Source organism: Cellulomonas sp. P4_D11, assembly GCF_056401915.1.
In genome coordinates, this window is record NZ_JBFUIK010000014.1 from 56710 (window position 1) to 114380 (window position 57671).

Genomic DNA, 57671 nt, shown 5'->3' on the forward strand with positions numbered 1-57671 from the left:
GGCGTTGGCGGCGTCGAACGACCCGTTGTTGCGGCCGTGCCGCAGCACCACGATCCGGTCGGACACGGCGCGCACGTCGTTCATGTTGTGGCTGATGAGGATCACGCCGTGGCCCAGGTCGCGCAGGCGCTCGATGTAGGTGAGCACCTCGGCGGTCTGCGCGACGGACAGCGCGGCGGTCGGCTCGTCGAGCACGACGAGGCGCGGGGAGCCGATGAGGGTGCGGGCGATCGCCACGGCCTGGCGCTGCCCCGCGGAGAGCTCGGACAACGGCGTCCGCACGGATGGGATGCGCAGGGTGAGGTCGCGCAGGATCCCCCGGGCCACCTGCTCCATCTTGCCGTCGTCGAGGAGCGCACCGTCGGTCAGCTCGCGCCCCAGGAAGATGTTGGACGTCACGTCGAGGTTCCCGCACAGGGCGAGGTCCTGGAACACGGTCGCGATGCCGAGCGCGTGCGCGGCGGACGGCGACGGGATGGTCACCGGCTCGCCGTCGATCTCGATGAAGCCCGAGTCGGGCGTCAGCACGCCGGAGATCACCTTGGCGAGCGTCGACTTGCCGGCTCCGTTGTCCCCGACGAGCGCGACCACCTGATGGTCGAACACGTCGAGGTCCACGCCGACCAGTGCCTCGACGGCGCCGAACCGCAGGCTGATCTGCCTGAGGGACAGCAGCGGCACCCGGGGGGATCCGCTCATGACCTCACCTGCTCCTCGTTGGGCACGTACCTGCAGTGAAACCCCGCCCGGTTCGCGCGTCAATCGTCGTCCTCCCTCTGGCTCGCGTCCCGCGCCTGCTCGTCCGCGCGCACGACGAAGTCGGTCGATCGCAGCACGAGCTCGAGCGCACCCATGACCTCGGCGCGCTGCCCGAGCTCGGCGGGCACCACCTCGAGCGGGGCGATCTGGTTGAGCAGCACGCGGTGCCGGATCGCCTCGCGGAGCGGGCCCAGCAGCAGCTCGCCGGTCTCGGCGAGCTCGCCGCCGACCACGATGCACTCCGGGTTGACCGCCATCGCGAGGCCGGAGACGACCTCGCCGATGATCGAGCCGGCGTCCGCGATCACGCGCGCACAGCCGGGGTCACCCTCGATGGCCCGCTGGATGACGTCGCGCAGCGCGAGGGAACCGTGGCTGGACCGCAGCGGCTCGAGCAGGGCGGCCGCGCCGACGACGGTGTCGAGGCACCCGCGGCTGCCGCACCGGCAGATGTCGCCCTGGGGGTCGACCTGGATGTGGCCGATCTCGCCGGCGGTCCCGGCGAAGCCCCGGTGCACCTGGCCGCCGAGGACGATCCCGGCGCCCGTCCCGTAGGACGCGCGCACGTAGACGGAGTCGCGGTAGATCCGGGAGGCGCCGTGGGCACTCTCTGCGAGGGCGCCGAGGTTCGCGTCGTTGTCGACGAACACGGGGCTCGCGAGCCGCTTGGAGAGGACGTGCGCGACGTGGATCTCGTCCCAGCCGCGCATCATGCCGCGCACGGAGATCATGCCCGTGGCGCTGTCGACGGGCGCGGGCAGGCCGACGCCGATGCCCACGACCTCGTCGGCCGTCGACCCCACGCGCTCGAGCAGGTCCGCCACCAGCAGGGCCGCACGGTCGAGGCTGGTGTCCACCCGGTGCTCGTGCGGCAGCGGGAGCGTCTGCTCGGCGACGACCTCGTTGGTGACGTCGCCGAGCGCGACCCGGAGCTGGCGGTTGCCGATGTGGATGCCGACCGCGAGCCCCACCCGGTGGGCGATCGTGACCATCTGGGCACGTCGCCCGCTCCGGGTGGTGTTCCGCGTCTCGACGACGCCGGCCCCGAGCAGCTCCTTGACGATCGTCGAGACGGTCGCGGCCGACAGGCCGGTGGCCCCGGCGAGCTCGACCTGCGTGAGCCCGCCCTGCCGCTGGACCGTCTCGACGATCAGTGCCCGGTTGGCCTCACGGAGGGACGACTGAGAGCCCGACATCATCAGCCGCCCTCTCACGCCCGTGAGCGTAGCCCTCCGCCTCCGGCCCGAGACCTCAGCGCGCCGCCCCCGCGCGGCGCTTGTTGTAGATGTCGAACGCGACGGCCAGCAGCAGGACGAGGCCCTTGACCATCTGCTGCACCGAGTCGTCGATCCCCATGAGCTGCATGCCGTTGCTCATGACGGCCATGATCAAGCCACCGACCATGGCGCCCGTCACGCGACCGACGCCGCCCGTCGTCGACGCGCCGCCGATGAAGCACGCGGCGATGGCGTCGAGCTCGAACATGTTGCCGGCGCCCGGCTGGGCGCTGTTGGACCGCGACGAGTACACGACACCGGCGACCGCGGCGAGCACGCCCATGTTGACGAAGATCCAGAAGTTGACCCGCTTGACCTTCACGCCCGAGAGCTGCGCGGCCGACAGGTTCCCGCCGATCGCGTAGACGTGGCGCCCGAACACGGTCTTCGTGGTGACGACCGAGTAGGCGATGATCAGGACGCCCAGGATGATCAGGACGATCGGCAGGCCGCGGCTCCGCGCGAGCTGGTAGGCGAACGCCATGCTGACCAGACCGACCAGCACGAGCTTCGTGACGAAGATCGGCATCGACTCGACGACCTGCTGGTACTTGATGCGGCCCTGGCGCGTCCGCACCTGGCTCACCGCGTAGCCGAGCACGGCGATCGCCGCGATGACGAGCGTGAAGACGTCGATGCCTTGCCCGCCGAGGAACCCGTTGAGGAAGCCGCCGGCGATGCGCTGGTACTCCGCCGGGAACGGCGAGAGCGAGACGTTGTCGAGCACGCGGAACGTCATGCCGCGGAACAGCAGCATGCCGGCCAGGGTCACGATGAACGCCGGGATGCCGACGTACGCGACCCAGAAGCCCTGCCAGAAGCCGACGAGGACGCCGACGCCGAGCCCGGCGAGCACGCCGACCCACCACGGCATGCCCTGCTTGATGACGATGACCGCGGACACCGCGCCCGTGAGGGCGACCACCGACCCGACCGACAGGTCGATGTGCCCGCCGATGATCACGATCATCATGCCGATGGCGAGGATGAGGATGTAGGAGTACTGGAGAACGATGTTGGTCACGTTGCCCGGGGAGAGCAGCACGCCGTCGGTGAGGATGGTGAACAGCCCCACGATGACGACGAACGCGACGACGATCCCACTCTGACGCAGGTTCCTCGTGAAGAGGTCCCTCAGGCCTGCCATGGCGGTCATCGGACCTGGTCCCTTTCCTTGGTCATGAGCTCCATCAGGTTCTCCTGAGTCGCCTGCTCCTTCGGCAGCACGCCGGTGATCCGGCCGGCCGAGAGCGTGTAGATCCGGTTGCAGATGCCGAGCAGCTCGGGCAGCTCCGAGGAGATGACCAGCACGGCCTTGCCCGCTTCCGCGAGGCGGTTGATGAGGGTGTAGATCTCGTACTTGGCGCCCACGTCGATGCCCCGCGTGGGCTCGTCGAGGATGAGCACCTGCGGGTCCGTGAAGAGCCACTTGCTCAGCACGACCTTCTGCTGGTTGCCGCCCGAGAGCTTGCCCGCCAGGGCCAGCACGGTGGGCGCCTTGATGTTCATGCTCTGGCGATACTCCTCCGCGACCTTGATCTCCTCGTTCGCGTTCACGAAGCCGGCGCGGGAGACCTGCCCGAGGTTCGCGGCGGAGACGTTGGTGCGGATGTCCTCGATGAGGTTGAGGCCGTACCGCTTGCGGTCCTCGGTGGCGTACGCGATGCCGTGCGAGATGGCCTCGCTCACCGTGGCCGCCTTGATCTCCTTGCCGTGCAGGTACAGGTTGCCGGTGATGTTGCTGCCGTAGGAGCGACCGAAGATCGACATCGCGAGCTCCGTGCGGCCCGCGCCCATCAACCCGGCGAGCCCGACGATCTCGCCGGCGCGCACCGTGAGGTTGGCGCCGTCGACGACGATCCGCTCGGGGTCGGTGGGGTGGTGCACGGTCCAGTCCTCGACGCGGAGCACCTCCTCGCCGACGTGGGAGTCGTGCGGGGGGAACCGGTGGCCGAGATCCCGGCCGACCATGCCGCGGATGATCCGCTCCTGCGTGACCTCGTCGGCCGCCATGTTCAGCGTCTCGACGGTCCGGCCGTCGCGGATGATCGTGGTGGTGTCCGCGATCTCGGCGATCTCGTTCAGCTTGTGCGAGATCATGATCGACGTGATGCCCTGCGCCTTGAGCTGGCGCAGGAGCCCGAGCAGGTGCTCGGAGTCGTTGTCGTTGAGGGCCGCGGTGGGCTCGTCGAGGATGAGGAGCTTGACCTCCTTGGACAGCGCCTTCGCGATCTCCACCAGCTGCTGCTTGCCGACGCCCAGCTGGCCGATCGGCGTGACGGGGAGCTCGTCGAGCCCCACCCGCGCCAGCAGCGCCGCCGCCTCGGAATTGACGCGGTTCCAGTCGATCAGGCCGCGGTGCACGCGCTCGTTGCCCAGGAAGATGTTCTCCGCGACCGAGAGGTACGGGACCAGCGCGAGCTCCTGGTGGATGATCACGATGCCCTTGGCCTCGGAGTCGTTGATCGACCCGAACTGCACCTCTTCGCCCTCGAAGAGGATCGATCCCTCGTAGGTGCCGTGCGGGTACACGCCCGACAGCACCTTCATGAGGGTCGACTTCCCGGCACCGTTCTCGCCGCAGATCGCGTGGATCTCGCCACGCTCGACGGACATCGACACGTCCTGCAGTGCCTTGACGCCGGGGAAGGTCTTGGTGATGGCTTGCATCTCGAGAATGGGGTTGGCCACGCGGCCACCGTCCTTCGTCGTACAGGGCACCGACCAGGGGCCCTCCGCTGATGGGATCGACCTCACCGTCCGGCCGGCGCTCCCCGAGGGGGCGCCGGCCGGACGGCAGGTCAGGACGGGCGGATCACGCCTGGCCGCTGGCCACCTGGTCGGCGGTCCAGTAGCCCGAGTCGATCAGCAGCTTCTGGATGCCGGCCTTGACGACGACGTCCGAGTCGAGCAGGTAGGACGGGACGACCTTGACGCCGTTGTCGTACGTCTTGGTGTCGTTCGCCTCGGGCTCGTTGCCCGCGAGGAAGTCCTGCGCGGAGATGACGGCCTGGTCGGCGAGCTTGCGCGTGTCCTTGAAGATCGTCGAGTACTGCACGTCGTCGTTGATCAGCTTGACCGACGCGATCTCCGCGTCCTGACCGGTGACGATCGGCAGGCCCTCGGCCATCGTCGGGCCGTAGCCCGCGTTCTGCAGCGCGGTGATGATGCCGCGCGACAGGCCGTCGTACGGCGACAGGACGCCCTGGACCTTGCTGCCGTCCGAGTAGGTCGACGTGAGCAGGTTCTCCATGCGCTTCTGCGCGGTCTCCTGCAGCCAGCGGAGCGTGGCGGTCTGCTCGATGTCGGTCTGGCCCGACTTCACGACGAGCGTGCCGTTGTCGATGTACTCCTTCAGGGTGTCCATCGCGCCCTGGTAGAAGAAGTGCGCGTTGTTGTCGTCCAGCGAGCCCGCGAAGAGCTCGATGTTGAACGGACCCGCCGCGTCACCCTTGGAGCCGTCCTCCTTGAGGATGCCCAGGCCGGTGAGCAGCGAGGTCGCCTGCTGGACGCCGACCTTGTAGTTGTCGAACGTCACGTAGAAGTCGACGTTCTCGCTGTCGCGGATCAGGCGGTCGTATGCGATGACCGGGATGTTCGCGTCGGCCGCGGCCTGGAGCTGCGTGGCCAGGGCGGTGCCGTCGATCGAGGCGAGGATCAGCAGGTCGGCGCCCTTGGTGATCATCTGGTCGATCTGTTCCTGCTGGGTCGGGATGTCGTCGCCGGCGTACTGCAGGTCGACCTTGTACCCGGCCTTCTCGAGGCCCTCCTTGACGGCCTTGCCGTCCGCGATCCAGCGCTCGGACGTCTGCGTCGGCATCGCGACGCCGACCGTGAGGTCGCTCGGGTCCTTGGTCGCGCCGTCGGACGCCCCGTCGGTGCTCCCGGCTCCGCTTCCCGAGCACGCAGCCAGGCCGAGCGCGAGGACCGCACCCGCCGCCGCAATCGTGATCCGTCGCATTGTTGTGCTCCTTCTCGTCGTTGAGAGGCCCGGTGACTCGGGCCTGGGAGTGCTCGGGTTCGTCGGCCAGGGCAGCGTCTGCGCTCCCTGTCCGGTGTCCCGGCTGCACCCCCCGGCGGTACTCCGTCGGATGCAGCGGCCCCACTGTCTTCGATTCGTTTCTCGAAGTCAACCGAGCGGGGAGCGTGCTGGCATTACGAACTCATCACGATGTGATCGCTAACAGGGCACGCTGAGCGCGAATCCTCGACCTTTGACTTCGCATCACGAACCCAGTGTCTGGCTCGAGACAGGTGACGAGGGGCCCGCGACCGTCGGTCGCGGACCCCTCGTCCGTGCTCAGCGGGAGCCCGGCGTCACCCGATGTGCGTCCTCCACCAGCCCTCGAACGAGTGCCACCAGCCGCCGTGCCCGTGACCGGCGGACGCCTTCTCCACCAGGACGGCGACGGTGCGCGGCGGGACGGTCACCGTGCCGGTGGCCTTGTCCCACGTGGTGCCCTTGACGACGGGGTCGCTGCCCTGCGCCTGGACCGAGGAGAGCGTCAGCCGGTGCCCGCTGAGGGAGGCCACGGTCTGCGTGGTCGCCTCGTCGGACGCGTTGACCACCACCAGGACTCCGTCCAGCTTCTTGTCGACGTCCTTCGCCCACGTCTTCGTCGTCGCGTCCCAGCCGGGGGCGTCGTCGATCGTCATGACGACCACGCCCGGGTCGGCGTCGGGACCGGAGCCCGGGAAGCCGACCTTCTGCTCGATCAGCGACGCCGAGCCGAGCCGGAAGAGCGGCGTCGAGAACCGGAGCCGGAGCAGGTCGTCGGCACCCCGCGACGCCGTCGCGATGTCGGCCGGCGTCGGCTTGAGCGCCGGGTCGGCCAGCAGCGGCTGCTGGAACGGCCACTTGGCCTCGTTGTCGGCCTTCGGCGGCAGACCGCGGCCGAAGCCGTTGTCCTGCCCGGACAGGTCGAGGCTGTTGAACCAGTCCCCCGAGTTGTAGCTGTTGCGGTCGAGCGACTTGCTGCGCAGCAGGTCGGCGCCCGCGTGCCAGAACGACGGGGTCTGGGCGAGGGCCGTCGTCGCCAGCGAGACGGTGTTCATGCGCACGCGGTCCGCCATCGGGGTGTCCGTGGGCAGCTTGTACGTGAGCGAGTCCCACAGCGTCTCGTTGTCGTGGGCGTCGACGTAGGTGATGACCTCCTCCGGGGAGTCGGCGTACCCGGCGGGCTGGCCGTTGTAGTCGATCTCGGAGCCCTTCTGCACGGTCCCCGCGCTCGTCTCGAACGCGTAGTCGCGCAGGTTGCCCGCCATGCCGAGGCGGACCAGGTCGCCGTCGTGTGCCGCCCTCGCCAGCTGGTCGGCGTCCGAGCCGTTGATGGGATCGCCGTTCGGGTCGGTGCCCCCGCCCGAGCCGAAGCCCTGGATGTGCGGGTTCTCGTCGAACGGTCCCCCACCACGCACGGCGTCGCGCAGCCGGTCGGAGAAGGTGCCGATGCCCGTGCCGCCCAGCTGGCCCTGCGTGGCCTGGGTGAACAGCGCGTTGTTCGCCACCTCACCGAAGTTCCAGCCCTCGCCGTAGAGATAGACCTTCTTCCCGTCGACCCCGTCCTTCTTCGGCGTCAGCTTGTCGAGTCCTGCCCGCACCGCCTCCATGGTGTCCACCGAGTGGTGCCCCATGAGGTCGAACCGGAAGCCGTCGACCTTGTAGTCGCGGGCCCACGTGACCACGGAGTCGACCATGGCCTTCTGCGCCATGAGGTGCTCGGTCGCGACGTTCTGGCAGCAGGTCGAGGTCTCGACCGAACCCGTCGTGCTGAGCCGCTGGTAGTAGCCGGGCACCACGCGGTCCAGGATCGACTGCGGCGACTGCCCGCTGGCCGTGGTGTGGTTGAACACCTGGTCGAGCACGACCTGCAGTCCGTCCGAGTGCAGAGCGCCGACCATCGTGCGGAACTCGGCGACGCGCGCCCCGCCCTGCGGGTTCACGGCGTACGAGCCCTCGGGTGCGGACCAGTGCAGCGGGTCGTAGCCCCAGTTGAAGCCGTCCGCGTCGGCCACGGCCGTCACGCACGCCTGCTGCTCCTGCGAGTCCGGCGCGTACGACGCGAGGTCGCAGTCCGGGGTCTCTTGCAGCGACCTGTCCTCCTGGATCGACGCGATGTCGAAGGTCGGGAGCAGGTGGACGGTCGTCAGGCCCGCCTTCTCCAGCTCGCGCAGGTGCGTGCGCCCGGCTCCGTTGGTCGCGAACGCGAGGTACGTGCCGCGCTTGGCGGCCGGCACCGTCGGGTCGTTGATCGAGAAGTCACGGACGTGCAGCTCGTAGATCGTCTGGTCCACGGGTCGGACGACCGGCTGCTTCGCCTTCTCCCACTGGCTCGGCCGGAACGCCTTGTCGGCGAGGTCGACCAGCACCGAGTGCGTCGAGTTGACGGTCAGCGCCACCGAGTACGGGTCGGTGACCCTGTTGACCTCGACCTTGTCGGTGGTCGGCGCGTACACGGTGACCTCCCAGAGGTACCTCGCGCCGGTCCACGACTTCTTGCCGGCGACCGTCCACGAGCCGTCCGGCTGACGGGTGGCGGTCACGCGCTGCTCGGTCGACGCGTTCCCGGGCCACACCAGAAGGTCGACCTTCTGGGCCGTCGGGGCCCACACGGCCAGGGACGGGACGCCCTTGCTCCAGGTCGCGCCGAGCGCCCGCTTGCCGGCCTTGGCCGCGTACAGGTCGTCGAGCACGCCCGGGATCTGCACGCCGGTCGCCGCCTCGTAGGTGCCGTCGGCCGCGGCCTGGGTCACCAGCAGTGCGCCGCGCAGGAGTGCCGGCGCCTTGGCGTAGTCCTCGAGGCGCAGCGCGACGTACCCGGTGGCGAGCGCCGGGAACCTCGCGAGCTGCGCCGCCGTGAGGCCCGCCGGGTCGTAGGTCAGCGGCACGGGGACGCCGTCGTCGCCGGCAAGGACCCCGTCCGTGATCGACATCCCGCCGGTCGGCGACGCGTGGAGCGTGAACGTCGACGCCGTCGGGTCCGTGGCCCAGGCGGCCGGCCACGCGATGGTGTCGCGGTCGATCCACTGGGCCTGCTCCTCCCCGACTCCCGGGAGTCCCGGGGCGCCGACGGTGAGGACGTGCGTCGCCAGCACGTACGAGAACACCACGGGCTCCTCGCCCGTCGACGTGAACGAGATGTTCGCCCCGCCGGGAGCGCCGCCGGCGCCGTAGTTCTCGTCCCAGCTCAGGTTGTGCGCCACCTTGACCTCGTAGGTGCCCGCGGGCAGGTCGGCGTCGAACGTGTACGTCCCGTCGCCGTCCGGGTCCTGCAGCCAGCTCCTCATGCAGTCCGGCTGCCAGTCGCCCGGGCAGCCCAGCTCGCTGTTGTCGGAGCCCGGCACCGTGAGGATCGGACCCTGCGCGCTCGAGGTGAACCAGTGGGACACCGGGTCGTAGTAGAACGTCACCGGGCCGTCGGCGGCCAGGGTGAACGTGGCATTTCCGCCGTTGAGCACACCACCGGCGCCGTAGTTCTCGTCCCAGCTGCCGTTGATGGCGACCTTGTACTCGTAGGTGCCCGCGGGCAGCGTGAACGTGCCGGACCAGACGCCGTCGTTGCTCCGGGGAGCCAGCGCGATCGCGTCGCACGCCGGCGCCCAGTCGCCGGCGCAACCCAGCTCGCTGTTGTGGCTGCCGGGCACGGACACGGACGTCGGAGGATCGGGCGTGGTCACCGGCACGACGCCGTCGATCGCCCCGCCGACACCCGCGAAGGTCGACGCCGCCGACCGGTGACCGGCGGCGTCCACGGTGACGGCGCGGTACTCGACCACGGCCCCGTCGGGCAGTCCGGTCACCGTGTGGAACACGCGAGGCGACGTCGACTCGGACGTGCCCAACGGCGTCCAGGTGCTGTCGCCGAGCACGCGGTACGCGAACGACGTCTGGCTCCAGACGTCCTTGGCGACTGTGGCGCCCACGGGTGCCGTGCCCGAGAGCCCGGCGCCCGCGGTGGGGACCGTGACGCTGATCGGGCCCGCGGTGGCGGGCGCGACGACCGTGGTCCCGGCCTTCAGCACGATGGCGCTCAGGGCGGGGATGGTCACGGAGACGGTGCCGTCGGCCGCCGCCGTCACGCTGGTGTCCGTCCCGTACAGCGGGGCGAACGTCGCGCCGGGCGTGAGCGTGTCGATGGTGACCGTCGCGGGGGACGTGCCGTTGTTCGTCGCGACGAGGTGCTCGATCTTCTCCGTGGCGTCGACGCGGGAGAACGCGTAGACCGCGCCGCTGGCGTACCGCTCGATCTGTGCACCGTCCTGGAGTGCCCGCGAGCTGCGGCGGAGGGCGGACAGCTCCGCGATGTGGTCGTACAGCACCGAGTCGGTGTCGTAGCGGTCCACCGAGCCGGCGGTCGTGCCGTCGAGCAGGTTCTGGTCCGCGTACTCGGGCACCTGCGTGGCGAACATCGACTGGCGCGCGTCCTTGTCCTTCCCCTCGAGCGTGCCGTTGCCGACGAATCCCTGCTCGTCGCCGTAGTAGACGACCGGCTGCCCGCGGGTGAGGTACATCAGGGAGTGCGCCAGCTCCGAGCGCTGCTCGGGGCTGGCGGCGTTCCGCACGAAGTACCCGATGCGGCCCATGTCGTGGTTGCCGAGGAACGTGGGCAGCGCCTGCGCATTCGTCGTCGGCGTCGTGTAGCGGTCATCGCCCGCATAGAGGTTCTTCAACGTGCTGGCGGACGACGAGCCGCTCGCGTAGCTGCTGGCCGCCGACTGGAACGTGAAGTCGAGCACCCCGTTCATGTCGCTGTCGCGCAGGTACGGGGACAGCACGGCCGGGTCGGCGGCGTACACCTCGCCGAACATGAAGAAGTCGGGGTTGCCGACGGAGGCCGCGTGGGCCCGGACCGCGGTCGTGAACTTCTGCCAGAACTCGAAGTTGACGTGCTTGGCGGTGTCGATGCGGAAGCCGTCGACGCCGAGGTCGACCCACTGGTCGTAGACGTCCACGAAGCCGTTCACGACCGCCGGGTTCTCGGTCATGAGGTCGTCCAGGCCGGAGAAGTCGCCGTACGTCGTCGACTCCCCCTCATAGGTCGAGTCTCCGCGGTTGTGGTAGAGCGTCGGGTCGTTCAGCCAGGCCGGGACCTTGACGTTCGCGTCCGCGGGGGCCACGACCGGCGTGTACGGGAAGCTCGTCGCCGGGTCCATGGTCGGGAATGTGTCGGTGCCCGCGTACGTGGCCGGGTCGAAGGCGGTGCCGTTCGCGTCCTTGTACGGCTTCGTCGCCTGGTCGATGTACGAGTACTGGTTCTCGGCGTACGAGATCACGTCGGCCGTGTGGTTGGTGATGATGTCGAAGTAGACCTTGATGCCGCGCGCGTGGGCGTCGGCGATCAGCGCCTCCAGCTCCGCGTTGGTGCCCAGGTGCGGGTCGATCTGCGTGAAGTCGGTGATCCAGTACCCGTGGTAGCCGGCGGACGCGTCCGCGCCGACGCCCTGGACCGGCTTGTTCTTGAACGAGGGGGTCAGCCAGATCGCCGTGGTGCCCAGGCCCTGGATGTAGTCGAGCTTGCTGTGCAGGCCGGCCAGGTCACCGCCCTCGTAGAAGCCCTTGTCGGTCGGGTCGAAGCCCGTGGTCAGCCGGTCGCCGGTGAGCCCGCCCGTGTCGTTCGAGGCGTCGCCGTCGGCGAACCGGTCCGTCATGACGAAGTAGAACTGCTGGTCGGCGCCCGGGTCGCGCACGGGTGTCGCGACGAGCGCGTCGTCCGCCGGCGTGTAGCCCGCGCCCAGGTCCAGCGGGGTCAGCGCGATCCGGTGCGTGGTGTCGTCGTAGGTGAACCGCAGGCTCGAGGGGCCGGCGACGACCAGCGGGATGTTGTCCGCGCCGCCGTTCTTGCCGTAGGCCTCGTCCCAGGTGTCGTTGATCGCGACCTTGTACTCGAACGACCCCGCCGGGACGGTGAAGTCGGCGGAGTACACGCCGGGCGTGGACGTCGGGGCCAGCTCCGTCTGCGCACAGTCGGGCTGCCAGTCGCCCGGGCAGCCCAGCTCGGACTGCAGGCTGCCGACGAGGGCCGCCGTGCGGTCGGCCGCGGCCGCGGGGGTTCCGAGCGCGGCGACGAGCCCGACGCCCGCGACCGCGAGCGCGGTCAGTGCGGCGAGGACGCGGGAGGGATGACGGACGGGGGCGTCGGCGGGCGACATGGCGACTCCTTCGTCTCCCCGCACGTCGATGTGCGGGGCAGGTGTCGCCGACCGTATCGGTTTGCAGCAACTTGCAGCAAGAGATTCGGTCAAACTTGCAGTCATCGGATGGAACGGACGTCGACCGCACCCGTCCGGACCTCAGCAAGGCGGACCAGCACGTGACCGCCGGCTCGCGTGAAGACTTAGTCGCGCCTGGCGAGACGAACTCTTCACGCGAGCCGGACGACCGGCCGCTTCTAGGTCGCCCGGAGCTGCTCGAGGCGCGCCGCGACCGACGGCTCGTCGCCGTCGACCTCCACGAGCTTGTCGCGGCTGGTCGCGCCGGACACCAGGGTGACGTGCCGCGGCCGGACCCCGAGGGCTGCCGCGAGCGCCTCCAGCGCCGCCTGCGTCGCGGCCCCGTCGACGGCCCGGGCGCTCACCGCCACCACGAGCCGGTCCGCGTGCACGCCGCCGACAGCGGTGCGCGACGCCCCGGGCCGCACCCGGATCGCGACGCGCACCTCACGCCCGCCGGGTGCGCACGAACAGGGCCACGCCGACGACCACCAGCGCGACCCCGACCAGGGCGAAGGGCCACGGGCTCCACTGCGCGACGCACGCGGTCCCGGAGGCCGTGCTGCTGCAGTAGTGCCCGGGCCCGTGCCGGTTCAGCCACGCGATCGTCAAAGGCAGCGCGCCGAGGCCGGCGACCAGCCCGAGCTGGGCCGGCCGCAGCCCCTGCCGCACGACGAGCACGCCGGCCACCGCCAGCAGCGCGAGCGCCACCACGAGCCCGGCCACCAGCACGGCGCCGAACCCGAAGCCGATGCCCGCGCCGAGCAGCACCCAGCCGAGGAACGCGCCGAGGCCGGTCCCCGGGCGCGGGACCCTGACCTCCTCGGCCCACACCGTCAGATCAGGCCGAGCGCCCGGACCGCGTCCCGCTCCTCGACCAGCTCGGCCACGGACGCATCGATGCGGCCACGGGAGAACTCGTCGATCTCCAGGTCGGGCACGATCTCCCACTCGCCGCCGCTCGACGTCACCGGGAACGACGAGATGAGCCCCGCCGGGACGCCGTACGAGCCGTCCGAGACGATGCCGGCCGACGTCCAGTCGCCGTCGGGCGTGCCGTGCACCCAGGAGTACACGTGGTCGATGGCGGCGTTGGCCGCGGAGGCCGCGGACGACGCCCCGCGCGCCTCGATGATCGCCGCGCCGCGCTTGGCCACGGTCGGGATGAACGTGTCGCGGACCCAGGCGTCGTCGCCCACGACCTCGAGCGCCGGCCGCCCGCCGACCGTCGCGTGCGAGAGGTCCGGGTACTGGGTGGCGGAGTGGTTGCCCCAGATGGTCAGCCGCGCGATGTCGGCGACCGCCGACCCGGTCTTCGTCGCCAGCTGCGAGACCGCCCGGTTGTGGTCCAGCCGCGTCATGGCGGTGAAGCGGTGCGCCGGCACGTCGGGCGCGTGGGACGACGCGATGAACGCGTTCGTGTTGGCCGGGTTGCCGACGACGAGGACGCGGACGTCCTCGGCGGCACCCGCGTTGATGGCCTGGCCCTGCGGCTTGAAGATGCCGCCGTTGGCGGACAGCAGGTCGCCGCGCTCCATGCCCGCCGTGCGGGGGCGGGCGCCGACGAGCAGGGCCACGTTGACCCCGTCGAACGCCGCCGTCGGGTCGTCGTAGATCTCGACGCTGTCCAGCGTGGTGAACGCGCAGTCGTCCAGCTCCATCGCGGTGCCCTCGGCCGCCTTGACCGCCTGCGGGATCTCGAGCAGACGCAGTCGGACCGGGGTGTCGGGGCCGAGCAGCTGCCCGGACGCGATCCGGAAGAGCAGCGCGTAGCCGATCTGCCCGGCGGCTCCGGTGACGGTCACGGTGACGGGCGAGCTGGCCACGGAACGGGCTCCTTCGATCGACGACGGCGGCGCCCTCACGCTACCCCGCGGACGACCGACGGCGCCCACCCTCAGAAGAGGACGGGCGCCGTCACCTGTACTGACGAGGCGGGTGCTCAGGCGAGCTTGGCCGCCAGGTTGGCGTCGAGCGTCGCGAGGAACTCCTCGGTCGTCTGCCACGCCTGGTCCGGGCCGACCAGCGACGCGAGGTCCTTGGTCATGGCGCCGGACTCGACGGTCTCGACGACGACCTGCTCGAGGGTCTCCGCGAACTGCGTGACCTCGGGCGTGCTGTCCAGCTTGCCGCGGTGCTTGAGGCCGCCGGTCCACGCGAAGATCGACGCGATCGGGTTGGTCGACGTCGGCTTGCCGGCCTGGTGCTGGCGGTAGTGCCGTGTGACCGTGCCGTGCGCGGCCTCGGCCTCGACGGTCTTGCCGTCCGGGGTCATCAGCACGGACGTCATGAGGCCCAGCGAGCCGAAGCCCTGCGCCACGGTGTCGGACTGCACGTCGCCGTCGTAGTTCTTGCAGGCCCAGACGTAGCCGCCCTCCCACTTCATGGCCGCGGCGACCATGTCGTCGATGAGGCGGTGCTCGTAGGTCAGGCCGGCGGCCGCGAAGTCGGCGGCGTACTCGGCGTCGAACACCTCCTGGAAGATGTCCTTGAACGAGCCGTCGTAGGCCTTGAGGATCGTGTTCTTGGTCGACAGGTAGACCGGGTAGCCGCGCTGCAGGCCGTACGCGAACGACGCGCGCGCGAAGTCGCGGATCGAGTCGTTGAAGTTGTACATGCCCATGGCCACGCCGCCGCCGTCGGGGTACGTGACGACCTGCTGCGTGATCGGCTCGGAGCCGTCCGCGGGCGTGTACGTCATGGTCAGCGTGCCCGCGCCGGGGACCTTGAAGTTCGTCGCGCGGTACTGGTCGCCGAAGGCGTGACGGCCGATGATGATCGGCTTGTTCCAGCCCGGCACCAGGCGCGGGATGTTGGAGATGATGATCGGCTCACGGAAGACGACGCCGCCGAGGATGTTGCGGATCGTGCCGTTGGGCGACACCCACATCTTCTTCAGGCCGAACTCCTCGACGCGCGCCTCGTCGGGCGTGATCGTCGCGCACTTGACGCCGACGCCGTGCTCCTTGATGGCGTTCGCCGCGTCGATGGTCACCTGGTCGTCGGTGGCGTCGCGGTTCTGGATCGACAGGTCGTAGTAGCGCAGGTCGATGTCGAGGTACGGGTGGATCAGGCGGTCCTTGATGAACTGCCAGATGATGCGCGTCATCTCGTCGCCGTCGAGCTCGACGACCGGGCCGACAACCTTGATCTTCGCCATGCGGGAATCTCCTGTGCTGGGGACGGGTGGGGGCACGGCACGGGGGAACGGGTGCCGGCGCGGGTCCGGCGACAAGATTACTCGACGTCGAGAGATCTGCGGCAGCCGAGGCCGGGTCGGTCCGTCCACCGGCGCGCACCGTGACCGATCGCACCGGTACTGGCATGCTGGCACCACCAGGGGCATGGCGCCGAACTCCGCGTCGTCACGACCGCACAGCGGGACGTGGCAGGCTCCGCGCGCACCAGCCCTTCCACCGACGGTTACTCACGACAGGATCGACATGTCACAGGACACCCCCGACAAGGCCGCCGGCTCCCCGGAGCCCGACGAGACCAAGGTCGCCGGCACGCCCGAGCCCGAGGAGGCCACGGCCGCCGCGGCAGCCGACGCGCCGGTCACGCCGGCCGCGACCACCCCCGAGCCCGAGGTCGAGACCGACGACGAGGACGTCGTCGTCGAGGAGCTCGACGCCTACGTCGTCCCGGCCGGGACCGTCGTCGTCACGGGCTCCAGCCTGGTCGCGCGGCTGGGCGCCGAGGCGTTCGGCACCTTCGCCCTCGTGCTGGTGGGCGTCGGCATCGCCCTGTACTCGAGCTTCAGCGGCGTCGGCGGCACGCTCGCCGTGGCGCTCGGCTTCGGCATCGCGGTCCTCGCCGGCATCATCGCCGTCGGCCACATCTCGGGCGGCCACTTCAACCCCGCCGTCACGCTCGGAGCCGCCATCGGTGGCCGCACGGCGTGGCGGGACGTCCTGCCCTACTGGCTCGCCCAGCTGGTCGGCGGCATCCTCGCCGCGGCGATCCTGTTCATCACGGTCCCGTCGAAGCTGCCCGCCCTGCTCGACACCAGCGGCAGCGCCACGACCAAGTCGTTCTTCTCGGGCGTCTCCAACGGGTACGCGGCCCACTCGCCGCTGTCCAAGCTCTCGTCCGGCCAGGTCGAGTTCTCGCTGGTCATCGCCCTGCTGGTCGAGATCATCGTGACCGCCGTGTTCGTCGGCGTCATCCTCGGCGCCACCGACCGTCGCTCGGCCAACAAGCAGGCGCCGTTCGCCATCGGCCTGGTGCTCGCCGTGCTGATCCTCGTCGCCCTGCCGGTGACCAACGCGTCGCTCAACCCGGCGCGCTCGACCGCGACGGCCATCTTCTCCGAGAGCTGGGCCCTGAGCCAGCTCTGGCTGTTCTGGGTGGCCCCGCTGGTCGGTGCCGCGCTGGCCGGCCTGGTCTACCGCGCGTTCGCGGCCGAGCCGGCCGAGGACAACCTGCTCGAGGAGGACGACGCCTACGTGACGACCGACGACGTCCTCGTCGTGACGGAGCGCTGACCGTCTCCTGACGCGACGAAGGCCCGGGACCGCTGCGGTCCCGGGCCTTCGTGCGTCCGGTCAGCCCGAGGGCAGGATCTGCGCGAGGAGGGCGAGCCCGACTCCCAGCAGCACGAGCACGCCGACGTCGATGACCTTGGCCCGCACCGAGAGCGCCACCGGCCCCGGGGACGGCAGCACCGCGCGCACCACGGCGCAGGCGAGGGCAACGGCGGCCAGCACGAACGCGCCGGCGCGGGTGCCGACGACGAGCGCCACGACGGTCGCGACGACGATGCCCGAGCTGGTCCACCACAACGACGCGTTCCGCGACGCAGCGAGCGAGGCGCGCGCGATGGCGCGGGGGTCAAGGGGCGCCTGCTCGACGGGGATCGGGCCCGTCAGCGTCGGCACGGGCTCGGCCGGCGGGGCCGCGGGCGCAGCCTCCGGCGCCGGGGGCGGAGTCACCAGGTCGGGCTCGGGAGCGGCCGGCACCGGGCGGGCGTCGACGGCGTCGGGGTGAGCGGAACCCGCACGGCGCACCCCGGCTCCCCCGCTCACTCTCTCCTCCACCATCCGTCCCAGCCTCCAACGGGGAGACTACCGTTGCGTGGTGAGCGCCCGGACCGAGTACGACACCGTGGACCACCGACCCGTGCGCGACGTGCTCGTGGTCGGCGCCGGCCTGGCGGCCACCCAGACGGTCGCCGCCCTGCGCGAGCAGGGTTTCGGAGGCCGGGTGGTCGTCCTCGGCTCCGAGAACATCGCCCCGTACGACCGGCCGCCGCTGTCCAAGCACCTGCTCGACCGCCCGTCACCCACGTGGCTGACCGACGAGATCGGCGTCGACCTGCTGGCCCAGGCGGACGAGGTGCACCTGGGCACGCCCGCGCGCGGCCTGTCGCTGACCGGTCCACGGCCGCAGGTCGCCACGGCGGACGGCACCGTGTCCGCGGACGCCCTCGTCGTGGCCACCGGCGCGCACGCCGTCCGGCCCCCCGGCTGGGAGGCCGCCCTGACCCTGCACACGGCGGCCGACGCGCAACGGCTCCGCGAGGCCCTGGTGCCCGGCGCGCAACTCGTGGTGATCGGCGCGGGCTGGATCGGGGCCGAGGTCGCCGGGGTGGCCGCCGCGGCGGGCGTCGACGTGGTGGTCCTCGAGGCAGCGGGTGCGCCGCTGTCGGGCGCCCTGGGGGCGACCGTCGGTGAGCTGACGGCCCCCTGGTACGCCGCCGCCGGCGTGCGGCTGCTGACCGGGGAGCACGTGGTCGAGGTCGGTACCAACGGCGTGCTCCTCGCGGACGGCAAGCTCATCCCGGCCGACGTCGTCCTCGCCGCGGTCGGCGCGCGCCCGACCACGGACTGGCTGGCCGGGGCCCTGCCTCGCGAGGCCGACGGGTCGCTGCGGGTCGACGAGCACTACGCGGTGATCGGCGCCCCGCGAGCCGTCCGGGCCGTGGGCGACGTCGCTGTGCGCCGGTCGTCCCGCCACGGCTGGATCCCCGGCGGGCACTGGGACGGCGCCCTGCGCGGCCCGGCGGGGCTCGTCGCCGACCTGCTGGGCGCCCCGCAGGACGCGGACGTCGCGCCCTACGTGTTCTCCACCCAGCTCGGCCACGAGCTCGCGCTGTTCGGGCAGCCGCACACCGACGACGAGGTGGTGCTGCGCGGCGATCCGGCCGGCGACGGTTGGGCCGCGATGTGGTTCCGGCGCGGTGCCGACGAGGTCGCCGCGATCCTGACGGTCGACCGCCCGCGCGACGTCGGCGCCGCCCGGCGGCTGTTCACCGGCGCCGTCCTGCCACGGCTCGACCGCGCCCTCGCCCACGACCCCGGGCGCCCGCTGCGCGAGGCGGCGCTCGCCTGAGCGGCTCCCGGGGTCGCGCTCGCCGAGCGCGACCCCGTCACGGGTCGGCTCAGTGGGCGAAGTGCCGCGTGCCCGTCAGGTAGAGCGTCACGCCGGCGGCCGCCGCGGCGGCGACGACCTCCTCGTCCCGGACCGACCCGCCCGGCTGCACGATGGCACGCACGCCGGCATCGATGAGCACCTGCGCGCCGTCGGCGAACGGGAAGAACGCGTCGGACGCCGCGACGGCACCGCGGGCCCGCTCGACGTCGCCGGCGTTGGCGCGCTCGACGGCAAGCCGGCACGAGTCGACGCGGTTGACCTGCCCCATCCCGACGCCGACCGACGCGCCGTCGTCAGCCAGCAGGATCGCGTTCGACTTCACGGCGCGCACCGCCCGCCACGCGAACTCGAGGTCGCGGAGCGTCGCCTCGTCGGCGGGGGCGCCGGACGCGAGCGTCCACGCGGCCGGGTGGTCGCCCGGGGCGTCGACCTGGTCGAGCTCCTGCACCAGGAGCCCGCCGCTGACCGCGCGGCGCTCGGTGCGCACGCCCTCGGTCGGCGTGACCTTGAGCAGGCGGATGTTCTTCTTGCGCGCCAGGATCTCGAGCGCCTCGGGCTCGAAGTCCGGCGCGACGACGACCTCGGTGAACACGGGCGCGATCTGCTCCGCCGCGCCGGCCGTGAGGGTCCGGTTGGTCGCGATGACCCCCCCGAACGCCGACACCGGGTCGCACGCGTGGGCCTTGGCGTGGGCGTCGGCGACGTCCGCGCCGACCGCGATCCCGCACGGGTTGGCATGCTTGATGATGGCGACCGCGGGGGCCGCGTGGTCGTGCGCTGCGCGCCACGCCGCGTCGGCGTCGACGTAGTTGTTGTAGCTCATCGCCTTGCCGTGCAGCTGCTCGGCACCCGCCAGGCCACGCCCGGCGACGCCGTCGGGCGTCAGGTACAGGGCCGCCTGCTGGTGCGGGTTCTCGCCGTAGCGCAGCACCTCGCCGCGCACCCAGGTGGAGCCCGTGAACGCCGGGAAGCCGGAGTCGGCCGCCTCCTCGTCCGGGGCGTACTCGGCGGCGAACCAGCTGGCGACGGCGGCGTCGTACGCGGCGGTGTGCGCGAACGCGTCGGCGGCGAGCAGGCGGCGGGCGGCGAGCGTGAAGCCGCCGGCCCCGACCGCCGCGACGACCTCGTCGTACCGCGCGGGGTCGACCACGACCGCCACGCTGGGGTGGTTCTTCGCGGCCGCGCGCACCATGGACGGGCCGCCGATGTCGATCTGCTCGACGCACTCGTCGGGTCCGGCGCCGGACGCGACGGTGGCCGTGAACGGGTAGAGGTTGACCACGACCAGCTCGAACGGCGCGATGCCCAGCTCGTCCAGCTGCGCGAGGTGCTCGGGACGGCGGGTGTCGGCCAGCACGCCGGCGTGCACGCGCGGGTGCAGCGTCTTGACGCGACCGTCCAGGCACTCGGGGAACCCGGTGAGGTCCTCGACGCGCGTGACCGGCACGCCGGTGGCGGCGATGGTCGACGCGGTCGAGCCCGTGGAGACGATCTCGACGCCCGCGGCGTGCAGGGCGGCGGCGAGCTCGGTCAGACCGGTCTTGTCGTAGACGCTGACGAGGGCGCGGCGGACGGGTCGCTGGGTGGTGTTCTCGGACATGGCGGCTCCCGGGGGTGCAGGGTCGGCTGAGGCGGACCCATGCACCCAGGCGGGCGGTGCGTGGCGGGGCACTGCGGCCGCTTCCCGGTGGTTGAACCCACCTGCGCCAGTCACGACCGGGGCCGAGTCTAGCGGCACCCGGCGCCGGCTCAGCCGACGACGGCGCGCCGACCCTCCACCCGCAGCCCCTCGCGGGCGATCCGGCCGACCCAGTCCACCAAGAGCGTGCGCTCGACGGCCTTGATGCGCTCGTGCAGCGTGGCCTCGTCGTCGTCGGGCTCCACGGGCACCGTGGCCTGCGCGAGGATCGGCCCGGTGTCGACGCCCTCGTCGACCACCATCACCGTGCAGCCCGTCACCTTCACGCCGTACGCCAGCGCGTCCCGCACGCCGTGCGCGCCCGGGAACGAGGGCAGCAGCGCAGGGTGGGTGTTGACGATCCGGCCGCCGAACCGCCCGAGGAACGACGCGCCGAACAGCTTCATGAAGCCGGCGAGCACCACGAGGTCCGGGGAGAACACCGCGACGGTCTCCGTGACGGCGGCGTCCCACGCGGCCCGGTCGTCGAAGTCCTTGAGCGCGACGACCGCCGTCGGGATGCCCGCCGCGCGCGCGACGTCGAGGGCGCGGATGCCGTCGCGGTCGGCGACCACCGCCACCACCCGTGCGCCGTACGCGGGGTCGTCGTGGGCGTCCAGCAGGGCGGCGAGGTTGGAGCCCGTGCCGGACACGAGGACCACGAGCCGCCCGGCGCTGCGGGTGGCCGGGGCGGGGCGGGGAGGGGTCTCGTGCGTCACGGGGCGACCCTATCCGCGCTCGGCGGACGCGCGTCCGCACGGGGTCGTTCGTGGGCGAGAATGCTGGGGTGAGCAACCCCTACGCACCCCCCGAGGACCGTCCGCGCACGCCGGACGGCGACCGGGTCGACGCTCCCGTTGCTCAGTACCCGTGGCCGCCGCCCGCGCCCCACCCCCAGGCCGCCCCACCCCGGGTGGGTCCGGACCGCACGCCGCCCGACCCGGAGCAGGTCGCCCGCGCCCAGCGCCTCACGCGCCTGTTCGGGGTCCTCGTGCTCTCGTCGGTCCTGGTCGCCACGCTGCCGCTCCCCTGGCAGGCCGCGGCCGTGGCGTTCGCGCTCGCGGCGCTCGTGGTCGGGGTCTGGGCGCTCGTCGTCTCCATCCGGGGGCACGCCCGCGGGCTCAGCCCCATGATCGGGGTGGGCGTCGTGATCGCCCTCTTCTGGTCGCTGCTCCTGTCCGTGCAGCTCGCGCTGTGGCCGGCGGTGCAGGACAAGCAGGAATGCCTCCAGGGCGCGCTGACGATCACCGCGCAGAACGCCTGCGCCGCGCAGTACGACAAGGACCTGAAGGACCTGCTCGGCCCCGGCTCCTAGTCGTCCCGCCCCGCGGCCGGCCGGACCAGTCGACGCACCTCGGCGCGCAGCGGCCGGTCGCCCGGCAGCGCGACGAGCAGCGCACCCACGAGCACCCCGGCACCGGCCAGCAGGCCGACGACGGCCCCCTGGGCACCGACCGTGGCCAGGCGGTCCGGCCCCACGCCCCCGCTCGCCAGGGTGACCAGCACCGCGACCACGGCGAACGTCGTCACCGCGGCGCTCGCGCACGCGGCGAGGCCGTCCCACCAGCGCTGGGTCGCCAGGCGGCGATGGACGTACCAGCCGACGAGCCCGCCGACGACGACGAGCACCAGCGGCACGAGGCTCGTGGCCGGCCCCGCGATGTCGGGCGCCGGGAGCGCACCGAGCATCGGCACGGCCGGCAACGGGCCGCCGACGACGCTGTCGGGCGCGAAGTGGGTCCCCGCCCCCACGGCGAACCCGGCGCCGCTCAGCCACGCGAGCGCCCACACGACCAGGTTCGGCAGGTACGCCAGCTCGGCCAACGCCAGGACGACTCCGCCGACCGCGTCCAGACCGAGACCCCGCACGACGTCCCCGATGGTCGCGCGACCGGCGACGACCCAGAGGGTGGTGACCGCCGCCGCGACGAGCACGAGGGCCGCCGTGGCGAGCACGCCGCCGGCCGCGCCGGTGCGCAGCGGCGCCGGGCACCGGGACCAGCCGCGACGCGTGAGGTCGCGCAGCGCGGGCGCCTCGGGCCGGGCCAGCAGCCCCGCGCCGAGCCCGGTCGCGGACACCAGGGCCCCACCCACGACGGCCCGGGCCAGGCCACCGCCCGTCACCCCGGCGAGGAGGGCCAGCAGGACCGTGACCAGCGTGTACGTGGCGACGCCGGCGCCGTACGCCGACCACGTCACGAGCCCGGACCGGCGCGCGGAGGCGTAGCAGACGAAGAGCGCGAGGATCGTGACGCCGAGGGGCACCAGCGAGACCGTGATCGTGCCGACGTCCGCGGGGACGCCGTGGCCGAGCAGCCAGAGCGACGAGCCGACGCCCACGGACCGGAACCAGCCGACGCCGCTGTTGGACGGGTCCGCGGAGGTCGCCACGTAGGCCGCCACGGCCGGCAGGGCGAGCACGAGCAGCGAGAGCAGCGCGGCCTGCAGGGCGGACAGGACGCCGGCGACCCAGCGCGGCGCACCGTCGAGCGCGGACGTGAAGAACGCGGGCGCCGCGTCGTCGGACAGCGTGCGGCGGCGTCGACGGTCGACGACGGGAGTGGCCGGGACGCTGCCCGTGCGGGGACCGGTGGAGCTCACCGTGCCATGGTCGCCGCCGAGGCAGCCGCGCGGCCGAACCCCGCCCGGCGCGTCGGCTGTCGGGTAGAGCACGACGACCCCGGCGAGCGCATGCTCGCCGGGGTCGTCGACAGCCTGATCAGCTCAGGAGCTGGCGCGCGAGGGCGGCCGTCTCGGACGGCGTCTTGCCGACCTTGACGCCCGCGGCCTCGAGGGCCTCCTTCTTCGCCTGGGCGGTGCCCGACGAGCCGGAGACGATGGCGCCGGCGTGGCCCATGGTCTTGCCCTCGGGAGCCGTGAAGCCGGCGACGTAGCCGACGACGGGCTTGGTCACGTGCTCGGCGATGTAGGCCGCGGCACGCTCCTCGGCGTCGCCGCCGATCTCGCCGATCATCACGATGACCTCGGTCTCCGGGTCCGCCTCGAACGCGGCCAGGGCGTCGATGTGCGTGGTGCCGATGATCGGGTCGCCGCCGATGCCGATGGCCGTCGAGAACCCGAAGTCCCGCAGCTCGTACATCATCTGGTAGGTCAGCGTGCCCGACTTCGACACCAGGCCGACGCGGCCCGGGCCCGAGATGTCCGCCGGGATGATGCCGACGTTCGACTTCCCGGGGCTGATCAGGCCGGGGCAGTTGGGGCCGATGAGCCGCACGCCCTTGTCCAGCGCGAGCGCGAAGAACTCGGCGGTGTCGGCCACCGGGACGCCCTCGGTGATGATGACGACCAGCGGGATGCCCGCCTCGATCGCCTCGACGACCGCGGCCTTGGTGTGGGCCGGCGGCACGAAGATGACGGACACGTCCGCACCCGTCTCGTCCATGGCCTCGGCCACGGTGCCGAACACGGGCACGTCGACGCTCGCGTCACCCACGGGGAACGACACGGACGTCCCCGCCTTGCGCGGGTTCACGCCGCCGACGACGGACGTGCCGGACGCGAGCATGCGGGTCGTGTGCTTCTGCCCCTCGGAGCCCGTCATGCCCTGGACGATGACCTTGGATGCCTCGGTCAGGAAGATCGCCATGGTGGTGTCTGCTTCTCTCTACGTCAGGGGTTCAGGCGGCGGCGTGGGCGAGCTCGGCCGCCTTGTCGGCGCCGCCGTCCATCGTGTCCGCGATCGTGACCAGCGGGTGACCGGCGTCGGCGAGGATCCGGCGACCCTCGAGCACGTTGTTGCCGTCCAGGCGCACGACGAGCGGCTTGGACGCCTCGTCGCCGAGGATCTCGAGCGCCGCGACGATGCCGTTGGCGACGGCGTCGCACGCCGTGATGCCGCCGAACACGTTGACGAACACGGACTTGACCTGCGGGTCCGTGAGGATGATGTCCAGGCCGGCGGCCATGACCTCGGCGCTCGCGCCGCCACCGATGTCCAGGAAGTTGGCCGGCTTCACGCCGCCGTGCGCCTCACCGGCGTACGCGACGACGTCGAGCGTGCTCATGACGAGCCCCGCGCCGTTGCCGATGATGCCGACCTCGCCGTCGAGCTTGACGTAGTTGAGGTCCTTCTCCTTGGCGCGCGCCTCGAGCGGGTCGGCCGCGGCGGCGTCCTCGAGCTCGGCGTGCTCCGGGTGACGGAAGCCCGCGTTCTCGTCGAGCGTGACCTTGCCGTCCAGCGCGACGATCTCGCCGTCCTCGGTCAGCACCAGCGGGTTGACCTCGACGAGCGTGGCGTCCTCGTTCTTGTAGACCGTCCAGAGCGTCTGCAGCACCGCGGCGACCTTGGGGGCCAGCTCGGGCGTGAACCCCGCGGCGGCGACGATCTCGTCGGCCTTCGCCTGGTCGATGCCGGTGCGCGGGTCGACCGCGACCTTCGCGAGGGCGTCGGGACGCTCCACCGCGAGCTGCTCGATCTCCATGCCACCCTCCACCGAGCACATCGCCAGGTAGCGACGCTCCGCGCGGTCCAGCAGCAGGGAGAAGTAGAACTCCGTCGCGATCTTCGCGCCCTGCGCGATCATCACGCGGTGGACCGTGTGGCCCTTGATGTCCATGCCGAGGATCTCGGAGGCCTTCTCGGCCGCGTCGTCCGCGCTGCGCGCGAGCTTGACGCCGCCCGCCTTGCCGCGGCCGCCGACCTTGACCTGCGCCTTGACGACGACCACGCCGTCCTGGCCGCCCAGGAGCTGCTCCGCGCCGGCGCGAGCCTCCTCGGGAGTCGTGGCGACGACGCCGCCCAGGACGGGCACGCCGTGCTTCTCGAAGATGTCACGTGCCTGGTACTCGAACAGGTCCACCTGGTCTGGGTCCTCTCATCACCGGCGTTCGACGGCCTCTGTGCGGCCGAAACGCCCCGGTCGATGGTAGCGGCCGGGCAGAGATCTCTTCACATCGAGAGATGTGGCGTGCGCGACGCTGCTCCTTCACAGATTCTCCTCAACCACTCCCGCCGCACCGGTGCGTTCCGCTACGTTCGCCCGCATGGACCCGGTGACGCACGTCGCTGCTGCTCTCGCTCCCGGCCGCACCACCCGTCGGCCGCAGTGAGCGCCCCCTCGGACACCGCGCCGATCGCGTCCGTCGCGCGCCTGGCCGTACTGCGTGACGTGGGCGCCAGGGTCCCCGACCCGCGGACGCTCGGCCGGCCCGTCCTCGTCGGCGTCGACGGCATGGACGGCGCGGGCAAGACGACCTTCGCCGACGAGCTCGCCCGCGAGCTGCGGCGCGGCGGCCGCACCGTCGTCCGGGTGGGCGTCGACGGCTTCCACCGCCCTCGCGACGAGCGCTACCGCCAGGGCCGACACTCCCCCGAGGGCTTCTGGGCCGACTCGTACGACTACGACGCCCTGCGCACCGAGGTCCTCGAGCCCTTCGCGCCGGGCGGCAGCCGCCGGTACCGCCCGGCGGTCCGCGACGTCGCGACCGACGAGGCCCTCCACCTCCCGCGCGAGGCCGGCACCGACCGCACGGTGCTCGTCGTCGACGGGATCTTCCTGCACCGCGACGAGCTCGCGGCCTGGTGGGACTTCTCCGTGTACCTCGACGTCGACTTCGCCGAGACGTTCGCGCGCATGGCCGTCCGCGACGGCTGCCCGCCCGACCCGACGCACCCCGCGAACACCCGCTACGTCGACGGCCAGCGCCGCTACCTGGCCGCGTGCCGCCCGGCGTCCCGCGCCACGGTCGTCGTCGACAACCGCGACCTCCGCCACCCCCACCTCCTCCCCCCGGCCTGACCCCACCGCCCGCGCCGGCACGACGCCGCGATGTCACCGCCGCTCAGCAGGCCCGACGGCGCTCGATCGCCCCCCGCCTGCCCGCCCGCCGCGCGCCGCCTGCGCGGACGTCCGCACTTGGTGGGGTTCTACCCCGCATCTACGCGGACGTTGCGCATCGACCCGTTCGGGACGTCCGCACTCAATGAGGCCCTGACCCGCATCTGCGCGGACGGTGCGGGACGACCCTTGCGTGACGTCCGAGGAAACGCGCGGCCGGCGCTCGGATGCTCGGACGTTGCGGGCGGTGTTGTCAATGTTGGTTGACAGCGCGTGAGTGTCAACGTAAGTTGACGGTATGTCCGATGAGCTGATGACCGCGGCCGCCAGTGCCGCCGAGCCGGCGGAGGGCCTGCGGGCCGTCCGGTCGCTCCGCGCGCTGGCCGACCGGCTGGAAGCCCTGCACGTCGAGCGCGCCCGGGGTCTCGGGTGGTCCTGGCAGCAGGTCGCCGCCGCCCTCGGGGTGTCCCGACAGGCGGTCCACAAGAAGTACGGAAAGAGGTTCGGCTGATGTTCGAGAGGTTCGCGAAGGATGCCCGCGAGGCGGTCGTGCAGGCGCAGGAGGAGGCCCGTGCGCTCGGCGCGGACCGGATCGGGACCGAGCACGTGCTGCTCGGCGCGGTCCGGGAGCCGGACGCGGTGGCCGCCCGCGCGCTGAGCAGCCTCGGCGTCGACCACCGGGCCGTGCTCGCCGCGGTCCGCGCGCTCCCGCCGCACGCGATCGACGGCGACGCGCTCGCCGGGGTCGGCATCGACCTCGACGCGGTCCGCGCGCAGGTCGAGGCGACGTTCGGACCGGGCGCCCTGGACGCCGTCGCGAAGGCTCCCGCCGGGAAGAGCGGCCACCGACCGTTCGACGCCTCCGCCAAGAAGCTGCTGGAGATCTCGCTGCGCGAGGCGGTCCGGTACAAGCACCGCCGGATCGACTCCGGCCATCTCCTGCTCGCGGTCGCCCGGCTCGACGACACCTCCGCGCACCGCGTCCTCGACGCGCTCGGGGTGTCGCCGGACGCGGTCCGCGACGCCGTGGCGGCCGCGTGGGCCGACGTGCCGGTCGCCTGACCGTGCCCACCGTCTCCCTGGCCAGCGTGCTGCGGACCCGGGCGTGGGCCGTCACGCCCAGTCCGCGGCGGCCGACGATCGCCGCGGTCGGGTGCCCGGGCTGCTCAGGCGGCCGACGGCACCGGGGTCAGAGCTTGGTGACCGGGGAGAACCGCAGCAGCAGCCGCTTGGTGCCATCGGTGCCGAAGTCGACCTTGGCCACGGCGTTCGGCCCGGCGCCCTCGAGCGCGATCACCGTGCCGAGCCCGTACGAGTCGTGCGTGACGCGGTCCCCGACCGACAGCTGCGGGATCGCGGAGTCGGGCCGGGGCGTCGCGGACCCGAAGGTGGCGCCGGTCGACGGCAGCGTCTTGCGCGGCTCGGTACGCGGCGCCGAGCGGTACCCGCCGCCGGACGAGGAGCCGTAGCCCGAGCCGTAGCTGGTGCGCAGCTGCTGGGTGGACGACTCGCGCCGCCGCCAGTCGATCAGCTCGTCCGGCAGGTCGTCGAGGAACCGGCTGGCGGGGAACTCGTTGGGCACGCCCCAGGCCGTCCGCACGGCCGCGCGCGAGATGTACAGCCGCTCGCGGGCGCGCGTCAGCCCGACGTACGCCAGCCGTCGCTCCTCCTCGAGCTGCTGCGAGTCCGACAGCGAGCGCAGGTGCGGGAAGGTGCCGTCCTCCATCCCCGTGAGGAAGACCACCGGGAACTCGAGGCCCTTGGCCGTGTGCAGCGTCATCAGCGTGACCACGCCCTGGTCGACGCGCGCCTCGCCGTCGTCCCCGCCGTCGTCGTCGGGGATCTGGTCCGAGTCCGCCACCAGCGACACGCGCTCGAGGAAGTCGGCGAGGTTGCCCTCGGGGTCGGTCTGCTCGAACTCGGAGGCCACCGCGTGCAGCTCGGCCAGGTTCTCCACGCGGGAGCCGTCCTGCGGGTCGTCGCTCGCGCGCAGCTCCGCGAGGTAGCCGGACCGGTCGAGCACGGCGCCGAGGACCTCGGCCGGGCCCGCCCCGGACTCCGAGAGGGCACGGAGGTCCGCCATCATCGCGGCGAACGCGGACAGGCCCGTGATCGCGCGGGTGCCCAGCCCCGGCACCTCGTCGAGCCGGTCGAGCGCCGCGCCGAACGAGATGCGCTCGCGCTCGGCGTACGCCGCGACCATCGACTCGGACCGGTCCCCCAGGCCCCGCTTCGGGACGTTGAGGATCCGGCGCACGCTGACGTCGTCGTCGGGGTTGTCGATCCCGCGCAGGTAGGCGACCGCGTCCTTGATCTCCTTGCGCTCGTAGAACCGCGTGCCGCCGACCACCTTGTAGGGCAGCCCGACGCGGATCAGGACCTCTTCCAGCGCCCGGGACTGCGCGTTCGCCCGGTAGAAGATCGCGACGTCGCCGGGTCGCACGCCCTCGGCGTCGCCGAGCCGGTCGATCTCCTCGGCGACGAACCGCGCCTCCTCGTGCTCGGTGTCCGCGACGTAGGCGACGATCTGCGCGCCGGCGCCGGAGTCGGTCCAGAGGCGCTTGTTCTCGCGGCCCGGGTTGCGGCTGATCACCGCGTTGGCGGCGGACAGGATCGTCTGCGTCGAGCGGTAGTTCTGCTCCAGGAGGATCGTTCGCGCGTCCGGGTAGTCCACCTCGAACTCCAGGATGTTCCGGATCGAGGCGCCGCGGAACGCGTAGATCGACTGGTCGGCGTCACCGACCACGGTGAGCTCGCCGCGCGGGAGCTCCATGTCCGTGGAGTCGTCGACGATCCCCCGCGACGAGCCGACCAGCTCCCGCACCAGCACGTACTGCGCGTGGTTGGTGTCCTGGTACTCGTCGACCAGCACGTGCCGGAACCGGCGCCGATAGTGCTCGGCCACCGCGGGGAACCCCTGCAGCAGCTGCACGGTGGTCATGATCAGGTCGTCGAAGTCGAGGGCGTGCGCCTGCTTGAGGCGGGCCTGGTAGCGCGTGTAGACCTGCGCCAGCGCGGTGTCGAAGTCGTTGGCCGCGCCTCCCCCGGAGGTCGCCGCGAACGTCTCGGGGTCGACCAGCTCGTCCTTGAGCGACGAGATCTTCGACGCCAGCGCCTTCGCCGGGTACCTCTTGGGGTCCAGGTCGAGCTCGCGCGCGACGAGCGTGAGCAGCCGCTGCGAGTCCGCCGAGTCGTAGATCGAGAAGCTGGACCGCAGACCGAGCGTCGCGGCCTCCCGCCGCAGGATGCGCACGCACGCGGAGTGGAACGTGGAGACCCACATGCGCCCGGCGGCCGGCCCGACCAGGTGCTCGACGCGCTCGCGCATCTCCGCCGCGGCCTTGTTGGTGAACGTGATCGCGATGACCTCGCCCGCCCGCGCCCGGCCGGTGGCCAGGAGGTAGGCGATGCGGTTGGTGAGCACGCGCGTCTTGCCCGAGCCGGCGCCCGCGACGATGAGCAGCGGGCCGCCCTGGTGCAGCACGGCCTCGCGCTGCTGGGGGTTCAGGCCGACGAGCAGCCTGTCCGCCTCCGCCTGGCGACGGGCGCGGCGCTCGGCGGACGCGGCGTCGTCGGACGGGTCCGCAGGGACGCCGGGAAGAGGGAGGGCGAGGTTCTCGAAGAGCGACGTCATGGCCCCCCAAGGATAGGCGCCGCGACTGACAAAGCCGCGCTCCGGCTGTGGAGCGGCGGGGACGCGCGCGGATCAGGTGACCGCCAGCGCCGTGAGCCAGGCACCCGTCGAGACGAGGGCCGCGGCGAGCTCCACGAGGATGGTCAGCCCCGTGGCCTGCAGGGCCGCGACCGTGGCCCGCCACGCCGGCTGGGCCGCGCGCGACCGGACCCACTCGGCGAGGTAGATGCCGAGCACGAAGCCCACGAACAGGCCGACCACCGGGATGGCGAAGAAGCCGACGACGCCCGCGACCCCACCCCAGACGAGCGTCGACGAGGGCACGCCCGCGCGCTTGAGGTGCCGCCCCGCCAGCAGGTACTTGCCGACGAAGGCGAGCACGGTGACCACGACGGTGATCGCGACCACGGTCCACCCCGCCGTGCCGCCGGTGACGACGCCCCACACGATGACGGCGCCCGCGACGAGCAACCCGCCCGGCAGAACCTGCACGACGACGCCGACCAGCCCGACGAGCACGACGAGGCCGACCAGCAGGTCACCGACGGAGTTCACGGGGTGGACAGTAGCCGTACCGCCGTGAGCCGGCGCGGTGCCGGCTCAGTGCCAGATGACGGCGACCGCGATGTTCACGACGGTGAGCCCGGCGATCGCGCCGAGGTAGCCGGTGGTGACGCGGGCCGGCTTGCGGATCCCCAGGATCACCAGCGCGGTCACGACGAGGGCGACGACCAGCTTGACCGCGATCTTCGCCGTGTTCGGGTCGTGGCCGGCGAGGCCCGCCGAGGCGATGCCGACCAGCAGGATGCCCGTGACCAGCGCGGTGAGGATGCCGTGCAGCACGCCGGTCGCGATCTTCGGGGTGCGGAGGTTGACCAGGGTGCCGCCGAGCACGATGGCCCAGCCGATGAGGTGGAGGACGATGAGCAGCTGGTAGACGAGATCCATGATCCGAGACTATCTGACGCTCCGTCAGATAAAGAACGCGCCGGCCGGCGGGGTCGCTCGGCGAGCGTCGTCCGAGGCGAGTGCGGCATCACGCAGAACGATGAACACTCGGGGAGAGAGCAGTGCCGATCCACGAGCGGAGCCACGACGTGAGCCAGACCGAGCTGTCCTACGCGCTGCTGGCCAGCGACTTCTACTCCTTCCAGGACGTCCTCACCCCGGTCGAGAACGAGCACGTCATGGCGATCCGGGAGTTCCTGGAGCGCGAGGTCCGGCCCATCGCCGACGACTACTGGGAGCGCGCCGAGTTCCCGGTGCACCTCATCCCCGAGGTCGGCCGGCTCGGGATGCTCGGGCCGATGTGGCCCGAGACCGTCCGGTTCGAGAACAGCGCCGTCTACCGCGGCTGGGTCGCTCTCGAGCTGTCGCGGGTGGACGCCGGCTTCTCGACGTTCGTCGGGGTCCAGAACGGGCTGACCATGGGGGCGATCGGCGTCGGCGGCTCACTCGAGCAGCGCGCCGAGCTGCTCCCGCCGATGAGCCGCGGCGAGCTGGTCGGCGCATTCGGGCTGACCGAGCCCCTGTCCGGCTCCGACACCGCGCGCGGCCTGCGGACCACCGCGCACCGCACCGGCGACACCTGGGTGCTCAACGGCGCCAAGCGCTGGATCGGCAACGCGACGTTCGCCGACCTCACGGTCATCTGGGCGCGCGACACCGCCGACGACCAGGTCAAGGGCTTCATCGTCCGGCGGGGCACGCCGGGGTTCACCGCGACGAAGATCGAGCGTAAGCAGGCCCTCCGCTCGGTCCAGAACGCCGACATCCTGCTCGACGGGGTCGAGGTGTCCGAGGCCGACCGGCTGCCGAACATCCACTCGTTCCGCGACGTCGCCACGGTCCTGCGGCTGACCCGGGCAGAGGTCGCCTGGCAGGCGGTCGGGGTGGCCGTCGGCGCCTACGAGGCGACGGTGAAGTACGCGCTGGAGCGCGAGCAGTTCGGCAAGCCGATCGCGTCGTTCCAGCTGGTCCAGGAGCGGCTCGCCCGCTGCCTGGGCAACATCACCGCGAGCATCGCCCTGTGCGTCCGGGCGTCCCAGCTGAGCGACCAGGACCGGCAGGGCGACCAGCACTCGGCGCTGGCCAAGGCCTACACGACGACGGCGATGCGGGAGACCGTCGCCCTGTGCCGCGAGACGCTCGGCGGCAACGGCATCCAGCTCGACCACGGCGTCGCGCGCTACATGGCCGACGCCGAGGCCGTGTACTCGTTCGAGGGAACCCGGGACATGAACACCCTCATCGTGGGCCGGGCCATCACGGGCATCGCGGCGTTCGTCTGACCGGGTGCGCTGCTCGTCGCGGTGGTCAGGCCGCGACGTAGAGGACGACCGTCTCCGCGATCAGCGCTGGCTTGCTCACGCCCTCGATCTCGACCGTGACGGTGAAGCCTGCGCGGACGCCCTGCGCCGTCGGCTCGGCGGAGCGGATCGTCATCGACGCCCGTACGCGGGAGCCTGCGGTGACCGGCTGCGGGAACCGGACGCGGTCCAGCCCGTAGTTGACTACGAGCCCGGCCGCGCCCACCTCGACGAGCCCCGCCGTGAGCGCCGGGATCAGGGCGAGCGTGAGGTACCCGTGCGCGACGGTCGAGCCGAACGGCCCCTGCGCGGCCCGTTCGGGGTCGACGTGGATCCACTGGTGGTCGTCCGTGGCGTCGGCGAACCGGTCGATCCGCTCCTGCTCGACGGGGAACCACTCGTCCGCCGTGACGGACCGCCCGATCGCGTCGAGCAGCCCGGCCGGCGTGGCGACGGCGATCACGCCTTCGGCCCGCCCGCCACGTAGAGGACCTGCCCGTTGACGAAGCTCGCGGCCTCGGAGCAGAAGAACGAGACGGCGTGGGCGATGTCCTCGGGCTGACCCACGCGACCGACGGGGATGTCCTTGGCGACGCCCTCGACGAACTGCTCGTAGGTGAGGTGCATGCGCTCGGCGGTCTGCCGGATCATGTCGGTCGCGATGAAGCCGGGCGCGACGGCGTTCGTCGTGATCCCGAACCGCCCCAGCTCGATGGCGAGCGCCTTGGTGAACCCCTGCAGACCGGACTTGGCCGCCGCGTAGTTGGCCTGACCGCGGTTGCCCAGCGCCGACGTGCTCGACAGGTTGACGATCCGTCCCCAGCCCGCGGCGACCTGGTGCTTCTGCACCTCGCGGCTCATGAGGAAGGCTCCGCGCAGGTGCACCGACATCACCGAGTCCCAGTCGTCGTCGGTCATCTTGAACAGCAGGTTGTCGCGCAGGATCCCGGCGTTGTTGACCAGCACCGTCGGGGCGCCCAGGTCGTCGACGACGCGTGCGACGGCCGCGACCGCCGCCTCGGTGTCGCCGACGTCGGCGCCGACGGCGATCGCCGAGCCGCCGCTGGACCGGATCGCGTCCACGGTGCCCGCGCAGTCCTCCTCGTGCAGGTCGAGGACGGCCACCCGGAATCCGTCGGAAGCCAGCCGGAGGGCGGTCGCGGCGCCGATGCCGCGGGCGGCGCCGGTCACGAGGGCGGTGCGTCGGTCGGTCACGAGCGTTCCTCTCGGAGAAGACGATCAGCTGGCCCTGCCACCTTGGCGTGGGCAGCACGCGTTGGCCACTGCGCCACCCCGGCGAGCGCGTCGCGCGGTGTGCCCGCTAGTACCCCGCCAGCCGCAGCGCGACGTCGACCAGCTCGACCCGGTCGAGGCCCGGGACCTCGTCGAGCGGGAACCAGGCGGCGGTGTCGGTGGTGCCGTCGACCTCGTCGCGCAGCTCCCCGCCGACCACGTGCGCGCGGTAGAGGACCCGCAGCGCGTGCAGGGCGCCGTCCGTGGGGTCGAGGCGGTCGGAGGCGGGGATGACGAGGGAGTCGATGCCCAGCAGCCCGTCGAGGACCGCGTGATAGCCGGTCTCCTCGAGCACCTCGCGCACCGCGGCGTCCGCGGGGTCCTCGCCGGGGTCGATCCCGCCGCCCGGCAGGGTCCACCCCGACCGCCCGCCCTCGACCCAGTGCGGGAGCAGGACGCGCCCGTCCTCCACGATGACGGCGTAGGCGGCGACGCGCAGCCGCATCGTCACAGCAGGCGCCGGGCGGCCGCCCAGCGCGTGAGCTCGTGGCGGCTCGAGAGCTGCAGCTTGCGCAGCACCGCGGACACGTGGGTCTCGACGGTCTTGATCGAGATGAACAGCTCCGAGGCGACCTCGCGGTAGGAGTACCCGCGGGCGATGAGCCGCATGACCTCGCGCTCCCGTGCGGACAGCCGGTCGAGCTCGTCGTCGCCGATCGCCACGTCCCCCGCGGCCGCGCCGAACGCGTCGAGGACGAAGCCGGCCAGCCGCGGCGAGAAGACCGCGTCGCCACCGGCCACCCGGCGGACGGCGTCGGACAGGTCCGTGCCGTCGATCGCCTTGGTGACGTACCCGCGCGCGCCGGCGCGGATGACGGCGACCACGTCCTCGGAGGCGTCGGAGACCGAGAGCGCGAGGAACCGGGTCTCCCCCAGCAGGTCCGTGCAGGCCTTGATGACCTCGGCCCCGCCGCCGCCGTCGCCACCCGGCAGGTGCACGTCCAGCAGCACCACGGGCGGCCGGAGCTCGCGGACCAGGCGGATCGCGTCGTCCACCGTGTCCGCCTCGCCCACCACCCGGACGCCCGCGTCGAGCGACGCCTTCACGCCCGTCCGGAACATGTGGTGGTCGTCCACCAGCACCACGTCGACTGCCTCGCTCATGTCTGTGCTCCCTGTTCCTCGGTGGACCGGATGGGCACCACCAGGTGCACCTCGGTCCCGCGCTCGGGGCTGCTGGTGACGGACGCGGTGCCGCCGCGACGACGGACCCGCCCGATGATCGACTCGCGCACGCCGAACCGGTCGGTGCCCACCTCGTCGAGGTCGAACCCGTCGCCGTGGTCGCGCACGAAGACCTCGACCTCGGTCGCCCCGACCTCGAGGTACAGCGACACGGGCGGTCGGCCATGCACGACCGCGTTCACCAGCGCCTCGCGCGTGGCCTGCAGCAGCGCCTCCGTGTCGGCGTCCGGCGCGCGGTCGCCCACCACCACGGACTCGACGGCCACGGGGTCGCCCGACGGCCCGGAGCGGGAGTCCTCGACCTCCGCGACGATGCCCCGCAGCGCGGCCGCCACGGACGTGCCCGGCGCCGGTCGGTCGTCGTAGAGCCACTCCCGGAGCTCGCGCTCCTGGGCGCGGGCCATGCGGGCGACCTCGGCCGAGTCGTCGGCCCGCGAGCGGATCAGCGCGAGCGTCTGCAGCACGGAGTCGTGCAGGTGGGCGGCGATGTCGGCGCGCTCCGACTCCCGGGCACGCGCGGCGCGCTCGTCGCCGAGCTCCCGGACCAGGCGCAGCCACCAGGGCGTGAGCACGAGCGCGACGCCGCCGAGCATGATGATCGCCGCGACCATCGACTGCGCGAGCGTCGCGGTGTCCACGCCGCCGCCGGACGCGAGCCCGACGAACAGCAGGACGCCGACGCCCGCGAGCAGGATCCCGCCCGCCACGCGCAGCACGCTCACCGGCGTCTTCCCGCCCGCCCTCTCCCGCAGGCGTCCGCGCTGGACGGCGTCGAGCTGGCTCCACGCGAGCCACAGGCCGGCGAGCACGATGACGGCCGGGAGCAGCCAGTCCACCTGCACGTCCGCCCCGGACCGGACCGCGATGAGCAGTACGGCGGCGATCACCAGGACGGCCCCGATGGCGATGTCCGTCACGGGGATGCGGCGGCCCGGCTCGATGATCGCCTGCCGCTTGGCCAACCGGGTGAGCGCGCTCGGCCGCACCTCCTGCGCGGCGTCGGCGGGGTCGCCCGCGGGCACGGCGAGCCACCAGAAGACATAGAGCAGGGGGCCGATGCCGGCGATCGGGGTCAGCACCACGAACGCGAGCCGCACGAGGCCGACCGGCAGGTCGAGGTGCGCGGCGAGCCCGAGCGCGACGCCACCGAACCAGCGGCCGCGCGCGGGACGGCGCAACGGCAGCCGTCGGCGGGCGAGCAGGGGTTCGGTCGAGGTCACGGTCCGATCGTCACATGCCCCGAGGCCTCCCGGGGTGCCGTCCGGGGTTCGTTCAGGGGTGCGCGCCGGCAGGTTCAGGGTGCGCTCAGGGGACCACCCGATGCCGCGCGCTCGGCCGAGCGACCAGGATCGAGGCATGGACACGAGCACTCCCACCGGCCCGGGGCCGGCCCCGGAACCCGCGGCCCCGCCGCAGAACCCGACGCACCCGTCGAACAGCTTCTTCGAGGGCATCCGCCGGCTCGGCATCGCCCGCTCCGACGACCGCTGGATCGGCGGCGTCAGCGGTGGCCTGGCCGACCGGTTCGGCATCGACCCCCTCCTCGTCCGCGGCATCTTCGTCGCGACCCTCCTGCTCGGCGGGCTCGGCCTCGTCGCCTACGGCGCGGCCTGGGCCCTGCTGCCGGAGCGTCGCGACGGCCGGATCCACGTGGAGGAGATGATCCTCGGCCGCTTCGACATCGCTCTGCTGGGCGCGCTGGCGTTCGTGATCGTCGGCTTCGGCCGCGGCGACAACTGGTTCTTCTTCTGGGGACCTCCGGGCTGGCTGCAGGGCCTCCTGTGGCTCGCGTTCGTCGCCGGCATCGTCGTGCTGATCATCGTCGTGGCGAACCAGCAGCCCTCCCGGCCGCGTCCGCCGGTCGCGTACGCCCCCTACACGCCGCCGCCGGCCCCCGGCGCGACGACCACGTACCCCGCGGCGACCTACCCGGCCGCGACGTCGGCCGCCACCTACCCCGCGACGACGGCCCCGGCGCCCGCCGCGCCGGTCCCGCCCTACGGCGCGCCGCCGGCCCAGGCCTGGACGTCGGCGGCGACCCCGCCGCCCCCCGCACCGCCGGCCCGCACGCCGAACCACCTGCGACCGCCGCGACCGGCGCGTCCCCGCACGCCGGGTGCCGGCGCCGGGACCGTCGGCGTGGTCGTCGCGCTCAGCCTGCTCAGCCTCGCGGTCCTGCTGATCGCCGAGCGCTCGGGCGACTTCACCGGCCCGGTCGGGCTCACCGCGCTCGGCATCGGCATCGTGCTCTGCGGTCTCGGCATCATCGTGTCGGGCCTGCGCGGCCGGACCAGCGGCGGCCTCGGCGGTCTCGCGGTCGTCGGCATCCTCGTCGCCGTGCCCCTCGGGGCCGTGTCGAACAACCACTGGATCTGGACGGCCGACGGCCGGCACGACTTCGCCGCGAGCGGAGACGTCGTCGTGACCTCCCGCACCGACGCCGCGCAGGGCTACTCGATGGGCTTCGGCGACGTGACGATCGACCTGTCCGACGTCCCGATGACCTCCACCACGCTCGAGGTCCCGATCTCGCTCGCCGCCGGCGACCTCACGGTCATCGTGCCGTCCGACGCGAGCGTCTCGGCCGACGTCGACGCCGGTGCCGGCACCGTCCGCTGGGACGTCGACGGAGAGAGCAAGAGCGTCGACGGCGTCGGCCTCAACCCCCGCACCTTCACGACCGGCGCGTTCGACGACGGCGGCCCGCAGCTCGCGCTGCAGGTCCAGATCGGCGCGGGCGACGTCACGATCACCGAGGAGAACTGATGCCCACCGAGAAGAACCCCCGCGCCGGCTCCGACGAGACCGCCCCGCTGCCCGTCACGCCCGCCGACGACACCGTGGTACTCCCGCCCGCCAACGCCGCCCCGGCGCCGGACGTCAGCGCCGAGACCGTGGTCGTCCCGCTCGACGACGCCACCTCGTCGCCCGCCGACACCGCCGTCCTGCCGCTCGACGCGGACTCGGCCGTCGTCGGCGACACCGCGGTGCTGCCCGTCGACGAGACGCGGGCCGTGCCGACGGCGGAGCCGGTCGCCGAACCGGCGACGACCCCGCTCGAGGCGACCCAGGCGCCGTACGCGTCACCGATCGGCGCGCTCTACGCGCCGACCGACCGGTCCGAGGAGCCGGGCGCTGTCCGCACCTCGGCGTACGCGGAGCCGGCCGGCGCGACGGCATACGCCGAGCCGGTCGGCGCGGGCTACCCCGTGGACCGCGACGACCCCGTGGCCGCACCCGCAGACCCGACGCCCGTCGTCCCCGCCCGCCGACGGCTCCGGGTCGGCACGGTCGTCTGGGGCCTGGTGATCGCCGCGATCGGCGTCGGGCTGCTCGCCTGGGCGGCCGGCGTGGCCATCGACCTGCAGCTGGCGATGATCGTGCTGCTCGCGGTCGCCGGTACCGCGCTGCTCGTCGGGTCCATCGTCAGCGGCGCCCGCAACGCCCGCCGCTGACTCCACACGACAACGTCCGAGGAGACGAGCGCCCTGACGCTCGCTTCCTCGGACGTTGCTGTGCTCAGGCCGTGGGTCCGCTCGGCGGCGGCAACGGCGTGGACGTGGTCGTCGGCGCCGGTGGCGCGGTCGGTGCGGCCGTCGGGATCGGGTCGGGGTAGGCCTTCGCCGGGGCGACCGGCTCGGTCGCCACGACCGTCCCGGTGGCGACTGCCTTGCGCAGCGCCCACCCGATGAGGATGAGCACGACGCCGATGCCGACCACCAGCAGCGCCACGCCGAACGCCACGACGGACGTGAACAGCGAGGCCCGCAGGAACGAGGCGGTCATGACCGTCTGGCGCGTCGGGTCGTCCTGGTCCAGCTCCGCGTACGTCTTGCCGCCGGATGCCTCCAGCGCGTGGGTGTTGATGATGTCGGCCTGGAACCAGGCCTCCCACGGCGTGTCGACCAGCTGACCGCCGAAGGCCTGGGCGTCGTCGGACACCGTGATCTTCTCCGCTGCCAGGTTGCTGGAGACCGCTCCCCAGGTCACGCCCCCGGCGATGATGAAGATGATCCCGAAGATGATGGTGATCAGCCCGAGCACCCGAACCGTCTTCGGGCTGCCTGTTGTCGTGGCCATGTCTCCCCTTACGAACCCCGCAGGACGGGCCCGAAACCCCCTGGACCCGGCGGACCGCGTGCGGTCCATGACTGAGCGCCCTACACAAGCGACTCTAGGGGAGGAAAGGGGTGAAAAGTCGGAACTTCAGACGAGAGCGCGCGTCCGCGCCCGGGCGTACTCGGACTCGGCCGCCGCGAGCACGTCGTCCCAGCCGAACGGGGGCCGCACGGCGCGGTTGTGGGTGAGCATGCCCTCGAGCAGGCGACCGTCACGGGCGAGGTGCACGATCGCCTCGGTCATCTCGGCGTCGTCGGCGACGAGCAGGCCGTCGACGCCGTCCTCGACGAACTCCTCGATCCCCGTGCCACGCCTCGCCACGATGGCCAGCCCGGCGGTGCGGGCCTCGAGGGCGGCGATGCCGAACGCCTCGAGCTCGGCCGGGGCGAGGAACACGTCGGCGTCGGTGTACGCGGACCGGACCTGGGGCCGGGTCAGCCGTCCGCGCAGCTCGACCAGGTGCTGCAGGCCCTGACCCGCCACGGCGGAGGCGACGCGGCCCTGCGCGGGGCCGGAACCGATGATCGACAGCCGCAGCCGGTCCGGCGGGAGCCGGCGTGCGGCCTTGCCGACGAGCTCGACCAGCGGCACGGCGCGCTTGCGGGGGGCCAGGCGCATGGTCGAGACGAGCCGCAGCGGCCCGTGCTCGCCGGGTCGCCCGCGCCCCTCGGAGAAGCTCTTGGGCGCCCAGACGTCGAGGTCGAGACCGTTGGGCATCACGGTCACCTCGGCGCCGAACACCTCCTCGACCCGCGCCGCGGCGGCGTGGCTGACGGCGCTCAGGGCGGCCGGCGTGCGATGCCAGCGGGTGCGGTTGACCAGGGTGCGCAGGGTCCCGACGACGCCGTCGAGCATGCAGTGCCACGTGATCGCGGTCGGCAGCCCGGCGTCGAGCGCGATCCGCGCGCCGTCGTAGGCGAACGGGGACAGCACCCCGGCGTGCACATGGACGACGTCGGGCCGCACGGTGTCGAACACCTCGCGCACCAGCCGGGGTCCGACCGGGTTCACCGGGAGGTCGAACGGGATCCTCGCGCCGAGCCGGTGCACGTGGACACCGTCCTCCAGGTCGACGACGCCGCCCCGCTCGCCGCCGACGCCGAGCGTGGCCGTCAGCACGTGCACCTCGTGACCGGCCGCGACCTGCCGCGCCGCGAGGTCACCGACCTGCGACTCGATCCCGCCGGTCCGCGGCGCGTAGCAGTCGGACACGTGGACGATCAGCACGGGGTCACAGTAACCGCGCGAACTGGACGGTCGTTCACGATCCGGGACATGTCACCCGCGTGCGTCACCTGCGGCCTCGATCCGCGCCAGCGCCTGCGCGTGCACCTTGCGCTCGAGGATGAACGACATGACCGGCACGACGCCCGCGGCCGCCATCGTCGCCAGGCGCCCCAACCGCCAGCGCATCTTCGACCAGAGGTCGAACACGGTGACCAGGTAGACGACGTAGATCCAGCCGTGCGCGTAGGCGACCCACGCGCCGATCACGGGGTTCGGGTGGCCCGACGCGTCGACGCCGCCCGCGTGGAACACGTACTTGAGGATCAGCTCGAGGCAGAGCAGCAGCAGCATCGTGCCCGTGATCCACGCGAGCACGCGGTACCGCTTGGTGGCCCCCGCGGCCTTGCGCACCCAGGGGTCCACGCCCGTCACCGTCTCGCTCACGCCTGCATCTCCTTCGCCATGGTCGCCGGTCACTCCCACTCGATCGTGCCCGGCGGCTTGCTCGTCACGTCGAGGACGACGCGGTTGACCTCGGGTACCTCGTTGGTGATCCGGGTCGAGATGGTCGCCAGCACGTCGTACGGCAAGCGGGTCCAGTCGGCGGTCATCGCGTCCTCCGACGACACGGGCCGCAGCACCACCGGGTGGCCGTAGGTCCGCCCGTCGCCCTGCACACCGACCGACCGCACGTCCGCCAGCAGCACCACGGGGCACTGCCAGATGTCGCGGTCCAGGCCGGCGCGGGTCAGCTCCTCGCGGGCGATGACGTCGGCGGCGCGCAGGATGTCCAGGCGCTCGGCGGTCACCTCGCCGATGATCCGGATCCCGAGGCCGGGTCCGGGGAACGGCTGGCGCCAGACGATGGCGTCGGGAACGCCGAGCTCCAGGCCGACCGCGCGGACCTCGTCCTTGAACAGGGTGCGCAGCGGCTCGACCAGCTCGAACTGGAGGTCGTCGGGGAGCCCGCCCACGTTGTGGTGCGACTTGATGTTGGCCGCGCCCTCGCCGCCGCCGGACTCGACCACGTCGGGGTACAGGGTGCCCTGCACCAGGAACTTCACAGGGTGAGCGGAGGCGTCGCCGTGCGCTGCGTCCTCGATGATCTCCCGCGCCGCGTCCTCGAACACGCGGATGAACTCGCGCCCGATGATCTTGCGCTTGGTCTCGGGGTCGGTGTGCCCGGCCAGCGCGTGCAGGAACCGCTCGCGCGCGTCGACGACCTTGAGCTCCACGCCCGTGGCGGCGACGAAGTCCTTCTCGACCTGCTCGGCCTCGCCCGACCGCAGGAGCCCGTGGTCGACGAACACGCAGGTCAGCTGGCTGCCGACGGCCTTCTGCACGAGAGCCGCGGCCACGGAGGAGTCGACGCCGCCGGACAGGCCGCAGATCACGCGCGCGGTGCCCACCTGCGCGCGGATCTTCTCCACCTGCTCCGCGACGACGTTCCCGGCGTTCCAGTCGGGAGCCAGGCCCGCGCCCTCGTAGAGGAAGTTCTCGAGCGCCTTCTGCCCGAGCGGCGAGTGCTTGACCTCGGGGTGCCACTGCACGCCGTACAGCCGGCGGGCCCGGTCCTCGAACGCGGCGACGGGGCTTCCCGACGACGTCGCGAGCACCTCGAAGCCCTCGGGCGCGGCGTGCACGGCGTCGCCGTGGCTCATCCACACGGTCTGCGACGACGGGCTGCCGGCCAGCACGGTCCCGGCCTCGGTGACCTCGACCGCGGTCCCGCCGTACTCGCGCTGCCCGGTCTGGGCGACGGTCCCGCCGAGCGCGGCGGCCATCGCCTGGAAGCCGTAGCAGATACCGAGCACCGGGACACCGGCCTCGAACAGGGCCGGGTCGACGAACGGGGCGCCGGTCGCGTACACGGAGGACGGTCCGCCCGAGAGGATGATCGCCGCCGGGTCCTTGGCCAGCAGGTCCGCGACCGACGCCGTGTGCGGCACGATCTCGGAGTACACGTTGGCCTCGCGCACGCGCCGCGCGATCAGCTGCGCGTACTGCGCGCCGAAGTCGACGACGAGCACGGGTCGGTGGGTGGTGGCGGCCGGGTCAGGCGTCTGCGTCACGCCCTCAGGGTAGTCGGCGCGACGGCCGCCTCCGTCCGCGCGTCCGACGTCGCGGAATAGTGTTTTTTCCTGTCAGTGCCCGCACGTAACGTTGCTCCTCGTGCGTTCTCTCCCCCTCGACGACCCCGGTACCCCGCCTCTGAGCGGGCCTACCGCGCTGCTCTGGTGGCTGGCCCGCCGGCAGTGGGGGATCCTCCTGACCGCGGTCGGCCTCGGCATCGTCATGTTCGCCGCGCAGGCGTTCACGCCGTACGTCGTCGGCCATGCGATCGACGACGGCCTGACGCACGGCTTCGGGCCGGAGCTGTGGCGCGCGTGCGGGACCCTGCTGGCGCTCGGTGCCGTCGTCATCACCACATCGGCCATCGGCCACCGCTACGACATCGCGAACTGGCTCCGCGCCGCGTTCACGTCGTCCCAGCTGGTCGGCAAGACCGTGTCGCGGTCGGGCCACGCGATCACGTCGGAGCTGCCGACGGGCGAGGTCGTCTCGGCCGTCGCCAACGACGCGCTGCGCATCGGTGAGGTCTACGCCCTGGCCGCCCACTTCCTCGGCAGCCTCGTCGCGTACGGCGTCGTGGCCGTCCTCATGCTCAACGTCTCGGTGCCGCTCGGCCTGGTCGTCATCCTCGGCCTGCCGACGGTGGCGGCGATCCTCGGCCTGCTGGTCAAGCCGCTGTCCCGCCGTCAGGCGGCGCAGCGCGAGGCGTCGGGCCGGCTGACCACGCTGGGCGCGGACACCGTCTCGGGCCTGCGCATCCTGCGGGGCATCGGCGGCGAGGGCGTGTTCACGGGCCGGTACCGCGACCAGTCGCAGGAGACCCGGCGCCGCGGGGTCGAGGTCGCCAAGACGCAGTCGGTGCTCGATGCCCTGCAGGTGCTCCTGCCGGGCGCGTTCGTCGTCGTCCTCCTCTACCTCGGCGCGCACATGGCGCTGGCGGGCACGATCACCCCGGGCCAGCTCGTGTCGACCTACGGCTTCGCGGCGTTCCTGTCGTGGCCCGTGCAGAACGCGACGCAGATGCTGCAGGCCGCGACGCGCGCGCACATCGGCGCGACCAAGGTGGTCAAGGTGCTGCGCGTCGTCCCGGCGACGGGCGCGACCGAGGGCACCGCCACCGTGCCCGACCGGCACGTCCCGCTCGTCGACGAGGCCAGCGAGCTGACGCTCGAGCCGGGCCGGGTCCTCGCGCTGGTGAGCGCGGACCCCGACGAGTCCGCACGCATCGCGACGCGGCTCGGGCGGTTCGACGACGAAGCGGAGAAGGACACGCCCGTCCGGCTCGGCGGGGTGCTGCTGTCGGAGCTCGACAAGGACGCGGTGCGCGAGCGCATCGTCGTCGCCGAGGCCACGCCGCACCTGTTCTCCGGCGCGCTCGAGCGCGAGCTCGACGTGCGCGGGGGCGCCACGGAGGAGGACCTGCTGCGGGTCATCGCGACGGCCGACGCGCACGACGTGCTCGACTCGGTGCCCGACGGCCTGGCCGGCGAGCTGCCCGAGAAGGGCAGGTCGCTGTCGGGCGGCCAGCGCCAGCGCGTCGCGCTCGCCCGCGCGCTGCTGATCGACCCGGAGATCCTCGTGCTGGTCGAGCCGACCAGCGCGGTCGACGCCCACACGGAGGCACGGATCGCCGCGCGCCTGGCGGACGTCCGCCGGGGTCGCACGACACTCGTCGTCACCGCGAGCCCGCTGGTGCTCGACCACGTGGACGAGGTCGCGTTCGTGCAGGGCGGCGTGATCCGCGCCCGCGGCACGCACGACGAGCTGCTCGCGCACGGCGCCGACGACCTCGAGGTCGCGCGCGCCTACCGGGCAGTCGTCGGACGGCAGATGGACGAGGAGTCGCTCGAGAACCGCGCGGTCGAGGACCTGGCGGACGACGAGCGGCTGCACGAAGAGCTGATGGCGGGCCAGACGGCCGGAGACACGAACGGAGGACAGTCATGAAGCTCCCCATCGCCGACTCGGCGACCGTGCGGGCCTACACCGGCCTCCTCATGCGCAAGCACCGCCGGCCGCTGACCGTCATCGCGGTCCTGCACACGCTCGCCGCGACCGCCGGCCTCGCCGGTCCGTGGATCCTCGGCATGCTGGTCGACGCGGTGAACGACGGCACGACCGTCGGCTACATCAACACGCTGATCGCGATCGGTGCGGCGGCGGTGCTGGCGCAGACGGTGCTCATCCGCTTCGCGCAGCGCTCGTCGATGGTGTTCGGCGAGGAGGTCTTCGCCGAGCTGCGCGAGGAGTTCATCGAGAACGTCACGGCGCTGCCGCTGTCCACCGTCGAGCGCGCCGGGACCGGCGACCTGGTCGCCCGCACCACCAACGACGTGAACAAGCTCCAGCACGCCGTGCGCTTCGGCGTCCCCCGCGTGATCGTCGCGGTGGTCACCATCACGCTGACGATCGTCGCCTGCCTGGTCATCTCGCCGCTCGTGTCGATCGCCATGTTCATCGGCGTACCGACGCTGGTGATCCTCGTGCGCTGGTACCTCAAGCGCGCGACGCCGGCCTACCAGCGCGAGTCCGCGGCGTACGCGACGCTCAACGGCACCATCACCGAGTCGGTGGAGGGCGCCCGCACGGTCGACGCCCTGCGCCTCGGCCGGCGCCGGATGGCCCGGGTGGACGACGACCTGCGCGAGGCGTTCGAGGCCGAGAAGGCGACGCTGCGGCTGCGCACGATCCTGTTCCCCGGCATCGACGGCGCGTTCGTGCTCGCACCGGCGGCCGTCCTGTTCTGGGGCGGGTACCTCGCCTCGCAGGGCCAGGTCACCGTCGGCGCCGTCACCGCGATCGTGCTGTACACGTACCAGATCACCGGACCGGTGTGGGAGCTGATCTTCTGGATCGACGAGATCCAGGTGGCCGCCACCTCGCTCGCGCGGATCGTCGGCGTACAGCTGGTCGAGCCGGACCGGTCGTCCCGCGAGGGCACCCCGGTCGACGAGGACATCGCCGCGCGGGACCTCACGTACGCGTACCGCGAGGGCCACAACGTGCTGCACGGGATCGACCTCGACCTGGCGGCCGGCGAGCGGCTCGCGGTCGTCGGTCCGTCAGGCGCCGGCAAGTCGACGCTCGGCCGCATGCTGGCCGGCATCCACCCGCCCACCGGCGGCACGGTGACGGTCGGCGGCGTGCCGCTCATCGACCTGCCGCTGGAGAACCTGCGCGGCCACGTCGCGCTGGTCACCCAGGAGCACCACGTGTTCGTCGGCACTGTCGCGGACAACCTGCGGCTCGCGCAGGAGGACGCCGACCCGGCGGCCCTCGAGCGCGCGCTGCGGGCGGTCGACGCGTGGGAGTGGGTGCAGGCGCTGCCCGACGGGCTGGCCACCGAGGTCGGCTCCGGCGGTGCCCCGCTGACACCCGCGCAGGCGCAGCAGATCGCGCTGGCCCGCCTGGTCCTGCTCGACCCGCACACGCTGGTCCTCGACGAGGCCACCTCGTTGCTCGACCCGCGCGCCGCGCGGCACCTCGAGAAGTCGCTCTCCGCGGTGCTCAAGGGCCGCACGGTCGTGGCGATCGCCCACCGCCTCCACACCGCGCACGACGCGGACCGGGTGGCGGTGGTCGACGCCGGCCGCATCACGGAGATCGGTCCGCACGACGAGCTCGTCGCGGCCGGCGGCGACTATGCCGCGCTGTGGCACTCGTGGCAGCACGAGTGACATGACCGGTCCACTCACGCTGCGCGGGGGCGTCGTCGTCCCCGACGACGCCCTCGCGTGGCGCTTCTCGCGGTCGAGCGGCCCGGGCGGTCAGTCGGTCAACACGACCGACTCCCGCGTCGAGCTGACGGTCGACCTGGCGCGCATCGCGTGGACCAGCCCGACGCAGCAGGACCGCGTGCTGGCGCGGCTCTCCAGCCGGCTGCGCGGCGAGCTGCTGACCGTGAGCGCGCAGGAGTACCGGTCGCAGCTGCGCAACCGCGAGGCCGCGCTCACCCGGGTGCACGCCCTGCTGGACGACGCCCTCGCTCCCCCGGGCCCGGTCCGCCGGGCCACCCGCCCGAGCCGCGGCTCGCAGGTCCGCCGGGTGCAGGGCGAGCAGAAGCGCCGGGCGGTCAAGGAGCTGCGGCGCCGCCCGCCGCTGGGCTGACGGTGGTGCTGGGCGACGAGGCCGCATGCCGTGACGCGCTCGGGCGTGCGCGTGAGGAGGCTCGCTCGGAGGACGGCGACGGCGACGGCAGCTTCGCGCGGTGGTTCGATGCTCGTCGCGGACTGGGAGGACCGGCACGGCCGACCCCCGGCGCTCTGACTCCGCGCCCGGTGGTGGCTCAGGCCGACGCGCCACCGGCCGCGTCGGGCTCGGGCTCCGCGCCGCGTGCCTCGTCGCGCACCAGGCGGAGCCACAGCAGCACGGCGAACGCGCCGAAGATCCACCACTGCGCGGCGTAGGCGAGGTTCTGGATGTTGAGGCCGGCGCCGGGCTTGGTCGGCGGGTCGAGGAGCACGACCGAGGACGCCTGCGCGGGGTCGGAGGACGCGACCACCAGGTAGCCGGTGTAGATCGGTCCGCCCCACGAGTTCAGCAGCTCGGCGGAGCTGATGCCGTCGGTGCGTCCGTCGGCGATCCCCGTCCCGGCCTCCTCCGACGCCTGCAGGTAGCCGGTGAGGTCCACCGGCCCGGCCGGCGGGTCGTCGGCATCGGCGGGCGTCGCCACCCAGCCGCGCACCACCGGGAGCACGGCGTCCCCGTCGGCGGTGTGCAGCGGCGTCAGGACGAGGAACCCGGTGGTCCCGTCGTGCGCGCGGCCGGTCACCAGCAGCTGTCCGTCGGCGTCGTACGTCCCGGTCACGGAGACCTTGCGGCCCACGAGGTCGCCGGTGAACGTGGTCTGCGGCGCGAGCTCGTCCGCGAGCGGGACGGCGGGGGCCGCGACGAGCTCGGCGGTGCGTCGTTCCGCGGCGGCCGCTCCGTGCACCTGGGCGCGGTCCAGCTGCCACGCCCCGAGCCGGGCGCACAGGGCAGCCGCGGCGAGCAGGAGGACCAGCAGCAGGAGCATGCGGGGCCGGACGGCCGCCCGCAGCATGGTCGTCGGCGGGCGCCGGGTCGACTGCTCCCACGCCGGCGCCGGCCGTGCCGGACCGGTCGGGGTCGACGACGCGCGGGCGGACGGGGCCGGTTCGGTCGGCTCCGGGCGGGCGCCGGACCCCGCGGCGCGCTCGCGCGCGACGGCTGCGGGGCTCTGCTCGGTCACGCCTCACGGTACCCCGCGGCCCGGTCGCGGCCGGAACCGGACCGACCGCCCTCCGAGCCGCCCACAGCCCCGCTGACCTGCGCAGCCGCCCACGAGCAGGCCGACCGGCTGTTCCGCGTGCGTTCGCCCACACCATGCTGCATCCGACGACGGAGTGCGGTTGTATGACAACAGGCCCGTCCGCGACCCGAGGGGACCAAGGTCCCCCGGCCCCGGCGGCGCCCGACGCAAGGCTGGCACCGGTCCGGCGGGCACCGCCGGGAGGACGACTGGGGAGCGCGCATGAGCACGACGACGTCGGCAAGCACCGCATGGCGGACAGGGAGCGGGGAGGCGATCGACGGCGAGACCCTGGCCCGGATCGACCAGTGGTGGCGGGCCGCGAACTACCTCTCGGTCGGCCAGATCTATCTGCTGGACAACCCGCTCCTGCGTGAACCGCTCACCCGTGACCACGTGAAGCCCCGCCTGCTGGGGCACTGGGGCACCACGCCGGGCCTCAACTTCCTGTACGCGCACCTCAACCGCGCGATCGCCGAGCGCGACCAGTCGACCATCTACGTCACCGGTCCTGGGCACGGCGGCCCGGGGCTCGTCGCGAGCGCGTACCTGGACGGCACGTACTCGGAGTACTACTCGGACATCACCGAGGACACCGAGGGCATCCACCGGCTGTTCCGGCAGTTCTCGTTCCCGGGCGGCATCCCGAGCCACGTGGCCCCCGAGACGCCGGGGTCGATCCACGAGGGCGGCGAGCTCGGCTACGCGCTCAGCCACGCCTACGGCGCCGCGTTCGACAACCCGGACCTGCTGGTCGCCACGGTCGTCGGAGACGGCGAGGCCGAGACCGGCCCGCTGGCCACCAGCTGGCACTCGAACAAGTTCGTCAACCCGGAGAAGGACGGCGTCGTCCTGCCGATCCTGCACCTCAACGGCTACAAGATCGCCAACCCGACCGTGCTGGCACGCATCCCGGACCACGAGCTCGAGTCGCTCATGGTCGGCTACGGGCACAAGCCGCACATGTTCGTCGCGGGCTTCGACGACGAGTCGCACGAGGAGATCCACCGCCGGTTCGCGACGCTGCTCGACGAGGTGCTCGACGAGATCGCGGAGATCAAGCGCAGCGCGCACGCCGGCAACGAGCAGCGCCCGCAGTGGCCCATGATCGTGTTCCGCACACCCAAGGGCTGGACCGGGCCGGACTACATCGACGGCAAGAAGACGACGGGCTCGTGGCGGGCCCACCAGGTGCCGCTCGCCAACGCGCGGGACACCCCCGAGCACCTCGACGTGCTGCGCCAGTGGCTCGAGTCGTACCGCGTCAACGAGCTGTTCGACGAGAGCGGCCGGCTGCACGACGACATCCGCGCGCTCGCGCCGACGGGTCAGCTCCGGATGAGCGACAACCCGCACGCGAACGGCGGCGCGCTGCTCAAGGACCTGCGCCTGCCCGACTTCCGCGAGTACGCGGTCGACGTGCCCGTGCCGGCCGGCTCGATGAGCGAGGCACCCCGGGTGCTCGGCGACTGGCTGACGGACGTCATCCGGCTCAATCCCGACAACTTCCGGATCTTCGGGCCCGACGAGACGGCGTCGAACCGCCTGCAGTCGGTCTTCGCGGTGACGGACAAGCAGTGGAACGCCGAGTTCTTCGGTCCCGACGTCGACGAGCACCTGGCGCGGGCCGGACGCGTGCTCGAGATGCTCAGCGAGCACCAGTGCCAAGGCTGGCTCGAGGGCTACCTGCTGACGGGCCGGCACGGACTGTTCAACTGCTACGAGGCGTTCATCCACATCATCGACTCGATGTTCAACCAGCACGCCAAGTGGTTGAAGGTCACCGACGACATCCCGTGGCGCCGGCCGATCGCGAGCCTGAACTACCTCCTGTCCAGCCACGTCTGGCGCCAGGACCACAACGGCTTCAGCCACCAGGACCCCGGGTTCATCGATCACGTGGTCAACAAGAAGGCCGACGTCATCCGGGTCTACCTGCCGCCGGACGCCAACACGCTGCTCTCGACGTACGACCACTGCCTGCGCAGCCGGCAGTACGTCAACGTGGTGGTCGCGGGCAAGCAGCCGGCCCCGAACTTCCTGACCATGGAGCAGGCGATCGCGCACTGCACGCGCGGCCTGGGCATCTGGGACTGGGCGGGGACGGAGGTGGCGGGCGACAAGCCCGACGTCGTCCTGGGCTGCGCGGGCGACGTGCCCACGCTCGAGGTGCTGGCGGCGGCGGACATCCTGCGCCGCGAGCTGCCGGACCTCAAGGTCCGCGTGATCAACGTCGTCGACCTCATGCGCCTGCAGGACGAGCGGGAGCACCCGCACGGGCTGTCGGACGCGCAGTTCGACGGCCTGTTCACCGAGGACAAGCCCGTGATCTTCGCGTACCACGGGTACCCGTGGCTCATCCACCGGCTCACCTACCGCAGGCACGGGCACAACAACATCCACGTGCGCGGGTACAAGGAGGAGGGCACGACGACGACGCCGTTCGACATGGTCATGCTCAACGACCTCGACCGGTTCCACCTGGTCATCGACGTCATCGACAACGTGCCGCACCTGCGCACGGCCCAGGCCAACCTGCGGCAGAAGATGGTCGACGAGCGCCTCCGGGCCCGGGAGTACACGCGCGCGCACGGCGACGACCTGCCCGAGGTCCGCGACTGGGTCTGGCCCGACGCGCAGGACGCCGCCGACGAGGGGCAGGTGGCCGCCACGATCTCGACGGGCGGCGACAACGAGTAGCGCACGACCTCGACCGTGGGGCGCGTGACACCGCCCCACGGCCACCGTTCCACCGGCTCCAGGAGACGCCCACCGTGGCCCGCAGCATCTACGTCACCTCCCCCGAGGGGGACTCCGGCAAGTCCATGATCGCGCTGGGCCTCGTCGACCTGCTCGCACGCACCGTGCAGCGGGTCGGCGTGTTCCGGCCGGTCGCCCGCTCGACGGACGTGCGCGACTACGTGCTCGAGCTGCTGCTCCAGCACGACGGCGTCGAGCTGACCTACGAGGAGTGCGTCGGGGTGACGTACGAGCAGGTGCTCGACGACCCGGAGCAGGCGCTCGCGCAGATCGTGTCGCGGTACCACGACGTCGAGCGGCGCTGCGACGCGGTCGTCGTCGTCGGCACCGACTACACGGACGTCGCCGGCCCGACGGAGCTGGCGTACAACGCCCGCATCGCCGCGAACCTCGGGGCGCCGGTGGTGCTGGTGATCAACGGCGGGCACCGCAAGCCGGGTGTCGTCGCGCAGGTGGCCGACGTCGTGGTCACCGAGATGACGGCCAACCACGCGCAGGTGGTGTCGATCGTCGCCAACCGGTGTGCCCCGGGCTCCGTCAGCGGGGTGCGGGACGCGCTCCGGGCCGGCACCGGGCTGCCGTCGTGGGCGGTCCCGGAGAACCCGCTGCTCACGGCGCCGACCGTCCGGCAGCTGACCCAGGCGGTGCACGGCACGCTCATCGCGGGCGACGAGACGCTGCTGTCGCGCGAGGTGCTCGACGTGCTGGTCGGGGCGATGTCGGTCGAGCACCTGCTGAGCCGGCTGACCGACGGCGCGGTCGTCATCACGCCGGGCGACCGGTCGGACGTCCTGCTCGGCCTGCTGGTCGCGCACCAGGCCGACGGCTTCCCCTCGCTCGCCGGCATCGTCCTCAACGGCGGCTTCCGGCCCGCGCCGCTGATCGCCCGCCTGGTCGAGGGCCTCGGCAGCAGGCTGCCCATCATCAGCACCGAGCTGGGCACGTTCCGGTCCGCGAGCGCCGCCGCGGACACCCACGGCCACCTGTCGGCCGAGTCCCAGCGCAAGGTCGACACGGCGCTCTCGCTGTTCGAGCAGCACGTCGACGGTGCCGCTCTGCTGGCCGCCCTCGACGTCGAGCGGCCCGAGGTCGTCACGCCGCTGATGTTCGAGTTCGCGCTGCTCGACCGCGCCCGCGCCGACCGCAAGCACGTGGTGCTGCCCGAGGGCGAGGACGACCGGATCCTGCGCGCCGCGTCGACCCTGCTGCAGCGCGGCGTCGCGGACCTGACGATCCTCGGGGAGGAGCCCGCGATCCGCACGCGCGCCACCGAGCTCGGGCTCGACCTCGACGCCGCCACGATCATCGACCCGCGCAACAACGACCTGCTCGAGGGGTTCGCCGAGCAGTACACCGAGATGCGCAAGCACAAGGGGATGACGCTCGAGCGGGCGCGGGAGATCGTCACGTCCGTCTCCTACTTCGGCACGATGATGGTCCAGCTCGGGCTCGCCGACGGCATGGTCTCCGGCGCCGCGCACACCACGGCGCACACGATCAAGCCGTCCTTCGAGATCATCAAGACCGTACCGGGCGTCTCCAACGTGTCGAGCGCGTTCCTCATGTGCCTCGAGGACCGGGTGCTGGTCTACGCCGACTGCGCGGTGATCCCCGACCCCACGGCGGAGCAGCTGGCGGACATCGCCATCTCGTCGGCGGGCACGGCCGAGCAGTTCGGCATCGAGCCGCGCATCGCGATGCTCAGCTACTCGACGGGCGAGTCCGGGTCCGGGGCCGACGTGGAGAAGGTGCGCGCGGCCACGGCGCTCGTGCGGGAGCGGCGCCCCGACCTCTCGGTCGAGGGCCCGATCCAGTACGACGCCGCCGTGGACGCCTCCGTGGCCAAGACGAAGATGCCGGACTCCGCGGTGGCCGGACGGGCGACCGTGTTCATCTTCCCGGACCTCAACACCGGCAACAACACGTACAAGGCGGTCCAGCGCTCCGCCGGTGCGGTCGCCATCGGCCCCGTCCTGCAGGGTCTGCGCAAGCCGGTCAACGACCTGTCCCGCGGCGCTCTCGTGCAGGACATCGTCAACACGGTCGCGATCACGGCCATCCAGGCGCAAGCGGAGGAACCCTCGTGACCCCGAAGACACAGCGGAATCCCGGCGCTGTACCCGAGGTCCACGGAGCGCACGGCAGCGTGCTCGTCGTGAACTCGGGCTCGTCGTCCATCAAGTACCAGCTGGTCAACCCGGTGGGCGGCGAGGCGATCGCGTCGGGCATCGTCGAGCGGATCGGCGAGGACGAGGGATCCGTCCGCCACACGTACGGCGGCAACACCACGGAGCGCTCCGACCGGGTCGCCGACCACGGCGCCGGCCTGCGCGCGGTGCTCGCGCTCTTCGACGAGGTCGGCCCGGACCTCACGCAGGCGCACGTGGTTGCCGTCGGGCACCGGGTCGTGCACGGCGGCGCCGTCTTCGGCGCCCCCGTGATCGTCGACGACGAGGTCGTCGCGCGGATCGACGCGCTGTCTCCCCTGGCACCGCTGCACAACCCGCCGAACCTCACCGGCATCCAGGTCGCGCGCGAGCTCCTGCCCGACGTGCCGCACGTCGTCGTCTTCGACACCGCGTTCTTCCGCACGCTGCCCGAGGCGGCCGCGACGTACGCGATCGACCGCGAGGTTGCCCGCGAGCACGGGGTCCGGCGGTACGGGTTCCACGGGACGTCGCACCAGTACGTCTCGGGCAAGGTCGCGCGCGTCCTGGGCCGGCGGCTCGAGGACCTCAACCAGATCGTGCTGCACCTGGGCAACGGCGCGTCGGCGTCGGCGGTCCGCGGGGGCGTCGCCGTCGAGACGTCGATGGGCATGACCCCCCTCGAGGGCCTGGTCATGGGCACCCGCTCCGGCGACATCGACCCCGCCGTGCTGATCCACCTGCAGCGCAACGCGGGGCTGTCGGTCGACGACGTCGACGACCTGCTCAACCGTCGCTCGGGGCTCAAGGGGCTCGCGGGCGAGAACGACTTCCGCGAGCTGCACACGCTCATCGACGCCGGCGACGAGGACGCCTCGTTGGCGCTCGACGTGTACCTGCACCGGCTGCGCAAGTACATCGGGGCGTACCACGCGGTCCTCGGGCGGGTCGACGTCATCACGTTCACCGCCGGCGTCGGCGAGAACGACCCGATCGTCCGCGCCCGGGCACTCGAGGGGCTGGAGTCGCTGGGCATCGCGGTCGACCCCGAGCGCAATGCCGGCCGCAAGAAGGAGCCGACGATCATCTCGCCCGACTGGACCAGCACGTTGGTCATGGTGGTGCCGACCAACGAGGAGCTGGCCATCGCCCGCCAGGCCGTCGCGACCATCGAGGCGGCCGGATACGAGGGCACGAGCGACGAGTCGGACCCCGCCCCGGCGGCCGCGGGCCACGCCTGACGAGCTTCCCCAGACCGACGCTAGGGCAGGCGCAGCGCCTTCATCGCGCGCAGCGCCTCGGCGTAGACCCGCGGCCACGTCTCCGTGCCCAGGTCGAAGAGCCGGTGCAGCCCGATGCCCGGAGCGCCGAGCACGCCGTGCACACCGTGCTGCACCGCGACGGTCTGCGTCCGGGTGGTCTCCCACAGGCCCTCGCGTCCGTGCCTGCTGCCGATGCCCGACGCACCCACCCCGCCCTGCGGGGCGCCGACGGCCCCCCACGTGGCGACGTAGCCCTCGTTGACGTTGACCGACCCGGCGCGGACGCGCTCCGCGAGGGCCGCGCCGCGACGCGTGTCCGCGGTCCAGATGCTGGCGTTGAGGCCGAACTCGCTGTCGTTCATGGCCGCGATCGCCTCGTCGTCGGACGCCACCCGGTAGATCGACACGACCGGACCGAAGGTCTCCTCGCGCGCCAGCCGCGCCTCGTTCGGCACGTCGGTGAGGATGGTCGGCTCGTAGAACCACGGACCGAGGTCGGTGCGGTGCACTCCCCCGGCCAGCACGGTCGCCCCGTGCCCGACCGCGTCCTCGACGTGCTCCACGACCGTCGCCAGCTGCCCCGCCGACGCCAGCGACCCGACGTCCGAGCGGTAGTCCAACCCGGACCCGAGCCGCAGCGCGCGGGTGCGCCGGACGAAGGCCTCGGTGAACGCCTCGGCAACGTCCTCGTGCACGTAGATGCGCTCGATGCTCACGCAGACCTGGCCGGTCCCGACGAAGCACGCGCGCACCGCGCCCTCGGCGACGACCTCGACGTCCACGTCCTCGGCGACGTACAGGGGGTTCTTGCCGCCCAGCTCGAGCGTGGCGGGCACCAGCCGCTCGCCCGCCTGCGCGGCGACGACCCGGCCGGTCCGCGTCGACCCCGTGAAGCTCACGTGGTCGACGTGCTGGATCACCGCGCCGCCGACGGACGGACCGTCGCCGACGACCACCTGCAGCAGCCCGTCGGGAAGCCCCGCCTCCTCCAGCAGCTCCGCGGCCCACAGCGAGGTGAGGGCGGTCTGGGGGTCGGGCCGCAGGATGACCGCGTTGCCGGCGACCAGCGCGGGCAGCACGTCGCCGAGCGTGAGCGTGAGCGGGAAGTTCCAGGGCGCGATGATGCCGACCACGCCGACCGGGTGGCGCAGGACGCGCGTCGTCGTGAGACCCGGGATGAGTCCGGGCACCCGCCGCGGCGCGAGGTAGCGACCCGCCCGGGCGGCGTAGTGCCGCGACACGTTGGCGATGTCGCAGACCTCCTCGAACGCCGAGACCCGCGCCTTGCCCGACTCGATCTGGATGAGGTCGAGCACGTCGCTCTGCCGTGCGAGCACGAGGTCGTGCACCCGGGACAGCACGGCGGTCCGGTCGCGCAGGGGCCGCGCCGCCCACAACCGCTGCGCCGCCCGGGCGACCTTCGCGGCGCGCGCCACGTCGTCGGGGGTGGACAGCGGGACGGCCGCGATCGGGCCGCCGGTGAACGGGGCGTGCGACGTGAACACGGCCGCTCCGGGTGACGCGACGACGCGTCGCAGGAGCGGGCGGACGTCGTCCGGCTCGAGCACGTACGTCGCGAGCGGGTCGGTCTCGGGGTCGTGGAGCTCAATGTGTCCCGGGTCGTGCGCCATACGGGCGAGGGTACGCGCGGCTCCTGGGGAAACCGCGCGCCTGGGCCCCCGCGCGCGTCGGCGGCCCCCCACCCTGCACCCGTCGGGGCGCCTACACGCCCAGCGTCTTCCGCACGTCCGCGTGCAGCAGCCCGACGACGGCCGCGCGCCCCTCGGCCGCCGACGGTGCCGCGAGCGCGGCGGCAGCCATGGTGGCGCACTCGGAGGTCGTGTGGTGCCGGAGCGCGTACCGGACGGCCGGGACCGCACCGGCGGACATCGACAGGCTGGTCACCCCGAGCCCGACGAGCACGAGCGCGAGCACCGGGTCGGACGCGGACTCGCCGCACACCCCGACGGGCTTGCGGGCGTCCCGACCGGCGCGCGCCGTGGCGTCCACCAGGTCGAGCACCGCAGGCTGCCAGGGGTCGAGCAGGTCCGCCAGCTCGCCGCGCAGGCGGTCGGTGGCCATCGTGTACTGGGCGAGGTCGTTGGTCCCCAGGGAGACGAAGTCGACCTCGGCGAGGATCTCCTGGGCCCGCAGCGCAGCCGCGGGCACCTCGATCATCACGCCGACGGTCGCCACGCCGGCGGCCCGCGCACGCCGCGCGAACTCCCGGGCCTCGGCGGCCGTGGCGATCATCGGCGCCATGACCCACGGCGTCGTCCCGGTCTCGGTCTGCGCGTGGGCGAGAGCCTCGAGCTGCGTGTCCAGAAGCTCCGGGTGGGTGCGGACCAGGCGGTAGCCGCGCACACCGAGCGCGGGGTTCTCCTCGTCCGGCTGGGTGGCGAACGCCAGGGGCTTGTCGGCGCCGGCGTCGAGCGTGCGGACGACGACCTTGCGGTCCCCGAACGAGCGCAGCACCCGCGCGTAGACGTCCGCCTGGGCGTCCTGCGTCGGGGCGGTGGTGCTCTCCAGGAAGAGGACCTCGGTGCGGAACAGCCCGACGCCCTCGACCGCGCCGCCGGACACGCGCGCGGCGTCCTCCGCCGTGCCGATGTTGGCCAGCAGCGCGACGGCCCGGCCGTCGGCGGTCCCGCCCGGCGCGGTGTCCGACTCGAGCGCCTTCTCGACCGCCGCGCGCCGCTCCAGCTCGACGCGCTGCGCGTCGTCGGGGTCGGTGGTGACGGTCCCGTCGGCGGCGTCGACCGCCACCAGCGTGCCGTCGTCGATCGCGGTCGCGCCGGCGACGCGGACGATGCAGGGCAGGCCCAGCTGCCCGGCGATGATCGCGGTGTGGCCGGTCGGCCCGCCCAGCTCGGTGACGATCGCGAGCACGTTGGCCAGGTCGAGCGCGGCCGTGTCGGCGGGGGCCAGGTCCTTGGCGACGACCACCGAGGGCCGGTCGAGCGCGGGCACACCCGGCGCCGGCAGCCCGAGGGCCTTCGCGACGACGCGGTCGCGCACCGAGCGCAGGTCGGTGACCCGCTCGGCGAGGTAGCCGCCGGCCTGCTCGAACATCGTCGCGAACATCTCGACGACGCCGTCGATCGCACTGACCACGGGCTCGCCGGCGTCGATCCGCTTCAGCACGCCGCTGCGCAGCGCCTTGTCGTCGGCCATCTGCGCGGTCGCCGCGAGGACGTCCTTCACCGTGCCCGTGGACCGCCCGGACTGCTCCCGCAGCGCCGCGGCCACGTCGGCGAAGGCGGCCTCGACGACGCCGTGCGCGGTCGCGACGTCGGCCGGGACCCCGTCGACCAGCAGCGGCGCGTCGGGCTCGACGTGCGGGGCGGGCCGCACCTGTGCCACGGGTCCGACGACGGCCCGCCGCCCGACGCCGACGCCCTGGAGCACGTGCGGGGCGCCGACGGTGGGGGCGCTCATGACGCCTCCTCCGCGTCCAGGTCCGTGGCCAGCAGGTCGACCAGGCCGTCGAGCGCCTCGTCGGCCCCCTCGCCCTCGGCCTCGAGGGTGACCTCCTCGCCGCTCGGGACGCCGAGCGACATGACGAACAGGATGCTGCCGGCGTCGACCGGCTCACCGCCGGGGCGGGCGATGGTGACGGGCAGCCCGGTCTCGGCGACGGCCTGCGTGAACAGCATCGCGGGGCGGGCGTGCAGGCCGACGCGGGAGGCGACGACGACGGTGCGCTGAGGCATGAGGTTCTCCGATCGGGGGGCCGCCCGGCCACGGTGCCGGGCGGCGGGTGGATGGGTCAGGCGGCGGTGGCGACCAGCGCCCGGGCGTCGGCGGCCTGCTCGGCCTGGACGAACTCGTTGGTCCGGGCACTCTTCAGGGCGATGACGAGCACGGCCGTGACGACCATGCCGACGGCGACCGCCATGAGGAAGCCGAGCGGGTTGGAGATGAGCGGCAGGACCCAGATGCCGCCGTGCGGCGCACGCTGGCCGGAGCCGACCGCCATGACGAGGGCGCCCGTGACGCTCGAGCCCACCAGCGAGGAGACGATGACCCGCCAGGGATCGGCCGCCGCGAACGGGATCGCACCCTCGGAGATGAACGACAGGCCCAGGAGCCAGGCCGCCTTGCCGTTCTCGCGCTCGGCGTGCGTGAACAGCTTCTTGCGGACGACGGTGGCGAGCGCCATGGCCAGCGGGGCCACCATGCCGGCGGCCATGACCGCCGCCATGATCCGGTACTGCACCGCGTCCGTCGCCAGGCCCTCGGTGGCCAGGCCGGTCACCGCGAAGGTGTACGCGACCTTGTTGATCGGGCCGCCGAGGTC

At 72.7% G+C, this 57671-nt stretch carries 48 protein-coding genes and 1 riboswitch (2 of these 49 only partly in view); of the genes, 15 read left to right on the plus strand and 33 right to left on the minus strand.

What is annotated here, in order from left to right:
• From AC1DT4_RS10695 to AC1DT4_RS10740, 10 genes are all read right to left on the minus strand, one after another.
• A protein-coding gene (locus AC1DT4_RS10695; protein WP_477089770.1) for an ATP-binding cassette domain-containing protein crosses the window boundary here: on the minus strand, positions 1-699 show its 5' portion. 84 nt of this gene lie to the left of the window's left edge; 699 of the gene's 783 nt are visible here — the first part of the coding sequence; it begins with the start codon at positions 697-699; its stop codon lies beyond the left edge, outside the window.
• A 59-nt stretch (positions 700-758) separates the two neighbouring features.
• A complete protein-coding gene (locus AC1DT4_RS10700; protein ID WP_477089836.1) occupies positions 759-1955 on the minus strand; it encodes an ROK family transcriptional regulator in 1197 nt (398 codons plus the stop codon).
• Between the two features lie 55 nt (positions 1956-2010).
• The gene (gene mmsB / locus AC1DT4_RS10705; protein WP_477089771.1) at positions 2011-3192 is read right to left on the minus strand and encodes a multiple monosaccharide ABC transporter permease; all 1182 of its coding nucleotides are present in this window, start codon (positions 3190-3192) and stop codon (positions 2011-2013) included.
• Entirely contained in the window at positions 3189-4706 is a 1518-nt protein-coding gene (gene mmsA, locus AC1DT4_RS10710) for a multiple monosaccharide ABC transporter ATP-binding protein (protein WP_477089837.1), read from the minus strand. Before mmsA ends, mmsB begins: the two co-directional genes overlap by 4 nt.
• 145 nt (positions 4707-4851) lie before the next feature.
• A complete protein-coding gene (gene chvE, locus AC1DT4_RS10715; protein ID WP_477089772.1) occupies positions 4852-5997 on the minus strand; it encodes a multiple monosaccharide ABC transporter substrate-binding protein in 1146 nt (381 codons plus the stop codon).
• Positions 5998-6353: 356 nt separating this feature from the next.
• Entirely contained in the window at positions 6354-12182 is a 5829-nt protein-coding gene (pulA, locus tag AC1DT4_RS10720; protein ID WP_477089773.1) for a pullulanase-type alpha-1,6-glucosidase, read from the minus strand.
• Between the two features lie 239 nt (positions 12183-12421).
• Positions 12422-12688 (minus strand): DUF167 domain-containing protein, encoded by a 267-nt coding sequence (locus AC1DT4_RS10725; RefSeq protein WP_477089774.1) that lies wholly within the window; start codon positions 12686-12688, stop codon positions 12422-12424.
• Position 12689: 1 nt separating this feature from the next.
• Positions 12690-13076, minus strand: coding sequence for a hypothetical protein (locus AC1DT4_RS10730; protein WP_477089775.1), 387 nt, complete (start codon positions 13074-13076; stop codon positions 12690-12692).
• 2 nt (positions 13077-13078) lie between these two features.
• Positions 13079-14068, minus strand: a complete 990-nt coding sequence (locus AC1DT4_RS10735) for a malate dehydrogenase (RefSeq protein ID WP_477089776.1) — start codon at positions 14066-14068, stop codon at positions 13079-13081.
• Between the two features lie 116 nt (positions 14069-14184).
• Positions 14185-15402, minus strand: a complete 1218-nt coding sequence (locus AC1DT4_RS10740) for an NADP-dependent isocitrate dehydrogenase (protein WP_477089777.1) — start codon at positions 15400-15402, stop codon at positions 14185-14187.
• Between the two features lie 283 nt (positions 15403-15685).
• Between AC1DT4_RS10740 and AC1DT4_RS10745 the strand changes: the two genes are divergently transcribed.
• Positions 15686-16729 carry an MIP family channel protein gene (locus tag AC1DT4_RS10745; RefSeq protein ID WP_477089778.1) on the plus strand — a complete coding sequence of 348 codons (1044 nt, stop codon included), beginning with the start codon at positions 15686-15688 and terminating at the stop codon, positions 16727-16729.
• A 60-nt stretch (positions 16730-16789) separates the two neighbouring features.
• On the opposite strand, the gene AC1DT4_RS10750 is transcribed toward AC1DT4_RS10745, so the two are convergent.
• On the minus strand, positions 16790-17284 hold the full coding sequence (locus AC1DT4_RS10750) for a DUF3017 domain-containing protein (RefSeq protein WP_477089779.1): 495 nt from the start codon (positions 17282-17284) through the stop codon (positions 16790-16792).
• Between the two features lie 37 nt (positions 17285-17321).
• Here AC1DT4_RS10750 and AC1DT4_RS10755 point away from each other — a divergent pair, with 37 nt between their 5' ends.
• Positions 17322-18575 (plus strand): NAD(P)/FAD-dependent oxidoreductase, encoded by a 1254-nt coding sequence (locus AC1DT4_RS10755; RefSeq protein WP_477089780.1) that lies wholly within the window; start codon positions 17322-17324, stop codon positions 18573-18575.
• A 49-nt stretch (positions 18576-18624) separates the two neighbouring features.
• Here AC1DT4_RS10755 and purH read toward each other — a convergent pair whose 3' ends face one another.
• Both purH and purN read right to left on the minus strand, forming a co-directional pair.
• Positions 18625-20217 (minus strand): bifunctional phosphoribosylaminoimidazolecarboxamide formyltransferase/IMP cyclohydrolase, encoded by a 1593-nt coding sequence (purH, locus tag AC1DT4_RS10760; protein WP_477089781.1) that lies wholly within the window; start codon positions 20215-20217, stop codon positions 18625-18627.
• A gap of 36 nt (positions 20218-20253) precedes the next feature.
• Positions 20254-20341: riboswitch (ZMP/ZTP riboswitch) on the minus strand.
• A 25-nt stretch (positions 20342-20366) separates the two neighbouring features.
• Positions 20367-21014, minus strand: a complete 648-nt coding sequence (gene purN / locus AC1DT4_RS10765) for a phosphoribosylglycinamide formyltransferase (RefSeq protein ID WP_477089782.1) — start codon at positions 21012-21014, stop codon at positions 20367-20369.
• A 68-nt stretch (positions 21015-21082) separates the two neighbouring features.
• Here purN and AC1DT4_RS10770 point away from each other — a divergent pair, with 68 nt between their 5' ends.
• Positions 21083-21610, plus strand: a complete 528-nt coding sequence (locus AC1DT4_RS10770) for a hypothetical protein (protein WP_477089783.1) — start codon at positions 21083-21085, stop codon at positions 21608-21610.
• Here the strand turns inward: AC1DT4_RS10770 and AC1DT4_RS10775 are convergent.
• The 3 genes from AC1DT4_RS10775 to sucC all read right to left on the minus strand — a co-directional run bounded on the left by AC1DT4_RS10775 (position 21607) and on the right by sucC (position 25115).
• Positions 21607-22896 carry a cell division protein PerM gene (locus AC1DT4_RS10775; RefSeq protein WP_477089784.1) on the minus strand — a complete coding sequence of 430 codons (1290 nt, stop codon included), beginning with the start codon at positions 22894-22896 and terminating at the stop codon, positions 21607-21609. The two genes, AC1DT4_RS10770 and AC1DT4_RS10775, sit on opposite strands and share 4 nt — an antisense overlap.
• A gap of 118 nt (positions 22897-23014) precedes the next feature.
• Positions 23015-23902 (minus strand): succinate--CoA ligase subunit alpha, encoded by an 888-nt coding sequence (gene sucD, locus AC1DT4_RS10780; RefSeq protein ID WP_477089785.1) that lies wholly within the window; start codon positions 23900-23902, stop codon positions 23015-23017.
• A gap of 31 nt (positions 23903-23933) precedes the next feature.
• Positions 23934-25115 (minus strand): ADP-forming succinate--CoA ligase subunit beta, encoded by a 1182-nt coding sequence (sucC, locus tag AC1DT4_RS10785; protein ID WP_477089786.1) that lies wholly within the window; start codon positions 25113-25115, stop codon positions 23934-23936.
• Positions 25116-25361: 246 nt separating this feature from the next.
• Here sucC and AC1DT4_RS10790 point away from each other — a divergent pair, with 246 nt between their 5' ends.
• From AC1DT4_RS10790 to AC1DT4_RS10800, 3 genes are all read left to right on the plus strand, one after another.
• Positions 25362-26054, plus strand: a complete 693-nt coding sequence (locus AC1DT4_RS10790) for an AAA family ATPase (RefSeq protein ID WP_477089787.1) — start codon at positions 25362-25364, stop codon at positions 26052-26054.
• Between the two features lie 337 nt (positions 26055-26391).
• Positions 26392-26604: an RNA polymerase subunit sigma-70 gene (locus AC1DT4_RS10795; RefSeq protein ID WP_477089788.1), complete on the plus strand. Its 213-nt coding sequence runs from the start codon at positions 26392-26394 to the stop codon at positions 26602-26604.
• Complete coding sequence (locus tag AC1DT4_RS10800; protein ID WP_477089789.1) at positions 26604-27155, plus strand: Clp protease N-terminal domain-containing protein; 552 nt, start codon at positions 26604-26606, stop codon at positions 27153-27155. Before AC1DT4_RS10795 ends, AC1DT4_RS10800 begins: the two co-directional genes overlap by 1 nt.
• Positions 27156-27282: 127 nt before the next feature.
• Here AC1DT4_RS10800 and pcrA read toward each other — a convergent pair whose 3' ends face one another.
• The 3 genes from pcrA to AC1DT4_RS10815 all read right to left on the minus strand — a co-directional run bounded on the left by pcrA (position 27283) and on the right by AC1DT4_RS10815 (position 30675).
• Positions 27283-29727 (minus strand): DNA helicase PcrA, encoded by a 2445-nt coding sequence (gene pcrA, locus AC1DT4_RS10805; RefSeq protein WP_477089790.1) that lies wholly within the window; start codon positions 29725-29727, stop codon positions 27283-27285.
• 72 nt (positions 29728-29799) lie between these two features.
• Positions 29800-30282, minus strand: a complete 483-nt coding sequence (locus AC1DT4_RS10810) for a DUF456 domain-containing protein (protein ID WP_477089791.1) — start codon at positions 30280-30282, stop codon at positions 29800-29802.
• Positions 30283-30327: 45 nt separating this feature from the next.
• Positions 30328-30675, minus strand: coding sequence for a hypothetical protein (locus tag AC1DT4_RS10815; RefSeq protein WP_477089792.1), 348 nt, complete (start codon positions 30673-30675; stop codon positions 30328-30330).
• A gap of 164 nt (positions 30676-30839) precedes the next feature.
• Here AC1DT4_RS10815 and AC1DT4_RS10820 point away from each other — a divergent pair, with 164 nt between their 5' ends.
• Positions 30840-32018 carry an acyl-CoA dehydrogenase family protein gene (locus tag AC1DT4_RS10820; RefSeq protein WP_477089838.1) on the plus strand — a complete coding sequence of 393 codons (1179 nt, stop codon included), beginning with the start codon at positions 30840-30842 and terminating at the stop codon, positions 32016-32018.
• Positions 32019-32043: 25 nt separating this feature from the next.
• Here AC1DT4_RS10820 and AC1DT4_RS10825 read toward each other — a convergent pair whose 3' ends face one another.
• The 5 genes from AC1DT4_RS10825 to AC1DT4_RS10845 all read right to left on the minus strand — a co-directional run bounded on the left by AC1DT4_RS10825 (position 32044) and on the right by AC1DT4_RS10845 (position 35734).
• The gene (locus AC1DT4_RS10825; RefSeq protein WP_477089793.1) at positions 32044-32499 is read right to left on the minus strand and encodes a MaoC family dehydratase; all 456 of its coding nucleotides are present in this window, start codon (positions 32497-32499) and stop codon (positions 32044-32046) included.
• Positions 32496-33251: a 3-oxoacyl-ACP reductase FabG gene (gene fabG, locus AC1DT4_RS10830; RefSeq protein WP_477089794.1), complete on the minus strand. Its 756-nt coding sequence runs from the start codon at positions 33249-33251 to the stop codon at positions 32496-32498. The genes AC1DT4_RS10825 and fabG overlap by 4 nt, the downstream gene beginning before the upstream one ends.
• Before the next feature lie 106 nt (positions 33252-33357).
• A complete protein-coding gene (locus AC1DT4_RS10835; RefSeq protein WP_477089795.1) occupies positions 33358-33774 on the minus strand; it encodes an NUDIX hydrolase in 417 nt (138 codons plus the stop codon).
• Positions 33775-33776: 2 nt separating this feature from the next.
• Positions 33777-34433, minus strand: a complete 657-nt coding sequence (locus tag AC1DT4_RS10840; RefSeq protein WP_477089796.1) for a LuxR C-terminal-related transcriptional regulator — start codon at positions 34431-34433, stop codon at positions 33777-33779.
• The gene (locus AC1DT4_RS10845; protein WP_477089797.1) at positions 34430-35734 is read right to left on the minus strand and encodes an ATP-binding protein; all 1305 of its coding nucleotides are present in this window, start codon (positions 35732-35734) and stop codon (positions 34430-34432) included. Before AC1DT4_RS10845 ends, AC1DT4_RS10840 begins: the two co-directional genes overlap by 4 nt.
• A gap of 136 nt (positions 35735-35870) precedes the next feature.
• On the opposite strand from AC1DT4_RS10845, the gene AC1DT4_RS10850 reads away from it, so the two are divergent.
• Together AC1DT4_RS10850 and AC1DT4_RS10855 are read left to right on the plus strand one after the other, a co-directional pair.
• Entirely contained in the window at positions 35871-37280 is a 1410-nt protein-coding gene (locus AC1DT4_RS10850; RefSeq protein ID WP_477089798.1) for a PspC domain-containing protein, read from the plus strand.
• The gene (locus tag AC1DT4_RS10855) at positions 37280-37969 is read left to right on the plus strand and encodes a hypothetical protein (protein WP_477089799.1); all 690 of its coding nucleotides are present in this window, start codon (positions 37280-37282) and stop codon (positions 37967-37969) included. The genes AC1DT4_RS10850 and AC1DT4_RS10855 overlap by 1 nt, the downstream gene beginning before the upstream one ends.
• Before the next feature lie 64 nt (positions 37970-38033).
• Here the strand turns inward: AC1DT4_RS10855 and AC1DT4_RS10860 are convergent, their stop codons facing one another.
• The 4 genes from AC1DT4_RS10860 to guaA all read right to left on the minus strand — a co-directional run bounded on the left by AC1DT4_RS10860 (position 38034) and on the right by guaA (position 41932).
• Positions 38034-38594, minus strand: coding sequence for an aromatic ring-opening dioxygenase LigA (locus AC1DT4_RS10860; RefSeq protein WP_477089800.1), 561 nt, complete (start codon positions 38592-38594; stop codon positions 38034-38036).
• A 126-nt stretch (positions 38595-38720) separates the two neighbouring features.
• Complete coding sequence (locus AC1DT4_RS10865) at positions 38721-39860, minus strand: glycosyltransferase family 4 protein (RefSeq protein WP_477089801.1); 1140 nt, start codon at positions 39858-39860, stop codon at positions 38721-38723.
• 51 nt (positions 39861-39911) lie between these two features.
• Entirely contained in the window at positions 39912-40304 is a 393-nt protein-coding gene (locus AC1DT4_RS10870; RefSeq protein ID WP_477089802.1) for a DUF3817 domain-containing protein, read from the minus strand.
• 29 nt (positions 40305-40333) lie between these two features.
• A complete protein-coding gene (guaA, locus tag AC1DT4_RS10875; RefSeq protein ID WP_477089803.1) occupies positions 40334-41932 on the minus strand; it encodes a glutamine-hydrolyzing GMP synthase in 1599 nt (532 codons plus the stop codon).
• Between the two features lie 100 nt (positions 41933-42032).
• Between guaA and AC1DT4_RS10880 the strand changes: the two genes are divergently transcribed.
• Genes AC1DT4_RS10880 through arfB form a run of 3 tightly spaced genes read left to right on the plus strand, consistent with a single transcriptional unit; the run spans position 42033 to position 46040 of the window.
• Positions 42033-43880: an ABC transporter ATP-binding protein gene (locus tag AC1DT4_RS10880; RefSeq protein WP_477089804.1), complete on the plus strand. Its 1848-nt coding sequence runs from the start codon at positions 42033-42035 to the stop codon at positions 43878-43880.
• On the plus strand, positions 43877-45610 hold the full coding sequence (locus AC1DT4_RS10885) for an ABC transporter ATP-binding protein (protein WP_477089805.1): 1734 nt from the start codon (positions 43877-43879) through the stop codon (positions 45608-45610). The genes AC1DT4_RS10880 and AC1DT4_RS10885 overlap by 4 nt, the downstream gene beginning before the upstream one ends.
• 1 nt (position 45611) lies before the next feature.
• Entirely contained in the window at positions 45612-46040 is a 429-nt protein-coding gene (gene arfB / locus AC1DT4_RS10890) for an alternative ribosome rescue aminoacyl-tRNA hydrolase ArfB (protein WP_477089806.1), read from the plus strand.
• A 178-nt stretch (positions 46041-46218) separates the two neighbouring features.
• Here the strand turns inward: arfB and AC1DT4_RS10895 are convergent, their stop codons facing one another.
• Positions 46219-47142: an SURF1 family protein gene (locus AC1DT4_RS10895; protein ID WP_477089807.1), complete on the minus strand. Its 924-nt coding sequence runs from the start codon at positions 47140-47142 to the stop codon at positions 46219-46221.
• Positions 47143-47424: 282 nt separating this feature from the next.
• Between AC1DT4_RS10895 and AC1DT4_RS10900 the strand changes: the two genes are divergently transcribed.
• The 3 genes from AC1DT4_RS10900 to AC1DT4_RS10910 all read left to right on the plus strand — a co-directional run bounded on the left by AC1DT4_RS10900 (position 47425) and on the right by AC1DT4_RS10910 (position 53350).
• Positions 47425-49902 carry a phosphoketolase family protein gene (locus AC1DT4_RS10900; RefSeq protein ID WP_477089808.1) on the plus strand — a complete coding sequence of 826 codons (2478 nt, stop codon included), beginning with the start codon at positions 47425-47427 and terminating at the stop codon, positions 49900-49902.
• Between the two features lie 74 nt (positions 49903-49976).
• Positions 49977-52049: a phosphate acetyltransferase gene (pta, locus tag AC1DT4_RS10905; RefSeq protein WP_477089809.1), complete on the plus strand. Its 2073-nt coding sequence runs from the start codon at positions 49977-49979 to the stop codon at positions 52047-52049.
• Positions 52046-53350 (plus strand): acetate/propionate family kinase, encoded by a 1305-nt coding sequence (locus AC1DT4_RS10910; protein WP_477089810.1) that lies wholly within the window; start codon positions 52046-52048, stop codon positions 53348-53350. The genes pta and AC1DT4_RS10910 overlap by 4 nt, the downstream gene beginning before the upstream one ends.
• A 20-nt stretch (positions 53351-53370) precedes the next feature.
• On the opposite strand, the gene AC1DT4_RS10915 is transcribed toward AC1DT4_RS10910, so the two are convergent.
• The 4 genes from AC1DT4_RS10915 to AC1DT4_RS10930 form a co-directional block, all read right to left on the minus strand.
• A complete protein-coding gene (locus AC1DT4_RS10915) occupies positions 53371-55002 on the minus strand; it encodes a succinic semialdehyde dehydrogenase (protein WP_477089811.1) in 1632 nt (543 codons plus the stop codon).
• A 91-nt stretch (positions 55003-55093) separates the two neighbouring features.
• Entirely contained in the window at positions 55094-56809 is a 1716-nt protein-coding gene (ptsP, locus tag AC1DT4_RS10920; RefSeq protein WP_477089812.1) for a phosphoenolpyruvate--protein phosphotransferase, read from the minus strand.
• Positions 56806-57084 carry an HPr family phosphocarrier protein gene (locus tag AC1DT4_RS10925; RefSeq protein WP_370504995.1) on the minus strand — a complete coding sequence of 93 codons (279 nt, stop codon included), beginning with the start codon at positions 57082-57084 and terminating at the stop codon, positions 56806-56808. Before AC1DT4_RS10925 ends, ptsP begins: the two co-directional genes overlap by 4 nt.
• Positions 57085-57140: 56 nt before the next feature.
• On the minus strand, positions 57141-57671 hold the 3' portion of the coding sequence (locus AC1DT4_RS10930; protein ID WP_477089813.1) for a PTS fructose transporter subunit IIC. Its footprint extends 981 nt past the window's final position; only the last 531 of its 1512 coding nucleotides appear in the window; the start codon falls outside the window, past its right edge — the gene reads right to left on this strand; it ends in the stop codon at positions 57141-57143.

Coding starts and splice junctions, on each gene's coding strand:
- purH (WP_477089781.1), bottom strand. CDS start 20,217: ATGTCCGAGAACACCACCCAGCGACCCGTCCGCCGCGCCCTCGTCAGC.
- AC1DT4_RS10915 (WP_477089811.1), bottom strand. CDS start 55,002: ATGGCGCACGACCCGGGACACATTGAGCTCCACGACCCCGAGACCGAC.
- AC1DT4_RS10750 (WP_477089779.1), bottom strand. CDS start 17,284: ATGGTGGAGGAGAGAGTGAGCGGGGGAGCCGGGGTGCGCCGTGCGGGT.
- AC1DT4_RS10815 (WP_477089792.1), bottom strand. CDS start 30,675: ATGGATCTCGTCTACCAGCTGCTCATCGTCCTCCACCTCATCGGCTGG.
- AC1DT4_RS10885 (WP_477089805.1), top strand. CDS start 43,877: ATGAAGCTCCCCATCGCCGACTCGGCGACCGTGCGGGCCTACACCGGC.
- AC1DT4_RS10795 (WP_477089788.1), top strand. CDS start 26,392: ATGTCCGATGAGCTGATGACCGCGGCCGCCAGTGCCGCCGAGCCGGCG.
- AC1DT4_RS10840 (WP_477089796.1), bottom strand. CDS start 34,433: ATGAGCGAGGCAGTCGACGTGGTGCTGGTGGACGACCACCACATGTTC.
- AC1DT4_RS10745 (WP_477089778.1), top strand. CDS start 15,686: ATGTCACAGGACACCCCCGACAAGGCCGCCGGCTCCCCGGAGCCCGAC.
- chvE (WP_477089772.1), bottom strand. CDS start 5,997: ATGCGACGGATCACGATTGCGGCGGCGGGTGCGGTCCTCGCGCTCGGC.
- AC1DT4_RS10700 (WP_477089836.1), bottom strand. CDS start 1,955: ATGTCGGGCTCTCAGTCGTCCCTCCGTGAGGCCAACCGGGCACTGATC.
- ptsP (WP_477089812.1), bottom strand. CDS start 56,809: ATGAGCGCCCCCACCGTCGGCGCCCCGCACGTGCTCCAGGGCGTCGGC.
- AC1DT4_RS10860 (WP_477089800.1), bottom strand. CDS start 38,594: ATGGCCACGACAACAGGCAGCCCGAAGACGGTTCGGGTGCTCGGGCTG.
- pcrA (WP_477089790.1), bottom strand. CDS start 29,727: ATGACGTCGCTCTTCGAGAACCTCGCCCTCCCTCTTCCCGGCGTCCCT.
- AC1DT4_RS10740 (WP_477089777.1), bottom strand. CDS start 15,402: ATGGCGAAGATCAAGGTTGTCGGCCCGGTCGTCGAGCTCGACGGCGAC.
- mmsA (WP_477089837.1), bottom strand. CDS start 4,706: ATGCAAGCCATCACCAAGACCTTCCCCGGCGTCAAGGCACTGCAGGAC.
- arfB (WP_477089806.1), top strand. CDS start 45,612: ATGACCGGTCCACTCACGCTGCGCGGGGGCGTCGTCGTCCCCGACGAC.
- AC1DT4_RS10925 (WP_370504995.1), bottom strand. CDS start 57,084: ATGCCTCAGCGCACCGTCGTCGTCGCCTCCCGCGTCGGCCTGCACGCC.
- AC1DT4_RS10855 (WP_477089799.1), top strand. CDS start 37,280: ATGCCCACCGAGAAGAACCCCCGCGCCGGCTCCGACGAGACCGCCCCG.
- AC1DT4_RS10835 (WP_477089795.1), bottom strand. CDS start 33,774: ATGCGGCTGCGCGTCGCCGCCTACGCCGTCATCGTGGAGGACGGGCGC.
- AC1DT4_RS10800 (WP_477089789.1), top strand. CDS start 26,604: ATGTTCGAGAGGTTCGCGAAGGATGCCCGCGAGGCGGTCGTGCAGGCG.
- AC1DT4_RS10900 (WP_477089808.1), top strand. CDS start 47,425: ATGAGCACGACGACGTCGGCAAGCACCGCATGGCGGACAGGGAGCGGG.
- pulA (WP_477089773.1), bottom strand. CDS start 12,182: ATGTCGCCCGCCGACGCCCCCGTCCGTCATCCCTCCCGCGTCCTCGCC.
- mmsB (WP_477089771.1), bottom strand. CDS start 3,192: ATGACCGCCATGGCAGGCCTGAGGGACCTCTTCACGAGGAACCTGCGT.
- AC1DT4_RS10850 (WP_477089798.1), top strand. CDS start 35,871: ATGGACACGAGCACTCCCACCGGCCCGGGGCCGGCCCCGGAACCCGCG.
- sucD (WP_477089785.1), bottom strand. CDS start 23,902: ATGGCGATCTTCCTGACCGAGGCATCCAAGGTCATCGTCCAGGGCATG.